Source organism: Streptomyces nanshensis, assembly GCF_001751255.1.
Classification (GTDB): Bacteria; Actinomycetota; Actinomycetes; order Streptomycetales; family Streptomycetaceae; genus Streptomyces; species Streptomyces nanshensis_A.
The window spans coordinates 1-46,595 of sequence record NZ_LJGW01000293.1 but is presented as its reverse complement, the minus strand read 5'-3'; the positions used below and the strand labels follow the sequence as shown (position 1 = coordinate 46,595).

General features: G+C 68.8%; 39 protein-coding genes and 1 tRNA gene. 22 read left to right on the top strand and 18 right to left on the bottom strand.

Translation table 11 applies throughout. The annotated features are described in order from the left end of the window. The 3 genes from AN218_RS17355 to AN218_RS17345 all read right to left on the bottom strand — a co-directional run. On the bottom strand, positions 1-2,570 hold a 2,570-nt coding region (locus AN218_RS17355; protein ID WP_171908706.1), incomplete at its 3' end, for an AAA family ATPase. Between the two features lie 4 nt (positions 2,571-2,574). Beyond that, a complete protein-coding gene (locus AN218_RS38900) occupies positions 2,575-3,003 on the bottom strand; it encodes a hypothetical protein (protein ID WP_338059625.1) in 429 nt (142 codons plus the stop codon). Between the two features lie 956 nt (positions 3,004-3,959). Further along, positions 3,960-4,172 (bottom strand): hypothetical protein, encoded by a 213-nt coding sequence (locus AN218_RS17345; protein WP_070017794.1) that lies wholly within the window; start codon positions 4,170-4,172, stop codon positions 3,960-3,962. A gap of 545 nt (positions 4,173-4,717) precedes the next feature. Between AN218_RS17345 and AN218_RS17340 the strand changes: the two genes are divergently transcribed. After that, positions 4,718-5,476, top strand: a complete 759-nt coding sequence (locus AN218_RS17340; RefSeq protein WP_070017793.1) for a GntR family transcriptional regulator — start codon at positions 4,718-4,720, stop codon at positions 5,474-5,476. An 81-nt stretch (positions 5,477-5,557) separates the two neighbouring features. On the opposite strand, the gene AN218_RS17335 is transcribed toward AN218_RS17340, so the two are convergent. From AN218_RS17335 to AN218_RS17325, 3 genes are all read right to left on the bottom strand, one after another. After that, positions 5,558-6,241, bottom strand: a complete 684-nt coding sequence (locus AN218_RS17335; protein ID WP_070017792.1) for a RibD family protein — start codon at positions 6,239-6,241, stop codon at positions 5,558-5,560. 43 nt (positions 6,242-6,284) lie between these two features. Further along, entirely contained in the window at positions 6,285-7,637 is a 1,353-nt protein-coding gene (locus tag AN218_RS34575; protein ID WP_275936978.1) for a helix-turn-helix domain-containing protein, read from the bottom strand. Between the two features lie 248 nt (positions 7,638-7,885). Further along, a complete protein-coding gene (locus tag AN218_RS17325; protein ID WP_070017791.1) occupies positions 7,886-8,266 on the bottom strand; it encodes a GntR family transcriptional regulator in 381 nt (126 codons plus the stop codon). A gap of 311 nt (positions 8,267-8,577) precedes the next feature. Here AN218_RS17325 and AN218_RS17320 point away from each other — a divergent pair, with 311 nt between their 5' ends. From AN218_RS17320 to AN218_RS17285, 8 genes are all read left to right on the top strand, one after another. Next, on the top strand, positions 8,578-8,883 hold the full coding sequence (locus AN218_RS17320) for a hypothetical protein (protein WP_070017790.1): 306 nt from the start codon (positions 8,578-8,580) through the stop codon (positions 8,881-8,883). After that, positions 8,883-9,893 carry a DUF2637 domain-containing protein gene (locus tag AN218_RS17315; RefSeq protein ID WP_070017789.1) on the top strand — a complete coding sequence of 337 codons (1,011 nt, stop codon included), beginning with the start codon at positions 8,883-8,885 and terminating at the stop codon, positions 9,891-9,893. The genes AN218_RS17320 and AN218_RS17315 overlap by 1 nt, the downstream gene beginning before the upstream one ends. A gap of 167 nt (positions 9,894-10,060) precedes the next feature. Beyond that, on the top strand, positions 10,061-12,277 hold the full coding sequence (locus AN218_RS17310) for a cell division protein FtsK (protein ID WP_420855980.1): 2,217 nt from the start codon (positions 10,061-10,063) through the stop codon (positions 12,275-12,277). A 140-nt stretch (positions 12,278-12,417) separates the two neighbouring features. Further along, a complete protein-coding gene (locus tag AN218_RS17305) occupies positions 12,418-12,669 on the top strand; it encodes a hypothetical protein (RefSeq protein WP_070017788.1) in 252 nt (83 codons plus the stop codon). Positions 12,670-12,692: 23 nt separating this feature from the next. Beyond that, positions 12,693-12,887 carry a hypothetical protein gene (locus AN218_RS17300; RefSeq protein ID WP_070017787.1) on the top strand — a complete coding sequence of 65 codons (195 nt, stop codon included), beginning with the start codon at positions 12,693-12,695 and terminating at the stop codon, positions 12,885-12,887. 17 nt (positions 12,888-12,904) lie between these two features. Continuing rightward, positions 12,905-13,120, top strand: coding sequence for a hypothetical protein (locus tag AN218_RS17295; RefSeq protein ID WP_070017786.1), 216 nt, complete (start codon positions 12,905-12,907; stop codon positions 13,118-13,120). A 149-nt stretch (positions 13,121-13,269) separates the two neighbouring features. After that, positions 13,270-15,243 (top strand): DUF3987 domain-containing protein, encoded by a 1,974-nt coding sequence (locus tag AN218_RS17290; protein ID WP_070017785.1) that lies wholly within the window; start codon positions 13,270-13,272, stop codon positions 15,241-15,243. Between the two features lie 708 nt (positions 15,244-15,951). Beyond that, positions 15,952-17,463: a LacI family DNA-binding transcriptional regulator gene (locus AN218_RS17285; protein ID WP_070017784.1), complete on the top strand. Its 1,512-nt coding sequence runs from the start codon at positions 15,952-15,954 to the stop codon at positions 17,461-17,463. A gap of 1,287 nt (positions 17,464-18,750) precedes the next feature. Here AN218_RS17285 and AN218_RS17280 read toward each other — a convergent pair. The 3 genes from AN218_RS17280 to AN218_RS17270 form a co-directional block, all read right to left on the bottom strand. Beyond that, a complete protein-coding gene (locus tag AN218_RS17280; protein WP_171908705.1) occupies positions 18,751-19,512 on the bottom strand; it encodes a DUF3800 domain-containing protein in 762 nt (253 codons plus the stop codon). A 438-nt stretch (positions 19,513-19,950) separates the two neighbouring features. Continuing rightward, positions 19,951-20,024 (bottom strand) — tRNA-Pro (locus AN218_RS17275). A gap of 143 nt (positions 20,025-20,167) precedes the next feature. Beyond that, entirely contained in the window at positions 20,168-21,097 is a 930-nt protein-coding gene (locus AN218_RS17270; protein WP_070017782.1) for a metallophosphoesterase, read from the bottom strand. Positions 21,098-21,248: 151 nt separating this feature from the next. On the opposite strand from AN218_RS17270, the gene AN218_RS17265 reads away from it, so the two are divergent. Then, positions 21,249-21,716 carry a GatB/YqeY domain-containing protein gene (locus tag AN218_RS17265; RefSeq protein ID WP_070017781.1) on the top strand — a complete coding sequence of 156 codons (468 nt, stop codon included), beginning with the start codon at positions 21,249-21,251 and terminating at the stop codon, positions 21,714-21,716. A gap of 141 nt (positions 21,717-21,857) precedes the next feature. Here the strand turns inward: AN218_RS17265 and AN218_RS17260 are convergent, their stop codons facing one another. Beyond that, positions 21,858-24,185, bottom strand: a complete 2,328-nt coding sequence (locus AN218_RS17260) for a transglycosylase domain-containing protein (RefSeq protein WP_070017780.1) — start codon at positions 24,183-24,185, stop codon at positions 21,858-21,860. A gap of 412 nt (positions 24,186-24,597) precedes the next feature. Between AN218_RS17260 and AN218_RS17255 the strand changes: the two genes are divergently transcribed. Beyond that, positions 24,598-24,960 (top strand): WhiB family transcriptional regulator, encoded by a 363-nt coding sequence (locus AN218_RS17255; RefSeq protein ID WP_070017779.1) that lies wholly within the window; start codon positions 24,598-24,600, stop codon positions 24,958-24,960. 470 nt (positions 24,961-25,430) lie between these two features. On the opposite strand, the gene bagB is transcribed toward AN218_RS17255, so the two are convergent. Both bagB and bagA read right to left on the bottom strand, forming a co-directional pair. Continuing rightward, positions 25,431-26,891 (bottom strand): ATPase BagB, encoded by a 1,461-nt coding sequence (gene bagB, locus AN218_RS17250; protein WP_079132267.1) that lies wholly within the window; start codon positions 26,889-26,891, stop codon positions 25,431-25,433. After that, a complete protein-coding gene (gene bagA, locus AN218_RS17245) occupies positions 26,888-27,862 on the bottom strand; it encodes an ATPase BagA (RefSeq protein WP_070017778.1) in 975 nt (324 codons plus the stop codon). Before bagA ends, bagB begins: the two co-directional genes overlap by 4 nt. A gap of 44 nt (positions 27,863-27,906) precedes the next feature. Here bagA and AN218_RS35500 point away from each other — a divergent pair, with 44 nt between their 5' ends. From AN218_RS35500 to AN218_RS17230, 4 genes are all read left to right on the top strand, one after another. Next, a complete protein-coding gene (locus AN218_RS35500) occupies positions 27,907-28,065 on the top strand; it encodes a Sp36 family protein (RefSeq protein ID WP_107421486.1) in 159 nt (52 codons plus the stop codon). Further along, positions 28,062-28,538: a RidA family protein gene (locus tag AN218_RS17240; protein WP_070017777.1), complete on the top strand. Its 477-nt coding sequence runs from the start codon at positions 28,062-28,064 to the stop codon at positions 28,536-28,538. Before AN218_RS35500 ends, AN218_RS17240 begins: the two co-directional genes overlap by 4 nt. Positions 28,539-28,691: 153 nt before the next feature. After that, positions 28,692-29,732: an NUDIX hydrolase gene (locus AN218_RS38290; protein WP_244900498.1), complete on the top strand. Its 1,041-nt coding sequence runs from the start codon at positions 28,692-28,694 to the stop codon at positions 29,730-29,732. After that, entirely contained in the window at positions 29,729-30,565 is an 837-nt protein-coding gene (locus tag AN218_RS17230; protein WP_070017776.1) for an MBL fold metallo-hydrolase, read from the top strand. The genes AN218_RS38290 and AN218_RS17230 overlap by 4 nt, the downstream gene beginning before the upstream one ends. A gap of 144 nt (positions 30,566-30,709) precedes the next feature. Here the strand turns inward: AN218_RS17230 and AN218_RS17225 are convergent, their stop codons facing one another. After that, entirely contained in the window at positions 30,710-31,384 is a 675-nt protein-coding gene (locus tag AN218_RS17225; RefSeq protein ID WP_028438501.1) for a Crp/Fnr family transcriptional regulator, read from the bottom strand. Positions 31,385-31,747: 363 nt separating this feature from the next. Between AN218_RS17225 and nth the strand changes: the two genes are divergently transcribed. The 3 genes from nth to AN218_RS17210 all read left to right on the top strand — a co-directional run bounded on the left by nth (position 31,748) and on the right by AN218_RS17210 (position 34,905). Next, entirely contained in the window at positions 31,748-32,803 is a 1,056-nt protein-coding gene (nth, locus tag AN218_RS17220) for an endonuclease III (RefSeq protein ID WP_171908704.1), read from the top strand. 71 nt (positions 32,804-32,874) lie between these two features. After that, positions 32,875-33,597, top strand: coding sequence for an NUDIX hydrolase (locus AN218_RS17215; RefSeq protein WP_070017797.1), 723 nt, complete (start codon positions 32,875-32,877; stop codon positions 33,595-33,597). 108 nt (positions 33,598-33,705) lie between these two features. Next, entirely contained in the window at positions 33,706-34,905 is a 1,200-nt protein-coding gene (locus tag AN218_RS17210; RefSeq protein WP_070017796.1) for a MarP family serine protease, read from the top strand. 481 nt (positions 34,906-35,386) lie between these two features. On the opposite strand, the gene AN218_RS17205 is transcribed toward AN218_RS17210, so the two are convergent. From AN218_RS17205 to acs, 3 genes are all read right to left on the bottom strand, one after another. Further along, on the bottom strand, positions 35,387-36,325 hold the full coding sequence (locus AN218_RS17205; RefSeq protein WP_070017774.1) for an alpha/beta fold hydrolase: 939 nt from the start codon (positions 36,323-36,325) through the stop codon (positions 35,387-35,389). A 156-nt stretch (positions 36,326-36,481) separates the two neighbouring features. Next, entirely contained in the window at positions 36,482-36,970 is a 489-nt protein-coding gene (locus tag AN218_RS17200) for a phage holin family protein (protein WP_070017773.1), read from the bottom strand. A gap of 249 nt (positions 36,971-37,219) precedes the next feature. After that, on the bottom strand, positions 37,220-39,184 hold the full coding sequence (gene acs / locus AN218_RS17195; protein ID WP_070017772.1) for an acetate--CoA ligase: 1,965 nt from the start codon (positions 39,182-39,184) through the stop codon (positions 37,220-37,222). A gap of 320 nt (positions 39,185-39,504) precedes the next feature. On the opposite strand from acs, the gene AN218_RS17190 reads away from it, so the two are divergent. After that, positions 39,505-40,764 carry a polysaccharide deacetylase family protein gene (locus AN218_RS17190; protein WP_420855979.1) on the top strand — a complete coding sequence of 420 codons (1,260 nt, stop codon included), beginning with the start codon at positions 39,505-39,507 and terminating at the stop codon, positions 40,762-40,764. Between the two features lie 113 nt (positions 40,765-40,877). Here the strand turns inward: AN218_RS17190 and AN218_RS17185 are convergent, their stop codons facing one another. Continuing rightward, positions 40,878-41,861, bottom strand: coding sequence for an ATP-binding protein (locus AN218_RS17185; RefSeq protein ID WP_070017771.1), 984 nt, complete (start codon positions 41,859-41,861; stop codon positions 40,878-40,880). Positions 41,862-41,969: 108 nt separating this feature from the next. On the opposite strand from AN218_RS17185, the gene AN218_RS17180 reads away from it, so the two are divergent. Further along, positions 41,970-42,809, top strand: a complete 840-nt coding sequence (locus AN218_RS17180; protein ID WP_070017770.1) for a Fic family protein — start codon at positions 41,970-41,972, stop codon at positions 42,807-42,809. Between the two features lie 333 nt (positions 42,810-43,142). Here the strand turns inward: AN218_RS17180 and AN218_RS17175 are convergent, their stop codons facing one another. Then, positions 43,143-43,985 carry an HAD family hydrolase gene (locus AN218_RS17175; protein WP_070017769.1) on the bottom strand — a complete coding sequence of 281 codons (843 nt, stop codon included), beginning with the start codon at positions 43,983-43,985 and terminating at the stop codon, positions 43,143-43,145. 452 nt (positions 43,986-44,437) lie between these two features. Here AN218_RS17175 and ssd point away from each other — a divergent pair, with 452 nt between their 5' ends. Further along, positions 44,438-45,592 carry a septum site-determining protein Ssd gene (gene ssd, locus AN218_RS17170; protein WP_070017768.1) on the top strand — a complete coding sequence of 385 codons (1,155 nt, stop codon included), beginning with the start codon at positions 44,438-44,440 and terminating at the stop codon, positions 45,590-45,592. Beyond that, a partial coding sequence (locus AN218_RS17165; RefSeq protein WP_107421488.1) for a TadA family conjugal transfer-associated ATPase occupies positions 45,589-46,595 on the top strand: 1,007 nt, incomplete at its 3' end. The genes ssd and AN218_RS17165, both read left to right, overlap by 4 nt.

Below are 46,595 nucleotides of genomic sequence, written 5' to 3'. Positions count from 1 at the left end.
GCGCGAAGCGAACCGTCCACGAGATCCCACACCCGCACCTCCCCGTCGTCGCTGCCTCCGGTGACCGCATGAGCCCGACCATCAATCACCGTGCACGCAACAGCATGGATCCAATCCGTGTGCCCAGACAGCGTGGCGCGAAGCGAACCGTCCACGAGATCCCACACCCGGACGTCCTCGTCGCTGCCTCCGGTGACCGCATGAGCCCGACCGTCAATCACCGTGCACGCAACAGCATCCACGGAACCGCGATCGGAGAGGATGCTGTGGAGTGCAGGGTGTACCAGAACTCCAGTTGCCCACTGAGGGCGCCATGGGCGTTCCTTGGAGAGTTCTAGGGCGAGAGCGGTTTCTGCGTAACGGGTGGCGTCGATGGCGAGGATGTCACGGCGCTGTTGCGGGCTGGCGGAGGAATGTACAGGTCCTGAGGCCCGATAGATGGCGCGGCGAAGGCGACCCTCGTCAGTGTGCACGGCGTGAAGTGCGCGCAGCAGATGGGTCGGCGTGCCGTGGATGAGGAATTCGCTGTCGTGCAGCACTCTGTCGAGAGAGTCGGCTGCTGCCGCGTGTGTGGCGAGATGGTCTCGTACGTATTGGTGGGCGGCCGGCCAGTCGCGGAGACCGGTGCGTGGATCGCGGGGAACCCGGGCCAGGAGCGCGGTTGTGATTACTTGGTGGGCGGCTGCGTCGTCGCTTCGTTCACGCAGGTGCTCGGCCATTGTTTCGTGGAATAGGCGATAGGCCGATCCGTTGGGTGTGGAGGTCTCGACGATGTAGGCCCCAGCGTGCTCGTGGAGCCAACGCAGGTCCTCCTGCGGACAGGGGACTTCCGAGAGAGCTTCGCTCAGCGGCGCCCATATCGTGGACCAGGGCAACCCTGCCCCTTGGGCGTAGGCAAGGGGCCGCAGCAGACGCTCCACTTTCGGACGATCAGAGCCGAATCGTTCGAGGTACGCGGCAAATGCTTGGCCCGCGTCGCTGGGCAGTTCCGCCTCCCAGCCGGGGCAGGTGGTGTCCACGGTGATTTGGCCGTGAACCAGAGCACGTGCCGTCATCCGCGTGACCAGGAACGATTTCCCCGCCCGCGCGGCTATGCCCTTGGCTACCTCACTCGCTTCCCCAGGACGGCCCGCGTACGGAGAGCGACTATCAAGATCCTGAGCATCAAGGAGAAGAGTGCAGGCGTAGTCGGTCACGTCCTGACTGGTGATGTGTTCGGGTTCGTCCAGGTCGAGAGTCACAATCGCTCTGCCCAGAGCAGGGAGTAGCGGGCGTCGAGTCCCAACAATTAGTCGTATGGCGGAAAGCGTGCTTAAGGGTTGTAGGAGCTCACGAGCAATGCGGTTGCCCTCGATGGCGTCCCCCGCTGTGCCAGCCTCATCGAGAGCGTCCACAACGATCACGATTGGCTTGGTGCGCTCGCCCATCGCAGCGAGGAGTTCGTCCCGGTCGCTGTCCGTGGACAGACCGAGCGCGGCGGACAGGTCGGTGGCCAGATCCTCCAACGCGACGCGCCGGGCGTGTAGGCGAACGACCGCCAACCCCTCTGGGGGCAAGGCTTGTGCAGAAGCGGTGGCACGGGCCGGGTGGTCGGCGTCTGTCAGCATCAGGAGGCGGCCGAGCAGCGAAGACTTCCCCGACCCAGGGTCACCGGTGATCACTCGTGCCTTACGGTCGTGCCGCGGTGCACTCAACCACGAAGCCAGTGCCGTTAGTGCGGCCGTCCGGCCGGTGAAATAGTCCCCGCGATCGCTAGCGTTCTCAACGCCCCGACCTCGCGCATCGAAGTGGCCGCGGGTCTGCCTGCGCAGCCGCGTCAGAGTGTCGACGTCCAGGTCGTCAGCCGGCAAGCCCCTGATGTGAGCCTTGTTGTGGAAGAAGGGGTCGTGTCCGTCACTGTCAATCGTCGAGTGGCGAGCATGCTGCGAAGGGTGCTTGTCCCGGAAGTACTCGTTGATCCGTTCGGTGACTTCGCGTACGCCCAGGTACTCCTGGTGGGCGCCCGCCCGTGGCTGGTCCAAGACACTGGCCAAGGCTTCCACGAAGGCGTTCTCACACGCTCGTTCCTTGCCTCGTGCAGCCGCCATCATCCAGCGTCCGGCTTCGCCTCGCTGCGAAGAAGCCAGCTCGGCAGCAAGTCTCGCAATCTCGTCCGTACCTGCACCGGCATAGCAGGTATCGAGCGCGACCAGGAGATGTCCGACCGGACTTGTCATCAGAGGGCGGCACAGATCCTCGCTGGCCAGTGCTGAGGTGTAACGCCCGGGCCTGCTGTTGGCACACAGCAGGTAATGCCGATCGGCAGCCTTCACGCCGTGGCCGGCGAAGTAGAGGATCACTGTGTCCCGGGAACTCAGATCGGTCTCCAGCACCCAGTCCTCGATGCCTTCCACCAGGCTCTTGTCGGGGTCGGCCGCCAATTCCGGCAGGACCGCCGTGTAGTCCATCGGTTCCAGCAACTCGCGCACACGCTCAACGTCCTGACGGACACCGGGCAGATCGTCGATGGCCGCGTCTGCGTACACAGCAACACCCATCGCGATCAGAAACCTGCGACCCTGCGCTGCCATCGCTTCAGTCCTCCAAGCCCTGTGCAACGGCCCAGCCTGTGCGTGCTGCAGTGAGGTAGCGCAGCAGATCGTGCATTCGGACACCATTGGTGATCGAAGCGTCCTCGACCCGGTCACCGAAACGCGATGCCAGCCGGTCGGGAAGGGCGACGATGTCGGCGCGATCGGCAAGGTTCGTCCAGCGCACGACACCGCCAGGCCAAGCGCCGGTCCCGTGGACAGGAGACGGCTGGAGCCGATCGAAGACGACGTTGCGCATCCCTAACGGAGACCCCACAGTGACGAAATCGGTGACCGGCCATTCAGGGTGCGCACAGAGGGCTTCATAGGCAACAACTGAGCCAAGTGAGTGTGCCACCAGCACCCTCGTTTCCTTGGTGATCTCCGCAGAGACGCGAGCCTGGGCCTCGTACCTCAGGTCAGACTCCGTCATGTACCGACGCACCTGCTTCAAGGCAAGGATGAGAAGCCGGTCGGACACATTCGCGAAGAAGCGCGAACCACTCAACGCGTCTAGAGCTGCCCGGACACGCTCCGACAGCAACAGCCGAGATGCACCAAAGCCAACCGGGCCCCGCGAGCCCCCCGCTCCAGGACCAAGTACTGCCGGGTCAACCCGCGCTGCCTGCTCCCACCAAGCCGAGAGCAGCTCGCATTCAAGTCCCTCCTCGACGTCCGTCTCGTCCCATGGAGGCAGATCTGAGGAGCGTGTCCCCTCCTCGAAATACAGGTGCCCGTAGAATGCGCACGCCACATCCTCCGGACCGAGCTTCGAACCACCCGCCAGGCGCACCCCGTCTCGAAGCGCCGGACCTACTTCTTGTCCCATCAGCACGGGCCCTCGGAACTCCTGCCCGACGCCGTGGACAACGACCACCCTTGCCATGGCCAACTCCCCCGCTAGGCAACACGCTTGATGACCCCGGTCTACCGGAGAGCGGGCTGCGAAGTCACATCCGCCCGCACCGCGCCCAAGAGCTGAGGCGGCCTGCCAGACCGAGTCAGCGACTCATCACCGGCCTCGAAGTGCGCAGATCCGTCTCATGCCAAGAGGCATCCGGGAATTGAGGCTCCCAGTACTCGACCGTTCCGCCCACGGGAGTCCACTTGAGGCACATCCAGCGAAGGCGTTGGATGCCTTTCGGATGCCAACCGGACGGGCTTGCCCTTGGCGCGGTCAGGAGTCTTGTGGCCACAAGCCGCGAGCACGGAGTTCGTCTTGCAACCAATCGGGCGCTAACGGACTCAGGGCGCAGGTCTGGGCGCACGGGGTGGGGCAGGCGTAGAGACCTCGTCCCGGACCCGAACCTGCTTCGATGACTCGAACCAGCATCATGTCGGCACGGTTCTGCTGGCAGACGATGCACTTGGCACGGTCGGGCCACATGGTCACCACCCCTTCGCGATCCGCAGGGCGGTGAGCGTGGTGCCCGGCCAGAGGGTGAGCACGGCCCCGCTGGCGAATCCGATGCGCTTTCCGCCGCCAGGCAGGTTGAACAGGCTTTGTACGGTCATGGGTTGGCCGCCCACCGTGATCACATCTCCTCGCTTCACCGTTGCGACGGTGACTTCGATTGCGACTTCCTTCTCAGTGCGAGCCACCGCGCGCCCTCTTGTGGCAGGGGCAGTTGCACGCGTCGTAGACGACCGGGATGCCTGGTCGCGGAGGCTTGGCTACTGCGTGCCTGCACTCGCTGTGTTTGCCGATGTGACAAGGCGGGGAGCAGTAGCCCGACCCGCGTCCAGGTGCACGCCGCGGTGATGAGTACGGCTGGGGATTCACGTCGTTCAGCTCCTCATGGCTGATGGCCGGTGCTTCGGTCGGCGCGACCGAAGGTCTCCGCGCAGACGAGGGCCCACGCGGTGCTGAAACCGGAGGAGTTGCTGTGCGCTCCGAATCTGTCGGCGAGTTCGAGCGCGGCTAACAGAGGCCGCCATGAGTCGTCTGACGGCTGCTTGGAGTCGACCTCGACGCGGACGCCGCCGTACTGATTCATCACTCGCGGTTCGAAGCCGGCAGCTACAAGGCACGCAATGATCTTTCGCGCGCGGGACGCGGCTAAGGGCACGGCGTACCTCCGGCACCAGGTGGTCACTTGGAGTGTTCCTAGTTAACTAGGTTAGACCTGGTGAACTAGATTTTCTACATGCCTGAGCAGCCGCCCTACCTTCGGATCGCTGACTTGCTCCGGCAGCGCATCGTGGACGGTGAGTGGTCACCAGGGGAGCGGCTCCCCTCACGGGCGCGGCTGGCGAGCGAGTACGACGTCGGCGACAACGTCGTTCGACGTGCGCAGGAGATGCTCATCTCTCAGGGCCTGCTGGAAGGCCGCGCCGGCTCCGGTACGTACGTGGCCGAGCCGCGGCAACGGGTGCGTATGGTGCGCTCACTAAGCCGTGAGCGTCGCGAGGGCTCGCCCTTCCGGGCTGACATGGCCGCACTGGGTAAGACAGCGACTTGGGACTCCCGCACCGAAGCGAAGGTTCCGGCATCGCCTGAGATCGCGGCAAGACTCGGACTTGAGGTCGGCGACCTCTGCGTTCGTACGAGCTACGAGTTCATGGCAGACCGCAAACCGGTGCAGCTGTCGACCAGTTGGGAGCCCTACAGCCTCACGGGCGGCACGATCGTTGTACTCCCCGAGGGAGGCCCGTTCGCAGGCCGCGGGGTGGTTGAGCGCATGGCGGAGATCGGCGTGCAGATCAGCCATGCTGTAGAGCAGCCTGAGCCAGGAGGGGCCACAGCAGAAGAGGCCCAACTCCTCGGGGTTCAGCGAGGCTCGTTCGTGACGCGCATCCAGCGCACCTACTATGCCGACGGTCGCCCCATTGAGACTGCGGACATTGTCATTCCTGCCGCCTTCAGCGAGATCGTGTACGAAGTACCGATCGAACCTGGCAGTTGATCCACCGACGACCTCTGCCCCAAGAAGCCAGATGGATTGCTGGCTTCGCGTCTGCTTCGCAGCGTCTGACGGGAACGACGCTCAGGCGTCGCTCTCCTGCTTGGGCAGGAAGCGCATGAGTACGACGTCGCCGATCTGCCGTGTCTCGGCAAGTGTCATGCGCCGGGTCGTGGGCCAGGGGTAGTCCGCTGGGTTGAGGAAGCGCGGGGCGCCAGCCTGGCCGACCACTAGGGGGGCAACAACAACGTTGATCTCGTCGACGAGGTTCTGGGAGAGGAACGCGGTGTGAACCTGGCTGCCTCCCTCGACCAGCAGGCGGCCGACGCCCCGTTCCCCGAGGTCGTCCAAGATCTTGCCGAAGTCCAGATCCTCGCCGGTGGACACAACCTCGGCGAGCTGCCCCAGGCGTGCCCTGAGCTTCTCCGCCCCCGCATCCGTCGTATAGGCGACCTTGTCACCGCCGTAATGCCAGAACTTCAGGTCGGCGTCGAGGCCGCCGCTCTTGGTGACCGTGACCTTGAGGGGGTAGGCCGGATTGCCGGCTGCTTCGCGCGCTGCCCGACGTTCCTCACTGTTCACCAGGAGCCGGGGGTTGTCTGCCCGCATTGTGCTCGCGCCGATGAGGATGGCGTCGGAGTCGGCGCGGACCTGGTCGACGCGGTCGAAGTCCTCCGCATTGCTGAGCATGAGTCGTGAGTCGCTGGTGTCGTCGATGTAGCCGTCGATCGACGTTGCGACCTTGAGTACGACGTACGGGCGGGGCACTGGACATCTCCTAAGAACTTGCGGAGTTGAGGATGGCAGCGGGTCACGCCTGCTTCAGCACGGCCTCTTGCATCGCGTCTCGGAACTCGTTGACGGTGGGTACGTTATGCCACTTGATCAGGCTGGATTCGAGCTGAGCAAGCTCGCGAGTGATGCGCCCGGAACCCGTCTCCACGCCGATGCGGAGGGCCTGCATCCCTATTCGGCCGGCTTCATCAGCTTCACCGGCGCCGGCGAGTGCTACGGCCTGCCGAGAGAGGTGAACACCTCGTTCCCGGTGGTAGTCCGCGGGCAGATCGGCGACAGCTCGTCCAAAGCTCTCCGCAGCCGCTTGGTAATGGCCGAGAGTGCTGAGGCTCCGGGCCCGCTGTGCCTCGATGTACGCCGCGTCGAGCCAGACGCCCAGCGACGAATCCGGGTCGGCGTCCATGGCTTGACGTAGGTCGTGAGCGTGGTCATAAGCGCGCAAGCAGGCGTCGTCCGCGCCTCGCAGAGCGTGGGCGTGGGCTCCGAACACGGCTGCCACCGCCGCGAGTCGGCTGTTCGGCTCTGCGTGCTGCTCTGCGGCCTCGGCAACATCCAGAGCGTCGACGGAGTCGTCCATGTCGGCGGCGAGCTGGCTCCGACGCGCCAAGGTGAAGGCCGTGAGCTGCCTGTCATTCGTCAGATGGGCCATTTCCAGGGCTTCGCGCATCCAATGCTGCGCGGCCCGGAAGTTCCTGGTGTCTTGGTGGAGCCAGCCAGCGAACTCCGCGTAGCGAGCGTGGAGGTAGATGAGTTTCCTACGGTCCTCGCCCCGCAGCTCCTCGCGCAGGGACTTCATGGCCGCAAGCTGGCGCTCGACGATCGGGATGCTCTGGTAGGGCCCGAACAGCTTGTCGCTGTTGATCAGCGCGCCGTGAGTTGCTTCCAGATGCTCGATCGCATTGGCGCTCGACAGTGACCCTCGCGCTGGGGCCGCCGCACCGACGGCTGAGGCATCTGCGAAAGCGGCGCTCGCCGCCGCGGTTCCAAGGGTGCCGAGCAACGTACGCCGCGAGATCGTCACGAAGATGATCCTTCCGTCGTCGGTACGAGCGGGGACGGCGATCCCCTCCGACGACGATGCTTCAGCGTCCGGCGCGTCTGCCAGATCCACATGGCCCTTGGACACATGAGGCCCCGGATTGGACACATGGCCACGCGAAAAACCGTCAGTCGCGCCGCTCTCCCGGAGCCGCCGGAAGATGCGTACGAGCGAACCGCCGGCGTTCAGCGCGTGGTCGTACGCAGTGATCAAGTCGGCAGACGGTGCTTGGTCGCCGCGCTCTGCGCGGGCCATGTAACTGGGGTTGAACAGGATCAACTTGCTCAACTTGCCAAGCGAGAAACCGCGTTGAGTTCGCCAGGCCCTCATCTCGGCGCCGAGGTAGTGCTGTGGGCTGGCATTCGGAGTCAAGTCCCTCGGCCTCTGCCCCACTTCGCCTCCCCCATGTGGCCCATGTGGCTGGGTGACGGCGGCCACATGTCTCTTCTGTCGGTCAGCCGATTCCCCGTCTACAACGGAGTGACAGGCACAACCAGCCTATCGACGCAGAACCGAGAAGGGAGACGACGATGGAAGGAGGGATGAACCGCAGTGGGATTACGACTGCTGTCGGCGAGCTACGAAGCGGGCCCGTCGTCCGAAGCTCTCTCGGTCTCCAAGTCCGTGACGCGGGTCGTGAGTTCGGCGAGCTGCGATGTGACGGCGTTGAGTTGAATCTGAAGCTCGCGCAGACCCTGAGCAGCGTCCTGAGCACTCGGTGCGCCGCTCGCGGCGTCGCGTACGAAGGTGCCGCTTCCCTGGCGGGTGTCCACGAGCCCTTCGGCCGCCAACTGGGCGTACGCGCTCTGCACGGTCATGGTCGCGACGTGAAGTTTGGCCGCGAGTCCGCGGCCGGCCGGGAGTTGATGCGACGGCGCGAGGTTGCCGTTCGCGATCTCCCGCCGGTAGTAGGCGGCGATGTCCTTGGCCGTCGGCGGTGTTTCGGCGGTCCACTCCATACCTGAAGCCTAACCGGTCTAGGTCAATCCAACTCAGTGCAGGGAACCACTTGCCCTGATCAGAGACCTAGGTCATTCTAAAGCCCGACAATGAGCACCCCGCTGGCCGGAGCGACCGTTCATTGACAACTCAACAGCGTGTTGATCCCGAGTGATTTTGATCCGTGATGCCGCCTGAGCTGCGGCGTCGCGGGTCATGACCACTCGCACAGGGCGATTGGCCACTGCACCGTCTCGGTGGTGCAGAGCGGCGGCACTCCCGACCAAACGCAGGCACGCCGCGTCCCGTCCCGACCAGGAAGCAGGCGCCAATGAGGCACTTCATCGGCCACCACCAGGTCGTCACAGATGACGACGCGCTAGAACTCGCGCTGGACCTTTGGCTTGGTCCCGACGAGGAGACAGACGAGGAACGTACGGCTCGGTTCGACGCCGGTCGCGACATCCTCGCCGAGGACCCGGAACTGTTCGATCTGGCCGTGAGGTTGGTCGTGGACCTGGCCAGGGACACGCGTGCGTCGCAGAATGTCTCCCCGCTGGGGGCGGCAGTCTCGGCCCCCGGACTGCGCTCCACCTCCGTCGACCGTGAAACTCGCGGCGAGCGGAGGGCCGCGTGATGGGCGTTGACCTGATCAAGCGCGCTCCCGTCACTGGCAGGAAGGTGCCGCCGCTGAGCAGGCCGGAACGCATCCTGTTGAGCACGGTCAGCGCTGGTGGCGCTGGGGTGGGCGGGCTTGGTCTCGCCGTCTCGTTCGGCTCGGTCTCCAGGGCCGCTGAGCGGTGGGGCTTCACCGAACCGTGGATGCTGCCGACCGGCATTGACGTCGCGATCCCGGTTTTCACCGCAGCCAACCTGCTGCTGATCCGGATGAACATGCCGCTGGCGTGGGTGCGTTGGGTGCCCTGGGCCCTGACCTTGGTCACCTGCTACCTGAACGTCTCCGCCGGCCAGAACATGGCGGCCAAAGCCGCGCACGGCACGATGCCGCTGCTGTGGGTCGTACTCTCCGAGGTCGCCGCACACGTCTACGCCACGCGTATCGGCGCGGTGACCGGTACGCGCATGGAGAAGATCCGGCGGTCGCGTTGGCTGCTGGCGTTCCCCTCGACGTTCGCTCTGTGGCGGCGGATGACGCTGTGGGAGATCACCAGCTACCGCGAGGCGCTTGAAGTGGAGAAGCGGCGACAGCTCGTCCGCGCGGACTTGTGGGAGGAGCACGGGCGCCGCTGGCGCTCCAAGGCCGACCGCCGCACTCGCGTGCTGCTGAAGCTCGGAGAGCTTGCCCCGGCCGACGCCATGCCGTCGGCCCCCGACACCCGGTGCGTATCCGACCCGACCGCCGAGTCGAACAGGGAACAGGCGGCGTCGCGGACGGCGCGTCCGCGACGGACTCCGAGGCGTCGGAAGGGCAGCAAGGTTCTGCGGCTGACGTTTGCTGAGCAGTTGGCCAACGCTCGTGTGGTGACCGCCGCGTGGACGGTCGAGCAACTGAAGGCGGAGCCGATCCGCAACGCAGTCGGCTGCGGACAGGAACGCTCCCGGCAGCTGCGCGACGCACTCAAGAACGAGCGCGCTGAGCTCCCCTCGGACTCCGCGACCGCTGAGCTGGAGACGGCGGCGTCGTGAGCGTCGCGCACACGTGAACCCGGAACGCCAGACGGCCCGGAAAATTCTTCCGGTCATGCACCCCGATCAGTGCTCAAGTTCCTGCTCACCCAACGACGGGGCCCGGCCGCTTGCTTGGCGGCTGAGGGCCGGGCCCCGCGCACCTCCCAACCAAGGAAGGAAGTTCAGTGAACCACTCCGATGACCACGACAAGAACCACGACCTGTTCGCCCGGCTGGAAGCCGAGATGGCTGCCGACGAGTCGGGCGGCGCGGTACTCGACCTCAACAAGGCTCGGTCGGTCCGCAGCAACCCGACCGACACTCTCGATGCGTCGACCAGCACACAGGACGAGGGTCGGCATGAGGAGTCGGGCGACGTGGCGCTGATGGTCGACCCGCTGACCGTCACCGGCCCGGGGCTGATGGAGCGTGTGCGGGGTGCCCGGCGAAACAGGGTGCTGCCTGCGTGGCTGCGGTCGAAGCCGGAACTGCTGGACGGCGTCGGCTGGTTGATCGGCTACGCCGGACACACCAGCCTCTACCACGCGCTGCGCCTGCCCTGGTACACGCTGCGGCTCGCTGCCCAGGCGCCGCGCGGCTTCGCCCGCTTCGTCGGCGGCACCATGCGGTGGGCGTCCGATGCCGAGGGCGAAGCCATGCGTCAGACCACGGCCAGCCTGGGCAACTCGGCCGTGGGGGAGTACCTGAAGCTCTCCCGCCAGCGGGATCGTCGGGTGCGCTGGCGTGGCGCCGTGGTGGCGCTGTCGCTGTTGGTCGGGTTGCCGGGTGCGCTGGCGCTGTGGGTGTTGGCCCCGACGTGGCTGCTGTCGACGGCCGTTGCCGCGGTCACCCTGGCGCTGGGTGCGGCGGGCATGTCGACGGACAAGCCCGTCGTCTCCCGCGCCGTCGTCGCCACGCAGGTCGAACGCCTCACCTCCACGATCGTCGAGCGCGCCATGGGTGCCCTTGGGATCGCGGAGGTCAACAAGGCGCTGGGCAAGGGCGGTGAGGGCATCCGCTTCCCCGCGCCGATCACCCGGGACGGGCCAGGTTGGCGAGCGGACGTCGACCTTCCGTACGGCGTGACGGTGGCAGACATCCTCGACCGCCGCGAGCGGCTCGCGTCCGGGCTGCGGCGCCCGCTGGGTTGCGTGTGGCCCGAGCCGGTCCCGGACGAGCACGCCGGCCGCATGGTGTTGTGGGTCGGCGACAAGGCGCTGAACAAGATGGACAAGCCCGTCTGGCCGTTGGCCAAGTCCGGTACGACATCGCTGTTCAAGCCCGTGCCGTTCGGTACCGACCAGCGTGGACGCCGCATCGACATCACGCTGATGTACGACAACATGCTGATCGGGGCCATGCCCGGCATGGGCAAGACCTTCGCGCTGGCCCGCCCGCTGCTGGCCGCCGCCCTGGACGTGACGGCCGAGATGCTGGTGTACGAGCTGAAGGGCACCGGCGACCTGGACCCGATCGGCGAGAGCGTCGCCGCGGACTACGCCAAGGGCGCCAAAGACGAGACCTACGAGGCCGCGCTCGACGGCATCCGCTACGTCTACCGGGAGTTGGAGCGCCGGGCGGACGTCATCGGGTCGCTGCCGAAGGACAAGTGCCCGGAGAACAAGGTCACTCCGGAACTGGCCGCCAACCGCTCCCTGGGCCTGCACCCGCTGGTCCTGGCCATCGACGAGTGCCAGGACCTCTTCGCACACGGGGAGTTCGGCAAGGAGGCGGGCAACCTGTGCACGGCCATCATCAAGCGCGGCCGCGCACTGGGCATCATCCTTCTGCTGGCCACGCAGCGGCCGGACAAGGAGAGCCTGCCCACAGCCATCTCCGCGAACGTCGGCACCCGCTTCTGCCTGCGGGTGATGGGCCAGCTGGAGAACGACATGGTGCTGGGCACCTCGATGTACCGGCGCGGTATCCAGGCCACCAGCTTCACCAAGGCCGACAAGGGCATCGGTTACCTCGCCGGGGCCCTCGACGAGCCGCAGATCACCCGCGGCTACTACATCGACAGCGTGGAAGCCGAACGCATCTGCGCCCGCGCCCGCAAGGCACGCATCCAGGCAGGAACCCTGACCGGCTACGCCGCCGGGGAAGAGCCGGAGCGGACCAAGGGCGGGGACACGCTGCTGACCGACATCCTCGCCGTCGTACCGGCCAAGGAGGCCAAGGCGTGGTCCGAGACTGTCGCCGAACGCCTCGCCGATCTGCGGCCGGAGGTCTACGACGGCTGGGGCGCCGAGCAGTTGACGGCCGCGCTCAAGCCCTACCGCATCGAGTCCGTCCAGATCGGCCGCCGCGTGGAGGGCAAGGTCGTCAACCGGCGCGGCATTGTCCGCGCCGACATCACCGCCACTGTCGCGGAGCGTGACGGAAAGCGCGACGCCGGATGAGCCTGCGGGGCCGCTATCGCTAGCAGTACACCCCGCTAACGTTAGCGGCCCCGCTAGCACTCCATATACCGCCTGATCAGGCCGCTAGTGGATAGCGGCCCTACCCCAGCCATGCCCGAAGCCGGCCCTGGGAGGGCTTCATGACCCCTGACCTGACCGCTATACCCGGTCTCCTCTTCATCGCTCTGAGTTACGCCGCACTGTGCGCGCTCTCGCCGTTCGGCAACTGCCGCAATTGCCGCGGACTCGGCTTCCAACTCACCACCACCCGCCGCGGAAAGCTCAAGCGCGGCAAGCACTGCCGCCGCTGCGAAGGCCACGGCAAACGCCTCCGCGCCGGCCGCTGGATCTACAACCACGCCGCCCGCATCCACCGCGACGGCACCCGCTGACCAACCAGGAAGGACGTCCACTCATGACTCTGACCCTCTCCGTCGTGCTCATCCTCGGCGTCACCGTCGCCGCCCTGCTGAAGTTCCGCGCCGTCGGGCTCGGCGCCGCCGTCCTGGTCGCGCTCTTCGGCTTCTACCTCGGCGGCACGGACGCGGCCGGGCCCATCAACCAGTTCGTGAACGCCTTCGCCGAAGTCGTCGGGGGCATCGGCAACTAGCAGGAAGGGAAAGGCAGATGACTCACTCCGCCGAAGATCCGGAGCACGTCACGCTCATGGCCGCCGGAGAGCTGCGGGAGGCCCTCACAGCGCTGGAACGCGGCGATCACGTGACGGCAGCTTCCGGCCTCATGGCGATAGACGCGGCCTCGTGGCGGGCCATCGAACGGCGTCTCGTCACGGTCGGCGGCAGCTTGCTCGAACTGCTCGCAGCACTCGGACAGGCCGCGTGAACTCCGAGTCCGCATCGTCGCGCCACGCAGAACGGCGAAGCGCAGAAGCACACATCACACAGGTGGCCCGAAGGCGGCAGCACTCCCGACCAAGGCAGCCCGCCGCCTTCGGTTCTCCCGTCCCAACCAAGAAACAGGAGGACACCAGCATGCCATCCGGACTGGGCGAATCGCCCTACGGCAATGTGCGGTCCCTGCCCGACCGCAGTGAGAGCAGCGGCCCGCCCGCAGACATGGAAGCGGAACAGGCCGTCGTCGGCGCGATGATGCTCTCCGCGGCCGTCATCACCGAAGTGACGGCGACGCTGAGCGTGGAGGACTACTACCGCCCGGCGCACGCCACGATTCACCGCGCGGTGATCGCTCTGCACGAGCAGGGGAAGCCCGTCGACCCCATCACCGTGACGCACGCCTTGGACCGCGACGGGGACCTGTCGCGTACGGGCGGGCCCGCGTACCTGCACGGCCTCGTTCAGTCAGTGCCGACCACGGCGCATGCCCCGTACTACGCGGAGATCGTGCACGAACTCGCCGAGCGTCGGCGGCTGATGGAAGCCGGCACCCGCCTCGTACAGGCAGCGACGGCGCCGGATTCCACGGCGGCCGACGTACGGGAGGCGCTCGCACTCGGAGAGGAGAAGCTGCCCGAAGCCTGGCAGGAGCCGATCCCGCTCAACGTCAGGCCCAAGCTGCCGACCTTCCCACTGCACGCTCTGCCCGGCTGGCTCGCGGACTTCTGCGCTGGCATCGCCGAGGAGACGCAGACGCCGACCGACATGGCCGGAGCGCTCGCGTTGAGCGTGCTCGCCACGGCCGCCGGCGGCCGGAGCGTGGTGCAGGTACGCGGCCGTTGGCGGGAGCCGACCAACCTCTACGTAGTGGTGGCTCTCCCGCCGGCGAACCGCAAGTCGGCGGTCTTCGCGGCCATGACGGGGCCCTTGTACGAGGCTGAGAAGGCGATCGCCGAGGAGGCAGCCGGTCTCATCGTCGAGGCGGACCTCACCCGCAAGATGGCGCAGGAGGCCGCCGACAAGGCGGCTGCCAAAGCAGCGAACGCGGACGGGCCGGAGCGGGACAACCTCGTTGCCGAAGCCATCGGACTGGCACAGCAGGCGGAAGCGCTCACGGTGCCGCCCCACCCCAGGCTGACGGTCGACGACGCCACCCCCGAAGCCATCTCCTCGCTGCTGGCAGAACAGAGCGGACGCCTGTCGGTGCTGTCTGCCGAAGGCGGCATCTTCGACATCATCGCCGGACGCTACTCCGGCACCCCCAACATGGAGGTCTTCCTCAAGGGCCACGCCGGGGACAGGCTGCGGATCGACCGCCGCACGCGGGAGGAATACATCGAATCCCCGGCCCTGAGCATGGGATTGGCTGTACAGCCTGCGGTCCTGGAGGAGATCGGGAAAAACCGCGGATTCGACGGCCGCGGACTCCTCGCCCGCTTCCTCTACGCGCTCCCGGAATCGCTCGTCGGCTACCGCAAGATCAACCCGACGCCCGTTCCGGAGCAGACGGCAGCGGCGTACGAGCGCAACGTCATCGCTCTCACTTTGTCGCTGGCCGACCGGACCGACCCCGTCGTGCTCACCCTGACGTCCGAAGCGTCCGCCGTACTCACTGCCTTCGAGGAGCGCGTTGAGCCGCAACTGCGGGTCAAGGGCGGGAGGCTGGGCCACGTCGGGAAGTGGGCGGGGAAGCTGATCGGCGCCGCGGCCCGCATCGCCGGACTGCTCCACCTGGCGCGCCACTTGCGGGACGGCTACGCCAAGCCCGTCGACGCGGACACGATGACGGCCGCCGTCGAGATCGCCGATTACTTCGCGGACCACGCCCTGACGGTCTTCGACCTCATGGGCGCCGACGCCGCCCAGGCACGTGCCCGTTCGCTCCTCGATGTCCTGGCCACGAACGGCTGGGAGACGGTCACCCGCCGCGACCTGTTCGCCAAGCTCTCGCGCTCGGAGTTCTCGACCATCGCCGAACTGGAGCCCGCCGTCGCGCTCCTCGAAGAACACGGCTACGTACGCAGCCACACCCCGCCCCGGACGGGCAAGCGCGGGCGCCCGCCGGCTCCGCGCTACCTCGTGCACCCGCAGGTGAGGGAGGGACAGGCATGAGGGCAGGCACTCCGACGCGTACGCTGCACCGTCCGCAGAAACCGCGGAATACGCACAATGCCCAGCGCACCCGGGCTGACCAGCCGGAAAGCACCTGGCAGAGCCGACGTGACGACGGGCCGCAGAAATCCGCGAAACCTCCGCAGAAAACCTGCCCGACCAACCATGCCCCGTCCGAGGGTTCGTGCTCTCTCCATTTGTGCGGCAGTTCTCGCGGTTTCTGCGGCGAGCCGGGGCGGCACACCAACACTCCTGGTCAGCCCGCAAGTTCGGGTGATTCTGCGGTTTCTGCGGTTTCTGCGGCAGGGACCAGTGCTGAGGAGGGGATCGGCAGTGACTGATCGAAAGACGGTGGCAGGGGGCGCCCTGCCTCGCTTGTACACGCCCGAGGAAGTCGCTGACGTCTTCGGCTGCTCGGACTGGTGGCTCAAGGAGCAAGCCAGGCGACGGCGCGTGCCGTTCACGAGGGTCGGTGGTGCCTACCGCTTCACCGAAGGACACGTGATCGAGATCGTCCGGCTCTTCGAAGAACGGCCGGCAGAAGAGCGGCGACCCGTGGAGCGGCCTCGTGTAGCAGCGTCCGGCGACGAGAGGCGAAGGCAGCCTTTCACGTCGCCCGTGCAGCAACTGCGGGCACGACCGCCGCGCCGGCGCACCGCCGAACAACCCGCTGCTTAGCCCGCAACAAGCGCAGAGAGAGGAGGCGACATGGCGTTCGGTCACAAGACGGGTGCGTACTACCGGGGCCGCTACAAGGTGGCCCCTGGCAAGTACGAGTCCGTGCGCGACAGTGCTGGCAACGTGGTCCGGTTCCGCACGAAGAGCGAGGCCAAGCGGGCGGCGGAAGAGCAGGAGGTGAAAGTAAGGCAAGGGAAGTGGCGCGACCCTACGGCAGGCCGACTGACCTTCGGCGAGTTCGCGAGCCGTTGGTACGGCGCGCAGGATCTCGCCCACTCCACGATGCAGAACTACAGGCACCACCTTGAGGAGCATCTGCTTCCGGACTTCGAGGCCATGAACCTCTCGGACATCTCGCGGGAGGACGTCAGCGCGTGGGAGCGGCGGGAGTCGCAGGTCTACGCGGCATCCAGCGTCAAGACATGGCGTTCGACGTTGCACTTGGTCTTCGCCGACGCCGTGGACGAGGGACTGCTGGAGACCAACCCGGCAGCGAAACGACGCGGCCGTGGGAAACGCGCCGGCCGTTCGCAGAGCCGAGGGCCGGAGAAGGTGGTCACCGACCCTCTGGGATTGCTGCTCATCGCAGAGCGGGCAGCCCTTCTGTCCGGACGAGATGACGAGTTCGTGGCTTGCGTCCTCAAGGGATACACCGGTATGCGCTGGGGCGAGATCGTGGGCCTGGAGACCGAGTACGTACGGTCGGCTGGCTTCCGGGTCGAATGGCAGCTCTACGAACTCGATTCAGGCGAGACGGTCCGCTGCCCGCCGAAGGACGACAGCTACCGGACCATCGACGGCCCCGAGTGGTTGGTGCAGCTCGTACGCGACCACATTGCCCGACGACGACCGGACCCATGTGCATGCCACGGGAACCGGTACGTCTTCTCCGGCAACGGAGTCATGAAGGGCGGGCGACCGGGCGCGAAACTCGTGGACGTGGCTCGGGCTGCCGGGGTGTCAACTGGCACCGTCTCCAACGTCCTCAATCATCCAGAGCGCGTCACCGATTCGACCCGGGAGCGGGTGGAGGCGGTGGTCACGGAGTTGGGCTTCATACGGGGCAGGTCAGAGCCAGCGGCGACAGCCCATTGGAGACGGAACGGCTTCTCCACCTGGCTGTTCACTCCGGCAGTCTCCGGCTGGTACCCGAAGAAGGCACCACAGGAAGCCCGGCCAGTTCCGGTGGTGGCTGAGCCCTGGCCAGGAGTGCCCGTACGTGGACGCAACTCACAAGGCCGTGCAACAGCATGTTGGACACCGGTTGCCCGAGGACTCACCCCGCATGGCCTTCGGCACTCCCACAAGACGCACATGGAGGACCTGGGCATGCGCAAGGTCCTCATGGACGAACGCATGGGCCACATCGATGGGTCAATCTCAGCTCGCTACTCCCACGTGACACGCGGCATGCGTGAGCGCCTGTGTGAGGGACTTACGGAGATGTGGGAGGAGTCACTCGACGCCCGAGGCTGGATGCATCCGCAGTCTCCGGTCGCGGTCTTGGATCGACTCCTGAGAGCCAGAAAGGAGACTGTGTAGTCTGCGAAGATTCACGATCTTCGCAGAGATTCGGTAAACGATCCACCAGGGCTCTCTGCACGCGTCAGGACCGGTGTCTCATGGCAGGACCCCGGCCCTGATTGCGTGCAGAGTTGTTGATGTCAGCGCTCGATATCAGTCCGCGTTCGTCCTAGGGACGCTACGGCCCCTTGGACCATGTCCACCAGAGCAAGCACGATTACGGCGACGACAAGCCAGGTGGCTTGACGAAGGACACCGGACATGGTGTCTCCGTTGACCACACAGCCGAGTGCAACACTCAACAAGATCATTTCTTTCTTGCGACCGATGATGCCCTGTGCGACAGTACGAAACATCACTCCTCCAGGCATTGGAGCGAGTGTGGCTACAGCCGGGGTTGCCACTAGGTGTCCTCCTCGGTACCTAGGTAGGGTGCCCGAATTTCTTGGGTGAGAGGCGGGCACCCCATTAACTTTTCTGATGTCACGACGCCAGTGCACGAGGTGCGCGAACTCGCGCGTGAGCAATTAGCATGACGCTCGTTCACGAGACGCGCGAGCCCGTTATCCACAGGCGCTTGTGGATAACTTGCAGCTCTCGGGTGAACCACCGAGCTTGGGATGCTTTACGGCCACAGAACGTATCAGCGGCCTTCTCGTGTAGAGGCAAGAGAGTGTGCGTTTCGGCTGCCTCCGAGTTGACTGGGGATTGCCTAAGCCGCCTCATGGGTCGCCCTAACGACCAGTCCTGTGACCTGGACTTTCTATCTGCAGGCATATGCCGCGCTGTGAACATGGGGCACCGCCGGGTGGAACAGGGGCACCGCTGGGTGAAGCAGGAACACCCGTAGGTGCTGACGTAAATGGCGTGTAAGGGATAAATCCATCAAGTCGAATGGCTCAAACTGCTCAGCTTCTGAGGCCGACGGGGAGTCGGCTGCCCCAGCCGCGGCGGCCCGCGCCCATGTGTGGGGTTGATTGCTGGGCCGGTGCGGGGGAGGCAGGGTGAAGCCGATGGGAGCTGCAAGGTTAGGCGGCTGAGTAAGTGCCACACGATCTTCGAACCGCTGAGGCTGGCGGGATCACAGGCGGGTCGATCTCACGCCTCCGAACCAGGAGCTTGATCGGCTGTGCGCTGCTAAGAATCATGTGGCTGGTAGTAGGCGCCGCCCCGATCTGCCACTATTATTGGTGTTGTTCAAAGGGCCGCCCAAGCGGCCGCGGGGATCATGCTTGGTCTGCTGCCAGACCCTTCCGGCAAGGTCGGTTGAAGCCCCCCGGGCCCCTTGGGGGCCCTTTGTGCGCTCTAGAGGCCGCCGGTCGGCCACCAGGGCATGCCAGTCATCGTGACGTCGTTGCCGAGGTACTTGAAGCCGTACGACCAACTCACTCCGTTGATGCGGCGAAGCTGGTGCCGAATCGCCAGTAGATGAGCGGCTTCGAAGCCACCGAACTGATCAGGGCGTATCGCGGCGCTCAACATGCCTGCGTACTGGTCGGCTGCTTGCAACCCATCCCACTTCGCCTGGTCTTCGAACTTCACGTCGCCGTGCAGCCGTTGCCATGGGAGCCATCCAGGGCCCGTTTGGCGCTTGATGTTGAAGTACGAGCGTGTCGTTCGGTGGTCAAACCCCCGAACGTGTCCGAAGCGCACGACGACATCTCGGGGGCCGCCTGGCCAATCCCTGGCACTGAGGAGCATGCGTTCCATCGTGATGCCGGCGGCGAAGTTGTAGAAGACCGCGTGGTTCTGACGCATGCCCGCTTGAGCAGGAATGGCAGCCTTCTCGACCACCACGTAGATGATCTGCACTCCGGATAGCTGGGCGAGGGTCTGGGCCACATGCTGGCGCCGGGAGTACGTCTTGACGTGGTCCTTCCAGTGCAGTGCCTTTCCTGGCGGGCACCTGAGATCACGCCTCAGTTGCGACATCGTGGCGCGCATTGGGGCTTCGGACTCGTCGGCGCAAAGAGCAGCCGCGAATGCGAAGTACGGCGAGGCGGAGGCTCCGGTGCCACGGTCGCCGGTTTCGTCGATGTATGCGCGCACAAGCTGACGAGCTGTCACGTTGCCCCCACTGCAACCTATGATTGGTACACAAGAGAACAAGCTACAGGACAACTTGGGCAGCCACTACTATATGTAGTGGTTTTTTTTTGCCCAGGCACTACATCTAGTAGGCAGTAAGTCGGATTCAGTGAAACGGCTTTGGTCAGCACTGATCTGGGGTGAGAGGTCAATAGCTTGTGGGCGTCGCGCGATGCGGCTCCGGCCAAACTGCTTACGCCGATTGTTGCGTCGCTACCTGTATGAACGGTGGGCGCGGTGGCTGGTCACGTCGGTTCGCCGTTAAGTGGCGTAGGCGGATGCTCGGGACGGGCTGGATCCGACGAGAGTCGCGATCTTCGCCAGGATTTCGCCAAACGATCTCAAGAGGCACCTCGAACACGCGTCAGGGTCGGTGTCCTATACCAAGACACCGACCCTGAACTGCTACTTCCTCTGTCGGGGTGGCGGGATTTGAACCCACGACCTCTTCGTCCCGAACGAAGCGCGCTGCCAAGCTGCGCCACACCCCGAAGCAACGCGCACCACTCTAGCCCAGGCGGAGGCTGAGGTGAAATCGGGATTCCTTGGGAAGAGCGGCCTCAGCAGGCCCGGGAGGGCCCGCGCCGCACCCGCAGGAGTCCGTCCGCCCCAGGGTTCCGCAGGCGCCCGCCCCTCAGTCCCGTGCCGTCAGCGTCAGCAGCGTCGCCTCCGGGGGGCACGCGAAGCGGACCGGGGTGTAGCGGTTCGCGCCGCAGCCCGCCGAGACGTGGAGGTAGGCGCGGTTGCCTCCGGCGAAGTGCGTGGAGAGGCCCTTGACGCGGTCGGTGTCCAGGTCGCAGTTGGTGACCAGGGCGCCGTAGAACGGGACGCAGAGCTGGCCGCCGTGGGTGTGCCCGGCGAGGATGAGCGGATAGCCGTCCGCGGTGAAGGCGTCCAGGGAGCGCAGATACGGCGCGTGGACGAGGGCCAGCGAGAGGTCGGCGTCCCGTTCGGGGCCGCCGATGACGGCGCTGTAGCGGTCCCGCTTGATGTGCGGGTCGTCCAGGCCGGTCAGGGCGATCTCCTCGCCGCCCGCGAGCTTCAGCCGTCCCCGGGTGTTGCTGAGGCCGATCCAGCCCGCCGTGTCGAAGGCGTCGCGCATGCCCTCCCACGGGTTGTGGACGGCGGCGACGGCCGGGGCGTTCCCGTTCAGGCCGTGGCGGCCGCTGGCCTTCTCCAGCAGATAACGCGCGGGGTTGCGCGGCTTGGGCCCGTAGTAGTCGTTGGAGCCGAAGACGTAGGCGCCGGGGAAGTCCATGAGCGGGCCGAGGGCGTCCAGGAGTTCGGGGACGGCCTCCGGGTCGGAGAGGTTGTCGCCGGTGTTGATCACGAAGTCTGGGTGCAGGCCCGCGAGCGACCGCAGCCAGCGCTGCTTCTTGCGCTGCCCGCTCACCATGTGCACATCGGAGATCTGCAGGACGCGCAGTGACTGCATGCCTCTCGGCAGTACGGGGACCGTGACGCGTCGCAGGCGGAAGCTACGGGGCTCGACGAGCGTCGCGTAGCCCGCGCAGGCCGCGCCGAGTGCCGTCAGGGTGAGAGGGATTCCGTATCGCGCGCGCATGTGGCCATGGTCGCAGACCCGCCGTCGCCCTCGCACTCCGTGCACGGAACCGCACCCGCCGCCCCGTGCCCCGGCGGTGTGCGCCTGTGGACGGCCGCGAGACGGGGTGCGAGATGATGGTCCCCGAATCTCTGGAGGACACGAAAACGCCATGACTACGCTCAAGTCCAAGCTTCAGGACGACCTGACCGCAGCGATCAAGGACCGTGACGAGCTGCGTTCCGCCACCCTCCGCATGACCCTCGCAGCGATCTCCAAGGAGGAGGTCGCCGGCAAGTCCGCGCGTGAACTGTCGGACGACGAGGTGCAGAAGGTGATCACGCGCGAGGCGAAGAAGCGCCGCGAGGCGGCGGACGCCTTCGCCGACGGCGGCCGTGCCGAGTCGGCCGAACGGGAGCGCGCGGAGGGCGAGATCCTCTCCGGCTATCTGCCCGCGCAGCTCACGGACGAGGAACTGGACGCGCTGGTCGGCGAGGCCGTCGCCGAGGCGCAGGCCGGGGGAGCCGAGGGGCCGCGCGCGATGGGCGCCGTCATGAAGATCGTCAACCCGAAGGTGCAGGGCCGGGCCGAGGGCGGACGCGTCGCGGCGGCGGTCAAGAAGCGGCTCGCGGCGGGCTGATACCTGCCGGGCCGACGGCGGCCGAACAGGCCGCGCTCTGCCGGGAGTTGAGCAGAGGGGGGTCCGACTCACGGACGGGGACGCTCTCCTGGGAGCGTCCCCCTTCGTATGACGGGGCCGGCCTTGCACACCCCACCGTCGCTAGAAGCCGCCCGTACCCCCGAAGCGCCCGCCCGAGGCGCCCCCGTTCCCGGTGTTCCCGTTGCCATTGCCGCCGTTGAGCGCGCCGCCGTTCGGACCCGCGTTCGTGCCCGCGTCGGCACCGCCGAACGTGCCCGCGTCCGTACCGCCGTTGGCGCCGGCGTCCGCGCCCCCGTTGCCTCCGCCGCCGATGAAGTCGGGCGGCAGCGTGATGTCCGGCCAAGGGTCGTCGTCATCGTCGTCATCGTCGTCGTCCGGCGGCTTCGGCTTGTCGTCCTTGTCCTTGCCGATGGGCACGAGGTTGAAGTGCGGGGAAGGCTCGCCGTCCAGCGCGCCGGCCATCGCGTCCCGCCAGATGGGGCCCGGGACTTCGCCGCCGAAGACCTTGTCGTGGTAGACGCCGCCGATGTTGATGTCGGTCATCTGCGTCTTGTGCGCGGGGTCGCCGACCCACACCGCGCCCGACATGTTCGGGGTGTAGCCGACGAACCAGGCCGCGTAACGCTGGTCCGTCGTACCGGTCTTGCCCGCGCTGTCGCGCCCGCCCAGACCGGCCTTCTTGCCCGTACCGTCCTCGACGACGCCCCGCAGCAGCGTGTTGACGGTGTCCGCGGTGCGCTGGCTCATCGCGCGCTCGCACGAGGTCTTCGGGACCGGCAGCTTCCGTCCGCGTGCGTCGGTGATCGACTCCACCGCGACGGGGGTGCAGTGCACGCCGCGGTTGGCGAACGTCGCATAGCCCTCGGCCATCGTCAGCGGCGACATCTCCTGCGTGCCCAGGGTGATCGAGGGGACCTGGTCGATCTCCTTGCCGTCGGCGCGCTGGACGCCCATCTTCTTCGCCATCTGCGTCACGGGACAGATCCCGGTCTCGCCGATGAGGGAGACGAAGTAGGTGTTCACCGACTTCGCGGTGGCCTCCTTCATCTCGTACGGGCCGGTCTCGCTGCGGTTCTCGTTCTCGACGGGGGCGCTGCCGCTCCACTGCCCGCCGCACGTACGGACCGGCGACGGGTACTGCATCTTGTACGGCGAGGGGTACTTCTTGTAGACGCTCATCCCGCGTTCCAGCGCCGCGGCCGCGATCACCGGCTTGAAGGTGGAGCCCGGCTGGTAACCGGCACCGCCGCCCATGTCGTTGTCCACCGACAGATTGATCTGCGTCTCGTTCTCACCGAAGCCGTACGGACGCGACTGCCCCATGCCGAGGATGCGGCCCGTGCCCGGCTCGACGATCGAGGCGGCCGTCGCGACCTTGTCGGACTGCCGCACATGCCGCTCGACCGACGCCTCGACCGACTTCTGCGCCTTCGGGTCGAGCGTCGTACGGACGGTGAGGCCGCCGCGGTTCCAGCGCTTGGCGCGGGCCTTCTCCGTCTCGCCGAACGCCGGGTCGTTGAGGAAGACCTCGCGTACGTAGTCGCAGAAGAAGCCGGCGCCGTGCTCCGCGGTGATGCAGCCGTTCTGGGGCTTGCTGATGTCGAGGCCCAGCGGCTTGTCCTTGGCCTCCTCGGCCTCCTTCGCGGAGATGTGGCCGAGGGCCTGCATGCGCGAAATGACGGTGTCGCGCCGCTTCTTGGCCGTGTCCTCGTGCTGTACGGGGTCGTACTGGGCCGGTGACTGCACGATGCCGGCGAGCAGCGCGGACTCCTCGATGTCCAGGTCCTTGGCGGGCTTGGAGAAGTAGCGCTGGGCGGCGGCCTCGACGCCGTAGGCCTGCTGGCCGAAGAAGGTGATGTTCAGGTAGTTCTCGAGGATCTTCTTCTTGCCGAGGCTCTCCTCGACCTGGATCGCGTACTTGAGTTCCTTGATCTTCCGGCCGACGGTCTGCTGCGTGGCCTGCGCGACCTTGTCCGGGTCGTCGCCCGCCTCCTCCACGAAGACGTTCTTCACGTACTGCTGGGTGAGCGAGGAGGCGCCCTCTTCGACCTGGCCGTTCTGCGCGTTGCGGTTGAGGGCGCGGAGGATGCCCTTCAGGTCGACGGCGCCGTGCTTGTAGAAGCGGGCGTCCTCGATCGCGACGATCGCCTTGCGCATCGACGGGGATATGTCCTTGAGGCCGACGACGGTGCGGTCGCGCGAATAGACCTTGGCGATCTCGCCGCCCTCGTTGTCGAGGATGGTGGTGCGCTGACTCAGCGGCGGGCGCTTGAAGTTGGCGGGGAGTTCGTCGAAGCCCTGGACGGTGTTCTTCGTGACGAGCCCCAGGCCACCCGCGGCGGGAAGCGCCAGTCCGGCGAGCACGGCGCCCGCCAGCGCGCTGACGCCGAGGAGTTTGGCGCCCTGCTGGAAGGCGGACTCACCGCCGCCGGTACGCATCTTCACCATGGCCGTCAGCCTACGTTCTCAATCGCCGGACAGGGGAGGCTCAGTTCGCCTAAGCTGGACTACGCATCACACCTCACACCGTCACTGTGGCCTCGACCCACTGCGGCCTTTCCACTCACTCCTGTGAGTGATGAGGCTTGTCCGGAAGAGCCCCAAGTGTCGTGATGTGTCCGGCAAATACCTCCCCGCTGCACCGCCGAGAGCCCCTGTGTTCCGCGAAGGCCCAGGTAGTCACCGGCTCACTCCGGCGGGTGATCTGCCGCGCACGCATAGTCCGTTCGGGCCATCCAAGATTGGGCCCGCAGGGGGTGTTGCACCCTGCCCTCCTTCCGTAACGTCACCAACTGGCAACGGCGAATATGCCGTTCGCCGCCGTGGGGGAGCCTCGATTCGGGAGAGGACGGCGCCGGCTATGGGCTGGGTAACCGACTGGAGTGCGCAGGCAGCCTGCCGCACTACCGATCCGGATGAACTGTTCGTGCAGGGTGCGGCACAGAACCGCGCCAAGGCCGTATGCACCGGGTGCCCCGTGCGCACGGAGTGTCTGGCCGATGCCTTGGACAACCGCGTGGAGTTCGGTGTCTGGGGCGGTATGACCGAGCGTGAGCGCAGAGCGCTGCTGCGCCGCAGGCCCACGGTGACCTCGTGGCGCCGCCTGCTGGAGACGGCACGCATGGAATACGAGCGTGACACCGGCGGAGTGCTGCCTCTCGACCTCGAAGAGGCCAAGGACTACGCGGTCAACGCGGTCAAGGACTACGCGGCCGCAGGCTGACCGCCGTACGGCGGTCGGTACGAGCGCGGCACGGGCCGGCTCGGCGGCCGGTGCGCCCTCACACGGTGAGCGGTGCCCGGGTGCGCTGAACGGCCCGCGGACACACGGCGGTTGAGCGCGCCGCCGTACGACGTTCCGCTTCGCCGCGCGGCGGTCAGCGATCGCCTCCGACCGCCGTTGTGCCGCACCGTCGGCGCCGCGCGGGCACTGCCGGTGTCCCCCACACCGCGCGCGCCCGCGCCGCCTCCGCTTCACGTGTCGACGCACCGCGCCGCACCGTTCGCACCGCTCAACGCCCTATGGGGCGGGGCGGGAGGTGCGGCGCGCGAACCGGCCCGCCGGGCACGGGAGTTCGGGGCGTGCTTGCGTGCGGACGTACGTACGCTCAGGGTGCCCGGAGGGTGCAGGAAGGGTTGTGCGTCGCGCGTCCTGCGCGTGCGCGTCCGCCGTCGTACGAGAGCGGGTGCCGGCTAGGCCGCGGAACCGTCCGCCAGCAGTTCGCCGATCGTGCGCAGTCCCGCCAGATCGTGTACGTCGCCGGGCAGCGCCTCGACCTCGGCCACCGGGACCTCGGGGTGGAGCGCCGTGAAGCGGTCGCGCGTACGCCGCTCGCGCGTCAGCAACTGCATGCGTTCGGCGTGCAGTTGCAGCAGAGCGACCGCGAGTTGTTCCGTCTGCCCGGTATGCCCGTTGTGATCCGTCGGCTCTTCCGCGGATTCGGGCCGCGGGGTGGAGTCCGGAACGCCGTCCTCTCCGATGTCCTCGTGCACGTCATGCGCGTGATACGCGTCATGGTCGCCATGCGCGCTCTGCTCGTCCGTGCCGGTGCCGTACGACGAGCCGCGCCCGGGGGAGTGGGCGCCGTGCCTGTTTCCCTTCCCGTGCCCTCGATCCACAATGCCGCCCTCCTCAAGATTTTCCGCGAGGGCGAGGGCCCGCTCGGCGCTCAGCGCCGAAGCGCCGCTGCCGTGCACGCGGTTGAGTACCAGACCGGCCAGCGGCATGCGCTCCTCCGCCAGGCGTTCGACGAAGTACGCGGCCTCGCGCAGCGCGTCCCGCTCCGGCGCGGCCACCACGAGGAAGGCCGTACCGGGGGCCTGCAGCAGCCGGTAGGTGGCGTCGGCACGCGTACGGAAGCCGCCGAACATCGTGTCCATCGCGGCCACGAAGGTCTGCACGTCCCGCAACAGCCCCGTGCCCAGCAGCTTGTTGAGCGCCCCGGTGAACATCGACAGCCCGGCCATCCCGAGGTTGACGAACTTCATCCCCGCCCGGCCGCCGGCCTTGGCGGGCGCCGTCAGCAGCTTGATCAGCCGCCCGTCCAGGAAGGAGCCCAGCCGCTTCGGCGCGTCCAGGAAGTCCAGCGCGGAGCGCGACGGCGGGGTGTCCACGACGATCAAGTCCCAGGCGTCGCGGGCGCGGAGCTGGCCGAGCTTCTCCATGGCCATGTACTCCTGCGTCCCGGCGAAGCCCGCGGAGAGCGACTCGTAGAAGGGGTTGGCCATGATGGCGCGGGCGCGCTCCGGGTCGGCGTGTGCCTCGACGATCTCGTCGAAGGTCCGCTTCATGTCGAGCATCATGGCGTGCAGTTCGCCACCGGAGCCGGAATCGGACCCGGTGCCCGCGCCGGGCACCGGCCGCGGTGTGTTGTCCAGTTCGGTCAGGCCCATGGACTGTGCGAGGCGGCGTGCCGGGTCGATCGTGAGGACGACCGTCTTCCGGCCGCGTTCCGCCGCCCGCAGCCCGATCGCCGCCGCCGTCGTCGTCTTGCCGACGCCTCCGGCGCCGCAGCACACGACGATCCGCGTCTCGGGATCGTCGATCAACGGGTCGACGCGCAGCGCCACTTCGCTGGGCAGCGCGCCGCGCACGCCGCCCGGCGCGGCGGTGCCACCGCCCTGTGCCCGGTTGCCCTTCGTGCTCTTCGTCATGGCGTCTCCTGGCGTGCCGGCAACTGGTCCCGCAGATCCATCGCGAGCTGGTAGAGCCCGGCGAGTTCGACGCCCTCGGGGAGCAGGCCGAGTTCGTAGACCGGCATGTCGAGCTTCTCCAGCGCGGAACGCTGCTCCCGCTCCAGCGTGACGCGTTCCGCGTGCTCCTGCGCCTGCTCGACGAGCGGTCCGACGAAACGGTCCGGACGGGAGAGGCCCGCGCGCGCCAGCGCGTCCGCGAGCGCGCCGCCCGGTCCGCTGTCGGCCTGCCGGAGCAGGTCGTCGTCGAGCAGATGGGGACGCACCATGTTCACCAGCGCCGCCCCCACCGGCAGCCCCGCCCCCCGCAGTTCGGCCACGCCGTCCACGGTCTCCTGTACGGGCATCTCCTCCAGCAGCGTCACCAAGTGCACCGCCGTCTCGGGGGACTTGAGCAGCCGCATCACCGCCTGGGCCTGGTTGTGCACGGGCCCGACCTTGGCGAGCCCCGCGACCTCCTCGTTCACGCCGAGGAAGCGGGTGATGCGGCCGGTGGGCGGCGCGTCCATCACCACCGCGTCGTACACGCGCCGTTCGCGGGAGTCCCTGCGGCGTACCGCCTCGCACGCCTTGCCCGTCAGCAGGACGTCCCGCAGTCCGGGGGCGATGGTCGTCGCGAAGTCGATGGCGCCGAGTTTCTTCAGCGCGCGGCCCGCGCTGCCCAGCTTGTAGAACATCTGGAGGTAGTCCAGCAGCGCCCGTTCGGGATCTATGGCGAGAGCGAAGACCTCGCCTCCGTCGTGCGCCACGGCGATCTTGCGCTCCTCGTACGGCAGCGGTTCCGTCTCGAAGAGCTGCGCGATGCCCTGACGTCCCTCGACCTCGACGAGGAGAGTCCGCTTCCCGCCGCTGGCCAGGGCCAGCGCGAGTGCCGCGGCCACCGTGGTCTTCCCGGTGCCGCCCTTGCCTGTGACAACATGCAGCCTGCTCACTCCCGGGAGCCTAACCAGCAAGGCGACGGGCTACGCTCGGCACCATGACGAAGTGGGAATACGCGACCGTGCCGCTGCTCACGCACGCGACCAAGCAGATCCTGGACACCTGGGGAGAGGACGGCTGGGAGCTCGTCCAGGTCGTCCCGGGCCCGACCGGTTCCGATCAACTGGTGGCCTACCTCAAGCGGGAGAAGCAGTGAGCGGCGACGTCGCCTCACGCCTCGCCGAACTCGGTGTCACGCTGCCCGAAGTCGCCACCCCCGCAGGGGCGTACGTGCCGGCGGTGCGCAGCGGACGGTACGTCCACACCGCGGGCCAGGTCCCGCTCGTCCAGGGCAAACTGCCGCTCACCGGCAAGGTCGGCGGGGAGGTCACGCCGGAGGAGGCGAAGGACCTGGCGCGTACGTGCGCGCTGAACGCCCTGGCGGCCGTCGCCTCCGTCGCGGGCGGCCTCGAACGGGTCGTACGGGTCGTGAAGGTCACCGGATTCGTCGCCTCCGCCCCGGACTTCACCGGTCAGCCCACCGTGATCAACGGCGCCAGCGAGCTGTTGGGCGAGGTCTTCGGCGACAGGGGCGTGCACGCGCGCAGCGCGGTGGGCGTCGCGGTGCTGCCGATGGACGCGCCCGTCGAGGTCGAGATCGTGGTCGAACTGGCCGACTGGGCGGACTGACCGCCGGACTGACACCGGCCGGAGTGACCGTCCGGACCGACCGGACCGACCGTCCGGAGTGACGGACCTCACCGTCGCCGTGACCTGCGTCGTCGCGGAGCGCCCATGCGGGACCGGGCGACCGGGAGCGGAGCGTGCCCGTAGCATCCGTCCATGTCGTCCTCGTCGTCCTCCGAGTCGTCCTCCGCGAACGGCCAGTGGTATCCGCCGGAATGGCCGGAGCGCATCCGCGCCCTGGCCGCCGGCGAGATCACCCCGGTGACCCCGCGCCTGGCCGCCACGGTCATGCTGCTGCGTGACGGCGGCGGGGCGGCGCCGGGGCCCGAAGTGCACATGCTCCGCAGGCGTACGTCGATGGCGTTCGCCGGCGGGGCGTACGCGTATCCCGGCGGCGGCGTCGACCCGCGCGACGAACACTGGGGCGGCGGCGAACAGTCCGCCGTCGACGAGCCCGCGGAGGAACGGCCCGCCGTCGGCGAGTCCGCCGGTCGACAGCCGTACGGGGAGCGGCCGTTCGCAGAGCGGCGCTCCGGCGGACGCCCGGACGACGGCTGGGCGGGCCCCTCGCGCAGGGAGTGGGCCGAGCGCTTCGGTACGGACGAGGCCACCGCACAGGCCATCGTTTGCGCCGCCGTCCGCGAGACGTTCGAGGAGGCGGGCGTGCTGCTCGCCGGGCCGGACGCCACGAGCGTCGTCGGCGACACCACCGGCGAGGACTGGGAACGCGACCGCGCGGCGCTCGCCGACCACGAACTGTCCTTCGCGGACTTCCTCGACCGGCGCGGCCTGGTGCTGCGCAGCGATCTGCTCGGCGCGTGGGCGCACTGGATCACCCCGGAGTTCGAGAAGCGCCGCTACGACACCTGGTTCTTCGTCGCCGCGCTGCCCGACGGCCAGCGCACGCGCAACGCCTCCACCGAGGCGGACCGTACGGTCTGGACCCGTCCCGCCGAGGCCGCCGAGGGCTACGACCGGGGCGAGCTGCTGATGATGCCGCCCACGATCGCGACGCTGCGCCAGCTCGCCTCGTTCCGTACGGCGGGCGAGGCGCTCGCGGCGAGCGAGGCGCGCGACCTGGCGCCCGTACTGGCGCGGGCGCGGCTGGAGAACGGGCAGGTGGTGCTGAGCTGGCCCGGCTACGACGAGTTCACCAAGCGCGTCGACACCCGGGACGGCGAGGGCGGCCCCGCATGACCGACGCCGCCGCCCTGCCCGGCCAGCCGCGCGGGGGTGTACTCAGCGGCCGGGCCACCGCCCGCGCCCACTGCGTCCTCGCGCCCAACCCGTCCGCGATGACGCTGGACGGCACCAACACCTGGATCCTCGCCGAACCCGACGCGCGCTCCGCCGTCGTCATCGACCCGGGCCCGCTCGACGAGGGGCATCTGCGGCATGTGCTCGAGACCGCCGAGCGCCTGGGCAAGCGCGTGGACCTCACGCTCCTCACCCACGGCCACCCCGACCACGCGGAGGGCGCCGCCCGCTTCGCCGAGCTGTCGCGTACGCCGGTGCGTGCGCTCGACCCCGCGCTGCGCCTGGGAGAGGAGGGCCTCGCCGCGGGCGACGTCGTCCGCACGGGCGGGCTGGAGCTGCGCGTGGTGCCGACCCCGGGCCACACCGCGGACTCGCTCTGCTTCCATCTGCCCGACGAGGGCTCCGTGCTGACGGGCGACACCGTGCTCGGACGCGGTACGACGGTCGTCGCGCACCCCGACGGACGGCTCGGCGACTACCTCGCCTCGCTGCGGCGGCTGCGCTCGCTGACCGTGGACGACGGGGTCTCGACGGTGCTGCCGGGGCACGGCCCCGTACTGGAGGACGCCCAGGGCGCCCTCGACTTCTATCTGGCACACCGCGCGGAACGCCTCGCCCAGGTCGAGGCCGCGGTCGGGCAGGGATTCGGCACGGCGCCGGAGGTCGTCGCGCACGTGTACGCGGACGTCGACCGCTCGTTGTGGCCCGCCGCGGAGCTGTCCGTCCGCGCCCAGCTCGCGTACCTGCGGGAACGCGGCCCGGGGCACGTCTGACCGAGAAACGGCCGACCGGGAACGGCTCGTACGGCATGACCGAGGGGCGCCCCGCGCGGGACGCCCCTCATGCCTGCCGAGTCATGCCGTATCGAGTCATGCGTACCGAGCCGGCGGCCCTCAGCCGCACCGGGCTCAGGGTGCTCAGCGGCTCCGCTTCGCCAGCCGCTCGATGTCGAGCAGGATCACCGCACGGGCCTCCAGCCGCAGCCAGCCGCGGCCGGCGAAGTCGGCGAGCGCCTTGTTCACGGTTTCGCGCGAGGCGCCGACGAGCTGCGCCAGCTCTTCCTGCGTGAGGTCGTGCACGACGTGGATGCCTTCTTCCGACTGCACGCCGAAGCGCCGGGAGAGGTCGAGGAGCTGCTTGGCCACCCGGCCGGGCACGTCGGAGAAGACGAGGTCCGACATCGAGTCGTTCGTACGCCGCAGTCTGCGCGCGATGGCCCGCAGCAGCGCGGAGGCCACCTCGGGGCGGACGTTCAGCCAGGGCTGGAGGTCGCCGTGGCCCAGGCCGAGCAGCTTGACCTCCGTCAGGGCGGAGGCCGTCGCCGTACGGGGGCCGGGGTCGAAGAGGGAGAGCTCGCCGATGAGCTCACCGGGGCCGAGCACGGCCAGCATGTTCTCCCGGCCGTCAGGGGAGGTGCGGTGGAGCTTGACCTTCCCTTCGGTGACTACATAGAGACGGTCGCCCGGGTCGCCCTCGTGGAAGAGGGCCTCACTACGAGCGAGCGTGGTCTCCGACATGGAGGCGCGCAGCTCAGCGGCTTGCTCCTCATCGAGCGCCGCGAAGAGCGGGGCGCGCCGCAGAACGTCGTCCACGAGTTCTCTCCTTGTCGACCTAGCCCAATGGGGTCCCCAGGGGGCCTCACAAGGCTCCCACGGGCCGGGGGACGGCGTCTCCCCAGGCCCCGGGGCCCGCTTCAGGTCCGAAGGGCCGAGGGCTGCACCCTCCCCGGTCCCGGAAGGGGACCTCGCACCCCATGATGCCGGACGGTGAAACAGTGCGATCAGTCACAAGTTTGACGCACGGCCCCCGGCCTCCCGAAGGCAGGGGGCTGATCGGGCCGGGAATTGCCTTCGTGCGGGGCGGATGTCAGCGGGCCCCTCTACGCTGGCCGAGTGCCCGATACCCCGTGATGCCCCGGTGAGCACAGGCGGGGCGGGACCGGGCGGGTGAGTGCGATGGGAGATTCCGCTGTGGGCGAACAGGAGCCCGTCAAGAGGGCAAGCCGGACAAACGGCGCGGGCGCCGCCTCCGCCGGGGGCGCGCAGGGAGGCGCCGCGAAGAAGGCCGCGGCCGGGAAGGCACCGGCGAAGAGAGCGGCCAAGGCGACGGCGAAGTCAGCGGCTGGTACGGCGGCCGGTGCGACGGCCAAGGCCGCCGCCACGAAGAAGTCCTCCGCGAAGGCGCCGGCGAAGGCGCCCGCGAAGACGTCCGCCAAGCCCGAGTCCCATCTCGCCATGGTCCGCCGTGCCCGCCGCATCAACCGCGAGCTGGGCGAGGTCTATTACTACGCGCACCCCGAGCTCGACTTCGAGAACCCGTACCAGCTCCTGGTCGCCACCGTCCTCTCCGCCCAGACGACGGACCTGCGGGTCAACCAGACGACGCCCGCCCTTTTCGCCGCGTACCCGACGCCCGAGGACATGGCCGCCGCCGACCCGGAGAAGCTGGAGGAGATCCTGCGTCCCACCGGCTTCTTCCGCGCCAAGGCCAAGTCGGTGCTCGGGCTCTCGGCGGCGATCAGCGAGCGGTTCGGCGGTGAAGTGCCGGACACCATAGAGGACTTGGTGTCGCTGCCGGGCGTCGGGCGCAAGACGGCGTTCGTCGTCCTCGGCAACGCCTTCGGCGTCCCCGGTCTGACGGTCGACACCCACTTCGGCCGCCTCGTACGCCGCTGGAAGCTGACCGAGCAGACCGACGCGGACAAGGTCGAGGCCGAGATCGCGGAGATCATCCCGAAGAGCGAGTGGACGATGTTCTCGCACCGGACGATCTTCCACGGCCGCCGCATCTGCCACTCGCGGAAGCCGGCCTGCGGGGTCTGCCCCATCTCGCATCTCTGCCCCTCGTACGGGGAGGGCGAGCTCGATCCGGAGAAGGCGCGGAAGCTGCTCAAGTACGAGATGGGCGGACTGCCGGGCCAGCGGCTCAAGCCGCCGCCCGACTACCCGGGCCGTCCCGCGCCCCCGCTCGGCGGCAACGCCGGCCAGGGTGCCGCCGGGGCCGCGCGGTGAGCCGTTCCCGTACGAACCCGGCAGCGGAGGCGGCTGCGGACGCGGACTCGGACTCGGCCGTGGACCCGTCCGTGGACTCGGGGAGGGCTTCGACTGCCGCCGCCGGCCCCGTCGTTCACTTCAGCGACCGCGGTCTGCCCGGCTGGCTGGAGCCCGTCGCGGACGTCGCGGCCTCGGTGGAGCCCCGCCAGCTCAGCCGGTTTCTGCCGCCCGCCGACGGCGCGGGCCGCCCGTCCGCCGTGCTCGTGCTCTTCGGCGAGGGAGCCGACGGGCCCGAACTGCTCCTGATGGAACGGGCGTCGAGCCTCCGTTCGCACGCCGGCCAGCCCTCCTTCCCCGGCGGCGCCCTCGACCCCGAGGACGGCGACCCGGACGGCGACGGTCCGCTCCGGGCTGCCCTGCGCGAGGCTGAGGAGGAGACCGGCCTCGACCCCTCGGGCGTACAGCTCTTCGCGACGCTGCCCGCGCTCTACATCCCGGTGAGCGGCTTCGTCGTCACGCCCGTCCTCGGCTGGTGGCGCCGTCCGACGCCCGTCGCACCGGTGGACCCGGCCGAGACGGCACGCGTCTTCACCGTCTCCGTCGAGGAGTTGACGAACCCGGAGAACCGCGCGACGGCCGTCCACCCCTCCGGGTACTCCGCCCCGGCCTTCGACGTGGGCCCCGCGCTGGTGTGGGGATTCACCGCGGGCGTCATCGACCGGCTGCTGCACTACGCGGGCTGGGAACGCCCGTGGGACCGCACCCGCCGTGTGACGATCGACCAGATCGACCGGATCGACCGCCGGGGATGACGCGGCAGCGTGCGCGGAGCCCCGGTTCCCGTCCCGGCACCGCGGCCGCGTACGTACGGACCGACCGCGACGGAAGCGCTCCTTACTCCCCATGAGACGGTGAACTTCGTGAACGCGCTGGACTTCCTGCTCCTGCTGGCCGCCGTCTGGTTCGCCGTCATCGGCTACAGACAGGGCTTCGTCGTCGGAATCCTCTCCGTGATCGGCTTCGTCGGCGGCGGCCTCGCCGCGATCCTCGTGCTGCCCCCGCTGTGGAACGCCGTGACGGACGGCACCCCGCCCGGCCCCGTCGGCGTGGTCGCGGCGGTGATCATCGTCATCGTCTGCGCCTCGGTCGGCCAGGCGTTCACCACACATCTGGGCAACAGGCTGCGGCAGCACATCACATGGTCCCCGGCAAGGGCCGTGGACGCCACGGGCGGCGCCCTCGTCAACGTCCTGGCGATGCTGCTGGTGGCGTGGCTCATCGGGTCGGCGCTGGCCGGTACGTCACTGCCGACGCTCAGCAAGCAGGTGCGCAACTCCAGTGTGCTGCTGGGGGTTTCGCGGGTGCTGCCGCCGCAGGCCGACAGTTGGTTCAACGACTTCTCCTCGACGCTCGCCCAGAACGGGCTGCCGCAGGTCTTCTCGCCCTTCTCCGACGAGCCGATCAGGGCGGTCCCCGCTCCCGACCCGAAGCTGGCGAAGAGCCCCGTCGCGGCCCGCGCGAAGCAGAGCATCGCGAAGGTCGTCGGCGACGCGACGCGCTGCGGGAAGGTGCTGGAGGGCACGGGCTTCGTCTTCGCCCGGCACCGTGTGATGACCAACGCCCATGTCGTGGGCGGCGTTCGGGAGCCCACGGTGCAGATCGGCGGCGTCGGCCGGATCCATGACGCGCGCGTCGTCCTCTACGACCCGAGGCGTGACGTCGCCGTCCTGGACGTGCCCACGCTGGACGCCCCCGCCCTGAAGTTCGCCTCGCGGAAGGCCGGCCGGGGCGACGGTGCGATCGTCGCGGGCTTCCCGGAGAACGGCGGCTTCGACGTGCGCTCCGCCCGCGTACGCGACCGCGTCGGCGCCGACGGCCCGGACATCTACCACCGGGACACGGTACGCCGTGACATCTACTCCCTCTACACGACCATCCGGCAGGGTAACTCCGGCGGCCCGCTGCTCACCCCGGGCGGCGAGGTCTACGGCGTCGTCTTCGCCAAGTCCCTCGACAACTCCCGTACGGGGTACGCGCTCACAGCGGACGAGGTGCGCGGCGACGCACAGCGCGGCCGGACCGCCGTACGGCAGGCGGACAGCCAGGGCTGTGCCATGTGAACACGTACGAGTGGCAGGGATGCAGCGGTACGGGGACGCAGCGTTGCAGGGACGCCGGGCGGCCGTCCGCCGTGACGGCCGGGATGCCGGAAGCGGCCGGTCAGCTCAGCCGCTGGTTCCGCAGACGCGCACCGAACCAGCGTGCCCTGCGGCTCAACAGCCGGGGGATTCCGGGCTCGATGACACCGCCGGCTCTCTCGGGGCGTAAGCGCCACACGCGCTGACCGAGCATCGCCCCCCTCCGCCCGCTGCGGTCACGTGCCAGGTCACGGTAGTCGTGCGTCCAGCCCATACAGCGCCTTCTGCCCTGAACCCGGGGCCGTAACCGTCTGACGAACCATCAAAAACCCGTACGTGCGGCGGGTGTTGACGGTGGTGAGGACGAGCGCGTCCGTTGCACCGCGGCCCTGTTCGTCCGCCGCTCGCGGCCCGTCCGGGCGCCTTGTCCGGGAGCGTCCGTCGGGCCGTTCGCCGGCTCCGCTCAGCGGTCCGGTTCCGGATCCCGCAGCCAGCCGACGAGCGCCGAGGAGAAGCCCGCCGGGTCCTCCTCGTGCGGCCAGTGCCCGATGCCGTCGAACAGCCGCCAGCGGTACGGGGCTTCGACGTACTGCCCCGAACCGGCCGAACTGCGGGTGCGCAGCACCGGATCCAGCGCGCCGTGCATCTGCATCGTCGGCACCCGTACGGGCCGCTTCATCCGGCGGTTGAACTGAAAGCCGTCCGGCCGCGCCATCGACCGCACCAGCCAGCGGTAGGGCTCGACCGAGCAGTGCGCCGTCGACGGCACGCACATCGCCTGCTCGTACCGCGTGATCGCCTCGTCCGCGTCGGGCTGCTCCAGCAGCCGCGGACCGGCCCAGCGGCGTACCAGCTCGCCGACCAACCGCCCGCCGTCCGCGGTGAGTCGGCGCTCCGGTACGAAGGGCCGCTGAAAGCCCCAGACGTACGAGCCCGCCCTCGTCTGCCGCATGTCGCCCAGCATCGCCGCACGCCAGCGCCGCGGATGGGGCATCGCGGAGACCGCGAGACGCCGGATGAGCTTCGGCCGCATCACCGCGGCCGTCCAGGCCAGATAGCCGCCCAAGTCGTGCCCGACCAGGGCCGCGTCGGGTTCGCCGAGGGAGCGGATCACACCCGTGACGTCGAGCGCGAGATTGGCCGGGTCGTAGCCGCGGGGCGTGCGGTCGCTGCCGCCGACGCCGCGCAGATCCATCGCCACGGCACGGAAACCGGCGTCCGCGAGCGCCGTGAGCTGATGCCGCCACGTCCACCAGTACTGCGGGAATCCGTGCAGCAGCAGTACGAGAGGTCCGTCGCCCACCTCGGCGATGTGGAAGCGGGCACCGTTCGCCGCCACGTCCCGGTGTGTCCAGGGACCTTCGGGGCGGATCAGGTTCGCCGGACCTGCTGGATGGGTCATACGACGAGCCTGTCACACTTCCGCTCGCCCACACGCCGCGCTCAGGGCCCGCACGGGCCGCTCGGACCGCCTGCCCAACACCCGCTCACAGCACGGCGCGTGGGACGGGACCGCGCAGGATCACCCCCGTACGGAACGGCCCCGCGCCGCCGGCCGTCAGGCAGGAGTGGGGCTCTTGGGCTGCTTCTCCAGTCGCGCTCCGCCCCGTACGGCGGCGTCCCCGTTGATCGCCGCGTCCCCGCCCGTCCGCGGATGAGGCTTGGCCTTCGAGAGCACGGACGCCGTCTGCTTCGCGGACGCGATCGACTTCTCCGGGGGCTTGATCCGCTTGAACTTCCGCAGCGCGAGCAGCAGCAGGACGAGCGCGACGAAGATGTACGCGCCCCCCACGATCAGGAACGACCAGGCAAGCCCCAGGCCGAGGTTGTGGATCCCGTAGGCCGCGGCGAAGCTCAGCACGGGCAGCGAGAAGAGCAGCAGCACCCCGGCGACCGTCGCGGCGCCGCCGCCCACGATGCCGCGCTTGACGTCCTGCCGGATCTCCGCCTTGGCCAGTGCGATCTCGTCGTGCACCAGCGCGGACAACTCGGTGGTGGCCGAGGCGACCAACTGGCCGAGGCTGCGGCCGTCGTCGGCAGAACTCATCGGTGACTCCCTCTCTGCGTCTCTGCGTCGGCCCCGGCCTCACCGCCGGACCCCGTCGAACCGTCGCACCGTCCGATCATGCCGGACCATCGTGCGGCACGTGTGCCCGGGAGGCCACTGCGACAAGCGCCCGCCGGTGCCCCGGTGTTGACGGAGTCGGCGGACGGCCGCTCACGGGGGAGGGGCACCCGGCGCCGCCGAATGCCCCTCCACACCTGTGGGATGGCGCGTCCCCGCGTCCGTCCCGCGTCAGTCCTCGCTCGCCGCGCTCGGCAGCTTCTCCTGGATGAGGTCCATGACGGAGGAGTCGGTCAGCGTGCTGACGTCGCCGAGCGCACGGTTCTCCGCGACGTCCCGCAGCAGCCGCCGCATGATCTTTCCGGAACGGGTCTTGGGCAGCTCCGCGACCGGAAGGATCTTCTTCGGCTTGGCGATCGGGCCGAGTTGCTTGGCCACATGGGCGCGCAGCTCCTCCACCAGCCCCTCGTCCTCGGCGGCCGAACCGCGCAGGATGACGAACGCACAGATGGCCTGCGTCGTCTGCGGATCCGTCGCGCCGACGACCGCGGCCTCGGCGACCTTGGGGTGCGAGACGAGCGAGGACTCGACCTCGGTGGTGGAGATGTTGTGCCCCGAGACGAGCATGACGTCGTCGACGCGGCCCAGCAGCCAGATGTCGCCGTCGTCGTCCTTCTTCGCACCGTCGCCGGCGAAGTACTTGTCCTCGAAGCGCGACCAGTAGGTGTCCAGGAAGCGCTGGTCGTCGCCCCAGATCGTGCGCAGCATCGACGGCCACGGCTCGGTGAGCACCATGTAGCCGCCTCCGCCGTCGGGCACCTCGTTGGCCTCGTCGTCCACGACGGTGGCGGAGATGCCCGGCAGCGCCTGCTGCGCCGAGCCCGGCTTGGTCTCGGTGACGCCGGGCAGCGGGCTGACCATGACGCCGCCGGTCTCCGTCTGCCACCAGGTGTCGACGATGGGCGTACGGTCGCCGCCGATGTGGTGCCGATACCAGATCCACGCCTCGGGGTTGATCGGTTCACCGACGCTGCCGAGGATGCGCAGCGACGACAGGTCGAACTTGGCCGGGATGTCGTCGCCCCACTTCATGCAGGCGCGGATCGCGGTGGGCGCCGTGTAGAGCAGGGAGACCTTGTACTTCTGCACGATCTCCCACCAGCGGCCCTTGTGCGGGGTGTCCGGAGTGCCCTCGTAGAGCACCTCCGTGGCCCCGTTCGCGAGCGGCCCGTAGACGATGTACGAGTGCCCGGTGACCCAGCCGACGTCCGCCGTGCACCAGTAGACGTCCTTCTCGGGCTTGAGGTCGAAGACGGCGTGGTGGGTCCAGGCGACCTGCGTGAGGTAGCCGCCGGTGGTGTGCAGGATGCCCTTCGGCTTACCGGTGGTGCCCGAGGTGTAGAGGATGAACAGCGGGTGCTCGGCGTCGAAGTCCTGCGGCGTGTGCTGGTCGCTCTGCCGCCCGACGACGTCGTGCCACCACACGTCGCGGCCCTCGGTCCAGGCGATGTCGTCCTGCCCTGTGCGCCGTACGACGAGGACGTTGCGGACCTTCTCGGTGCCCGGCCGGGTCAGCGCCTCGTCGACGGCGGGCTTGAGCGCGCTGGCGCCGCCCTTGCGGTAGCCGCCGTCCGCGGTGATGACGACGCGTGCGTCGGCGTCCTCGATGCGGGTGGCCAGCGCGTCCGCGGAGAAGCCGCCGAAGACGACGGAGTGCGGGGCGCCGATGCGGGCGCAGGCCAGCATCGCGACGACGGTCTCCGGGATCATCGGCAGATAGACCGCGACGCGGTCGCCGGCCTGAACTCCCAGCTCCGTCAGGGCGTTCGCGGCCTGGGAGACCTCGCGCTGGAGTTCGGCGTAGGTGATGGTGCGGGTGTCGCCGGGCTCGCCCTCGAAGTGCAGCGCGACCCGGTCGCCGTTGCCCGCCTCGACGTGCCGGTCGACGCAGTTGTACGCGACGTTGAGCTTGCCGTCCTTGAACCACTTGGCGAAGGGCGGGTCCGACCAGTCCAGCGTCTCCGTCGGCTCCTTGCCCCAGCTCAGCCGGCGTGCCTGTGCGGCCCAGAAGCCCAGCCGGTCAGCACTCGCCTGCTCGTACGCCTGGGCGGTGACGTTGGCCTGGGCGGCCAGGTCGGCGGGCGGCGCGAACCTCCGCTCTTCCTTGAGCAGATTGGCCAGGCTTTCGTTGCTCACGACATCTCCCTTTCCCAGGGTGTCTGTTGTGTCTCGTCCCAAGGCCCCGATCCTGCCCGGACCTTGGACTCCGGCCTAGCTCATCAGCCCTCGTGCCCATGTGACAAGAGCTGGTGACGAAATGGTTTAGACCTGTCGTCGAGGCGTTCGAGATCCCCTTCGCCGGCGGTGCGGAGCGTGTGCCGCGGCTGCGCCCGGAGGGTGAAGACGTCACCCCGGAACCTCTCCCGAGTTGCCCGTTATGCGAAAGATGTCAGCTTTGAATCACGTACCGGAGTTGATCCGTTACGGAGCGACATCGACAAGGGTGAGGTGATCCGATGACAGCCACACGACGGTGGCTCGTGGGCATATCGGCGGGCATGGCGCTCACCGTGGTCATGAGCGGGTGTGCCGGCGAGACCACGCGAAGCCCGGAGGGCCAGGGCAGCTCGGCCCCCGAGGAGAAGCCCGAGCAGCAGGCCCGCGTCATCGGGGACGGCTCGACCTCCATATCCGGCCGGCAGCCCAACCAGCCCGTGCCGCGGAAGCTCGGCAAGAACGGCAAGCCGCCGCAGTTCGTCGTCTTCTCCTGGGACGGAGCCGGCGAGGACGGCAAGAAGCTCTTCTCCCGCTTCCGCAAGGCGGGCAAGCGCTACGGCGCCTCGCAGTCGTTCTTCCTCAGCGGCATATACGCCCTCCCCGAGGCGAAGTCCCACCGGTACGCGCCCCCCGGCCACGCGAGCGGCGCCTCCGACATCGGCTACCTCAAGGACAAGAACATTCGGGCCACCCTGCGCGAGGTACGCAAGGCATGGCTCGACGGAAACGAGATCGGCACCCACTTCAACGGCCACTTCTGCGGCCCCCGTGGTGTCGGAAGCTGGTCCGCCGACCAGTGGAAGAGCGAGATACGCCAGGCCAAGTGGTTCGTGGAGCACTGGAAGACGACCACGGGCTTCAAGCGCGAGGCACCTCTTCCCTTCGACTACGACAAGGAACTGATCGGCGGCCGCGCCCCCTGCCTCGAGGGCCAGCAGAATCTGCTCAGCGCGGCCCGCCAGATGGGCTTCCGCTACGACTCCAGCGGCAACGGGACCCAGGTCTGGCCCGGCAAGAAGGGCGGCCTGTGGGACGTACCGCTCCAGGAAGTCCCCGTGCCGGGGCGGAAGTTCGAGACCCTCTCCATGGACTACAACTTCCTGGCGAACCAGTCCGGGACGGTCCACGGTCCCGTCGCGAAGCACGCCTCGTACGGGCGTGAGATGCGCCAGGGTCTGATGAAGGGCTTCGAGCGCGCCTACAAGGGCAACCGCGCACCCATGGTCATCGGCAACCACTTCGAGGACTGGAACGGCGGTGTGTACATGGACGCCGTCGAGAGCGTGATGAAGTCGGTCTGCCGCAAGCAGGAGGTCCGCTGCGTCTCGTTCCGCCAGCTCGTCGAGTGGCTCGACGCCCAGGACCCGGGAACGCTGGCCAAGCTCCGCAAGCTCGGGGTCGGCGAGAAGCCCGCGGGCGGCTGGAAGACCTTCCGCAAGGACGCACGGACGACGAAGCTGCTCTCCGGTCACGGGGCCGGCGGCACCAAGCGTCAGTGAGCCGTCCGTACACATCTCACGGTGCAGGCGGTGGACGGAGGCCGGTCAACCTCCGTCCACCGCCTGCCCGTTCGGGTGCTGTGCCGCCGGCCGTACGGGGCGTCGGGCGCCGCTCAGACGGGCTGCGGCGTCGTCTGCTCGCCGAGTACGAAGTCCGGGTCGACCTGGGCGGCGAGGTCCGCGCCCGTCTTCTCGTTGCCCCAGCTCTCGGCGTTGCGCCGGTGGAAGTGCACCATCTGCCGTGTGTAGCGCCGCCAGTCGCGACGCTCGTACGACGCGTCTGCGGCCTCGTGGAGCACGGCCAGCGCACTGCGGTTCTCCGGCTCCAGCTCCGCGAGCGGACGCGGCCGGCCCTTCTCCATGGCGCGGACCCAGCCGGACTGGCCGAAGGCGACCAGCAGATCGTCACCGGCCGCCTCCCGCAGGAACTCCAGGTCGTCCTCGCTGTGCACCTTGTTCCCCACCACGCGCAACGGGACGCCGAACTCCCGCGCGTACTCCTTGTACTGGCGGTAGACCGAGACGCCCTTGCGCGTCGGTTCGGCCACCAGGAAGGTCATGTCGAAGCGCGTGAACATCCCGGACGCGAACGAGTCGCTCCCCGCGGTCATGTCGACGACGACGAACTCCTCGCGCCCGTCCACGAGATGGTTCAGGAACAGCTCGACGGCCCCGGTCTTGGAGTGGTAGCAGGCGACACCCAGGTCGGCCTCGGTGAAGGGCCCCGTGACCAGCAGCCGTACCTCGCCGCCCTCCAGCGCGAGGCGGTGCGCGCACGCGTCGTAGACCGGGTTGTCCTCGGTGATCCGCAGCAGGCGCGAGCCGGTGCCCGGCGGCGTCGTCTTGATCATCGTCTCGGACGAGGCGATACGGGGGTTCGTACCCCGCAACCAGTCCTTGATCAAGGGCAGTTGGGCGCCCATGGAAGGGAGCGCGGCCGCTTCGGACTCGTCCATCCCCAGCGCGGTGCCCAGGTGCTGGTTGATGTCGGCGTCCACCGCGACGAGGGGGACGTGTGCGGCGGCGAGCTGACGGATGAAGAGTGAGGACAGCGTGGTCTTGCCACTGCCGCCCTTGCCGACGAAAGCGATTTTCATGAACAGGAGCGTAGGGGTGCGACCGGGGTGGGTGCCGGGCAGGCGTGGGAAGGACCACTCGTTCGTGCGACGGGAGTTGCGACGTCGGCGACGCGTAGGGTCTCACGCATGAGTAGCCCCGCTGATCCCCTCGCTCCGCTCGGGACGCTGCCCGGTGTCCAGGACGCCGTGGAGTCCGTACGGAAGGCCGTGGACCGGATCTACGGCCACCGTGTGATGCGCCGGCGCAGCAGCGAGGTGAGCGCCGAGGCGGTGCTGCGCGGAGCACGGGCCTCCGCCGCGCTCGAAGGGGCCGACTGGGTGCTGGAGGAGCTGCGGCGGCGTACGGACTTCGGCGCCGAGGGCGAGCCGCGCACGGTCGGAGCGGCGCTGCGTACGACGGCGGAGGCGGGCCAACTCCTCGACGTATGGCCGCAGTCGCCCCTCCGTGTGCTCGCGCGTCTGCACCTCGTCGCGGCGGGGGGCGCCGCGCCCGACGAGACGGTGGGCAGGCCGCGCCTCGCAGGCGAGCCGGTGACGGGACCCGGCCCGTCGAGCACGACCGGCGGGGAGGGCGCACTGCCGGACGCGGACGAGGTGGCGGCCCGTCTGGACGCGCTCGCTCGCATCGTGGCGGACGGCAGCGAGGCACCGGCGCTGGTGCTCGCCGCGGTCGTCCACGGCGAACTGGCGACGCTGCGGCCGTTCGTCTCCGCCAACGGGCTCGTCGCGCGGGCGGCCGAACGCGTCGTACTGGTCGGCAGCGGCCTCGACCCCAAGTCGGTCTGCCCCGCCGAGGTCGGCCAGGCCGAACAGGGCCGGCAGGCGTACGAGCAGGCGCTGGAGGGCTACGCGTCCGGGACGCCCGAGGGGGTCGCCGCCTGGATCGCCCACTGCGGCAAGGCCCTTGAGCTGGGTGCGCGCGAGACGACGGCGGTGTGCGAGGCGCTGCAGCGCGGCGCGGCATAGCGCGCAGCGGACGTCCGCACGCCGGGGGAGCACGAGTTGCGGCGACACCGCCGTGGACGGTGCCGCCGCTGGCACGGATACCGGGTTACCAGTGCGTGCTCTCTCAGTTCCCGTCAGGCCGGGACTTCGCCGGTCCTGGCGGATTCGCCCGATTCGCGGGCCCAGCGTCGCGTGGGTGCCCGATATTCATGCGAGGCGGTCCGTGGGGCCTTGTGCGTACCGGCAAGTTCTCCTTTGCCGCTGGTCTCGCGGGCCGTCAACTCCTTTGTACTGCGCGCCGCCGCGATGTGGAACCCCTGGCTCCTGGTCTTTGCCTTTTCCCTCGAAGTTCCCTCAAAGCCGATCGAAACGGGCGCCCCTGCGCTGTGTCGTGTACCAGACCAGTCCGGCGGTGGCCGCCGCCGCTCCCACCGCCGCGGCGGCGATCGCCAGCGCGGGCCGGGACGGCATCGACAGGCTGGGGATGCGCTCCTTGAGCCGGACGGGACGGGAGAAGCTGAGCACGGGCCACTCGCGGCCGAGTGCCTCCTTGCGCAGCGCACGGTCGGGGTTGACCGCGCAGGGATGCCCGACCGCCTCCAGCATCGGGATGTCCGTGACCGAGTCGCTGTAGGCGTAGCACCGGCTCAGGTCGTACCCCTCGGACTCCGCGAGCGCGGCGATCGCCTCCGCCTTGGCCGGCCCGTAGGCGTAGTACTCGATCTCGCCCGAGTAGCAGCCGTCCTCGACGACCATGCGGGTCGCCACCACCCGGTCGGCACCGATCAACTCCCCGATGGGTTCCACGACTTCGGCCCCCGAGGTGGAGACGATGACGACGTCGCGGCCCGCGAGATGGTGCTGCTCGATGAGGGAGGCCGCCTCGTCGTAGATGATCGGGTCGATGAGGTCGTGGATCGTCTCGGCGACGATCTCCTTGACCTGCTCGACGTTCCACCCCCGGCACAGCGCCGAGAGATACTCCCGCATCCGCTCCATCTGGTCGTGGTCCGCGCCCCCGAGGAGATATACGAACTGCGCGTAGGCGGTGCGGAGTACGGCACGGCGATTGATCAGGCCACCTTGGTAGAAGGATCTGCCGAAGGCGAGCGTGCTCGACTTCGCAATGACCGTCTTGTCCAGATCGAAGAACGCGGCTGTGCGGCGCATCGCTAGGTTTTCCACGAAGGCGAGCATAGGCGCCAACCATTCGGCGTAAGCTGGGGCGCGTGGGTTTGCCTGAGAAGGCCCTCGGGTACACCATGGAAGTCACGGATCGTTCGCGACCGTGCTAACCCGGCCCGACTCCTCCCCCCCCGAGTCGGCCCTGGGGACGACCCCCGCTCTCCCCCCCGGCGGGGGTCGTCGCATGTCCAAGGCCTGTTCTGCCTTTCACTGATCGTTTTCCCCTCCCTCGGCGATCTTCGTTGGCCCGCGGCGGGCATCGCTGGATCAGTAACTCAGTGTAGTCGCCGGACTGCTCTCCGGGAGTCGCCAGGAGGGGTGACGGAGTTATTCACAACCCGAGGCATGTCCACAGTTTTGGACCATGATCACCGAGCTTTTCGCGTTCCCCGCAGGGTGATTCCCGACGGCTCCCGCAGGTGTTTGCGGGAGTGAGCCTGTGAAGCGCGAAGGGGGTCTGGAACGTGGCTGAAACCATTCTGATTGTCACTGAGGACGAAGAACTCCTTGACGATCTGCTGAGGCTGTGTGCAGCGGCCGGGGCAGAAGCGGAAGTTGTGCATGGAGCGCCTCGGGACCGGACGGCATGGGCCGGGTGGGGCGGAGCGAAGTCCTGGGAGAAGGCGCCCCTCGTCCTTGTCGGCGACGACTGCGCGGGTGCCCAAGGTCTGGGCGGCACCTCCGGCGGAGAGCCATCCGGAATCCGGCGCAGGGCGGGAGTGCTGCTCGTCGGCAAGGACTTGGACGATCCGGGGGTCTGGGAGCGCGGCGCCCGCATCGGCGCCGAAGGCGTCGTCATGCTGCCCGATGCCGAGAGCTGGCTGACCGGCCGTATCGCCGACGCGACCGAGTCCGTCGGCCGCCCCGCGCTGACCGTCGGAGTGCTGGGCGGGCGCGGCGGCGCAGGGGCGTCGACGCTGGCCTGCGCCCTCGCGGTCACGGCCGCGCGGGTGGGGCAGCGCACCGTCCTCGTCGACGGCGACACCCTCGGCGGCGGTCTCGACGTACTGCTCGGCGGAGAGAGAACGGAGGGGCTGCGATGGCCGGCGTTCGCGGAGTCGCGGGGCCGGGTCGGCGGCGGTGCGCTCGAGGAATCGCTGCCGAAACTGCACGACTTGAGCGTGCTGAGCTGGGACCGGGGGGACTCCGTGCTGATCCCGGCGGACGCGATGAGATCCGTGATCTCCGCCGCGCGGCGGCGCGGTGGCGTGGTCGTGGTCGATCTGCCGCGGGGCGTGGACGAGACGGTGGCCGAGGCGCTGGCGCAGACGGACCTGGGGCTGCTGGTGGTGCCGGCGGAGGTGCGTGCCGTGGCTGCGGCGCACCGTGTCGCCTCGCGTACGCAGATGGTGCTGCGCGATCTGCGGGCGGTGGTGCGTACGCCAGGCGGCCCCGGAGGCTCCCGCGGGTACGGGCCGGGCCTGGACGAGGAGGAGGTCGCGCGGCTGCTGCGGCTGCCGCTCGCCGGTGAACTGCCCTGGGAGCCCGGCCTTTTGGAGGCCGCGGAGCGCGGTGTGCCGCCGGGTGCGCGACCGAGCGGCATGCTGGCCCGGTTCTGCCGGGACTTCTGGGAGCAGGCGTTGAGCGGCGGAGTGAGCGGCGGAGGTGTCGCCGTATGAGCGCGAGTCAGCGGCAGGCGCCGGCCGGGCACCGTAGGGACGGTACGGGGCCTGGGTTGCTGGAGCCCGCGGCCGTCGGAAGAGCGGCCGGGAGTACGGCAGTTGGGGCGGAGCAGGAGCCCACGCTTCTCGACGTGGTGCGCCGAACGCTCGCCGAGACGGGCGCGGAGCCCACCCCCGCACGGGTCGCAGCGGCGCTGCGGGCGCATGGACGGCTGTTGGGCGACAGCGCGGTGCTGGGCGTGGTGGAGGCGCTGCGGTCGGAGATGGTGGGCACCGGTCCGCTGGAACCGCTGCTCGCGGAGCCGGACGTCACGGATGTGCTGGTGACCCGTCCCGACGAGGTGTGGGTCGACCGCGGCAGGGGCCTGGAACGTACCGACGTGCGCTTCCGCGACGCGGCTTCGGTACGGCGGCTCGCCCAGCGGCTGGCCACCTCCGCCGGACGGCGGCTGGACGACGCCAGGCCGTGGGTGGACGCCCGGCTTCCGGACGGCACCCGGCTGCACGCCGTCCTGCCGCCGGTGGCCGTGGGATCGACCTGCCTCTCGCTGCGGGTGGTGCGTCACAAGGCGTTCAGCCTCGCGGAGTTGGTCGCCGCCGGGACGCTGCCTCCGGGCGGCGAGCGGCTGTTGCGGGCGGTGCTGGAGTCACGGCTCTCGTTCTTGATCAGCGGTGGTACGGGCTCGGGCAAGACGACGTTGCTGAGTTCGCTGCTGGGGCTCGTGGGGCCGGAGGAACGGATCGTGCTCGCCGAGGATTCGGCCGAACTGCGTCCCGACCACCCCCATGTCGTACGGCTGGAGGCCCGTCCGGCGAACCAGGAGGGCGCGGGCAAGGTCGCGCTGGAGGACCTGGTCCGGCAGGCGCTGCGGATGCGCCCGGACAGGCTGGTCGTCGGCGAGGTGCGGGGAGCCGAAGTGACGGATCTGCTGGCCGCGTTGAACACCGGCCACGAGGGCGGATGCGGTGTATTGACTGAACTAAATTCTCTATTTTCGCA

What these genes read in the sequence shown, in the direction of transcription:
- AN218_RS17315 (WP_070017789.1), top strand. Translation starts at nt 8,883, where the DNA reads ATGGGCGTTGACCTGATCAAGCGCGCTCCCGTCACTGGCAGGAAGGTG.
- AN218_RS17320 (WP_070017790.1), top strand. Translation starts at nt 8,578, where the DNA reads ATGAGGCACTTCATCGGCCACCACCAGGTCGTCACAGATGACGACGCG.
- AN218_RS17305 (WP_070017788.1), top strand. Translation starts at nt 12,418, where the DNA reads ATGACCCCTGACCTGACCGCTATACCCGGTCTCCTCTTCATCGCTCTG.
- AN218_RS17230 (WP_070017776.1), top strand. Translation starts at nt 29,729, where the DNA reads ATGACCGACGCCGCCGCCCTGCCCGGCCAGCCGCGCGGGGGTGTACTC.
- AN218_RS17190 (WP_420855979.1), top strand. Translation starts at nt 39,505, where the DNA reads ATGACAGCCACACGACGGTGGCTCGTGGGCATATCGGCGGGCATGGCG.
- AN218_RS17295 (WP_070017786.1), top strand. Translation starts at nt 12,905, where the DNA reads ATGACTCACTCCGCCGAAGATCCGGAGCACGTCACGCTCATGGCCGCC.
- AN218_RS17205 (WP_070017774.1), bottom strand. Translation starts at nt 36,325, where the DNA reads ATGACCCATCCAGCAGGTCCGGCGAACCTGATCCGCCCCGAAGGTCCC.
- AN218_RS17255 (WP_070017779.1), top strand. Translation starts at nt 24,598, where the DNA reads ATGGGCTGGGTAACCGACTGGAGTGCGCAGGCAGCCTGCCGCACTACC.
- AN218_RS17200 (WP_070017773.1), bottom strand. Translation starts at nt 36,970, where the DNA reads ATGAGTTCTGCCGACGACGGCCGCAGCCTCGGCCAGTTGGTCGCCTCG.
- AN218_RS35500 (WP_107421486.1), top strand. Translation starts at nt 27,907, where the DNA reads ATGACGAAGTGGGAATACGCGACCGTGCCGCTGCTCACGCACGCGACC.
- AN218_RS17300 (WP_070017787.1), top strand. Translation starts at nt 12,693, where the DNA reads ATGACTCTGACCCTCTCCGTCGTGCTCATCCTCGGCGTCACCGTCGCC.
- AN218_RS17265 (WP_070017781.1), top strand. Translation starts at nt 21,249, where the DNA reads ATGACTACGCTCAAGTCCAAGCTTCAGGACGACCTGACCGCAGCGATC.
- AN218_RS17260 (WP_070017780.1), bottom strand. Translation starts at nt 24,185, where the DNA reads ATGGTGAAGATGCGTACCGGCGGCGGTGAGTCCGCCTTCCAGCAGGGC.
- nth (WP_171908704.1), top strand. Translation starts at nt 31,748, where the DNA reads ATGGGAGATTCCGCTGTGGGCGAACAGGAGCCCGTCAAGAGGGCAAGC.
- AN218_RS17175 (WP_070017769.1), bottom strand. Translation starts at nt 43,985, where the DNA reads ATGCTCGCCTTCGTGGAAAACCTAGCGATGCGCCGCACAGCCGCGTTC.
- AN218_RS17285 (WP_070017784.1), top strand. Translation starts at nt 15,952, where the DNA reads ATGGCGTTCGGTCACAAGACGGGTGCGTACTACCGGGGCCGCTACAAG.
- AN218_RS17290 (WP_070017785.1), top strand. Translation starts at nt 13,270, where the DNA reads ATGCCATCCGGACTGGGCGAATCGCCCTACGGCAATGTGCGGTCCCTG.
- AN218_RS34575 (WP_275936978.1), bottom strand. Translation starts at nt 7,637, where the DNA reads ATGAGGGCCTGGCGAACTCAACGCGGTTTCTCGCTTGGCAAGTTGAGC.
- AN218_RS17180 (WP_070017770.1), top strand. Translation starts at nt 41,970, where the DNA reads ATGAGTAGCCCCGCTGATCCCCTCGCTCCGCTCGGGACGCTGCCCGGT.
- AN218_RS17325 (WP_070017791.1), bottom strand. Translation starts at nt 8,266, where the DNA reads ATGGAGTGGACCGCCGAAACACCGCCGACGGCCAAGGACATCGCCGCC.
- AN218_RS17185 (WP_070017771.1), bottom strand. Translation starts at nt 41,861, where the DNA reads ATGAAAATCGCTTTCGTCGGCAAGGGCGGCAGTGGCAAGACCACGCTG.
- AN218_RS38290 (WP_244900498.1), top strand. Translation starts at nt 28,692, where the DNA reads ATGTCGTCCTCGTCGTCCTCCGAGTCGTCCTCCGCGAACGGCCAGTGG.
- AN218_RS38900 (WP_338059625.1), bottom strand. Translation starts at nt 3,003, where the DNA reads ATGACGGAGTCTGACCTGAGGTACGAGGCCCAGGCTCGCGTCTCTGCG.
- AN218_RS17340 (WP_070017793.1), top strand. Translation starts at nt 4,718, where the DNA reads ATGCCTGAGCAGCCGCCCTACCTTCGGATCGCTGACTTGCTCCGGCAG.
- bagB (WP_079132267.1), bottom strand. Translation starts at nt 26,891, where the DNA reads ATGACGAAGAGCACGAAGGGCAACCGGGCACAGGGCGGTGGCACCGCC.
- AN218_RS17270 (WP_070017782.1), bottom strand. Translation starts at nt 21,097, where the DNA reads ATGCGCGCGCGATACGGAATCCCTCTCACCCTGACGGCACTCGGCGCG.